This is a genomic window from Streptococcus sp. 2021WUSS126, from assembly GCF_044427255.1.
GTDB classification, from domain to species: Bacteria; Bacillota; Bacilli; order Lactobacillales; family Streptococcaceae; genus Streptococcus; species Streptococcus hashimotonensis.
In genome coordinates, this window is sequence record NZ_JAOTGI010000009.1 from 1 (window position 1) to 57,473 (window position 57,473).

The following is a 57,473-nucleotide window of genomic DNA, read 5'->3' on the forward strand; positions in this document are numbered from 1 at the left end:
GAGAGTTAAGTGTTTGTTTTTCATTGTCGGTTACCAACTTGTCCCATAGTAAGTTCTACCTTATTTCTTTGTCTCATTCTAGTTTCCAGTTTTTAAGACAGACTAGAACTTACTTTGGGAATTTACTCATAAAAGGGCAAGAGAGAGTATTTGTAACAAGAACTATGTAAAAATTTGGATTTTATGGTATAATAGGAATGTTATAAATTTTATTATAGGAGAACATCATGGAAGACCCTGGTAGTCAGACCATCTATTTACAACTATTTATTTTATTCTTATTGACCTTGTTCAATGCCTTTTTCTCAGCATCTGAGATGGCGCTTGTTTCTCTAAATCGTTCAAGAGTAGAACAAAAGGCCGCAGACGGTGAGAAGAAATATATTCGCTTGCTTCAAGTCTTAGAGAATCCTAACAATTTTCTATCAACCATTCAGGTCGGTATTACCTTCATCTCCATCCTTTCAGGTGCCAGCTTGGCTAATGATTTGGGAGCTGTATTTGCCAAATGGATGGGGAATTCAACAACAGCGCAAACCGCAGGATACTGGCTTGCACTGGCTATGTTGACTTTCGTTTCAATCGTTCTTGGTGAATTGTACCCTAAGCGGATTGCCATGAATATGAAGGAAAATCTGGCAGTAGTTACTGCACCTGTGATTATTTTCCTTGGGAAAATTGTTAGTCCGTTTGTGTGGTTATTATCTGCTGCAACGAATCTTATCAGCCGTATTACTCCTATGAATTTTGATGATGCGGATGAGCAGATGACACGGGATGAAATTGAATATATTTTGACAAAGAGTGAGAAAACCTTAGATGCCGAAGAAATCGAAATGCTTCAAGGTGTGTTCTCTTTAGATGAGCTGATGGCACGTGAAGTAATGGTTCCCCGTACGGATGCTTTCATGGTGGATATTGAGGATGATACAGCAACCATCATGGCAGCTATCCTCAAGCAGAATTTTTCACGTATCCCTGTTTATGATGGCGATAAGGACAATATCATTGGTCTGATTCATACCAAGAAAATCTTGTCAGAAGCTTTTAGTAATGGCTTTGACAATCTCAACATCCGCCGCATTATGCAGGAGCCTCTCTTCGTTCCAGAAACGATTTTCGTGGATGATTTGTTGACATCATTGAGAAATACCCAAAATCAAATGGCCATCTTGTTAGATGAGTATGGTGGAGTTGCAGGTCTCGTTACCTTGGAAGATTTGCTGGAAGAAATTGTCGGGGAAATCGATGATGAGACCGATAAGACTGAAATTTTTGTCCGAGAAATTGCTGACAACACCTATATCGTCCAAGGAAATATGACCTTAAATGACTTCAATGAGCATTTTGAGATGGAGTTGGAAAGTGATAACGTTGATACGATTGCTGGTTATTATCTGACAGGGGTCGGTACCATTCCGAGCCAAGACGAAAAGGTTTCCTTTGAGGTAGATAGTAAAGATCACCACCTGGTTCTTATTAACGATAAGGTAAAAAATGGTCGCGTAACAAAATTAAAACTCTTGATTACACCACTGGAGAAAGAAGAAACCGATAAGGACTAGGGCAACCTAGTCTTTTAGCTTTCTTCTTACGGAAGATGATAGTTATGAAAGAAAGAAAGTAAATGATAGAAGCGTTTTCATTTTTGTGATATACTAGTCTTATAAAATGATGAGGATGAGATGATGACAGAAATTGATTATCGTAAAGTGACAGGTTTGGTTCATTCAACAGAGAGTTTTGGTTCGGTTGATGGCCCAGGGGTACGTTTTGTAGTCTTTATGCAGGGCTGTCACATGCGTTGCCAGTATTGCCATAACCCAGATACTTGGGATCTGGTCAATCCAGCAGCGACTGAGAGAACGGCAGAAGATGTCTTGAATGAAGCCCTGCGTTTTCGTATGTTTTGGGGAAAAGAAGGGGGTATTACCGTTTCAGGTGGTGAAGCAACCATCCAGATTGATTTTTTAATTGCTCTGTTTACCCTTGCAAAAGAAAAAGGGATTCACACTACTTTGGATACCTGTGCGTTGACTTTCCGTAAGACAGAGCGCTACTTGGAAAAATATAGTCGGCTTATGGAAGTAACAGACTTGGTGCTCCTTGATATTAAGGAAATGAATCCTGAGCAACACCGCATTGTGACAGGTCATAGTAACAAGACTATTTTAGAATGTGCTCAATATCTATCAGACATTGGTAAGCCTGTTTGGATTCGTCATGTCCTGGTACCAAATTTGACTGATCGAGATGAGGACTTGATTGAACTTGGTAAGTTTGTTAAAACATTAAAAAATGTCGAACGTTTTGAGGTGTTACCTTATCACAATCTTGGTGAATTTAAGTGGCGTGAGTTGGGCAGACCCTATCCACTAGAGGGGACCAAGCCCCCAACGAAGGCTCGAGTGGAAAATGCAAAGGCTTTGATGGAGACAGAAACCTATCAGGAGTACTTGAATAGAATTAAGGGATAATAGTGAAGAGGTCGGAGATTGATGCGAAAAAGATTTAATGTGTTAGGGACAAGTATCATATAATCAAAAAAATCTGAATGAGTCATTTGATTCATTCAGATTTTTGCGTTTTAGAGTTCGTCATCCTTAACTGCATTTAACCAATCGGCCGCAGCTTTGGCGGTACTTTCGAGGGCACCTTCTTTGAACGGTGATTGGAGGTTTGCGGCTTCAACCACTTGCAAGAAGGACTTGGTGCCACCCAAATCACAGATGCGGATGTAGTCTTCCCAAGCATTTTCATCGTGATCTACTTGCGTACGTTTCCAGAATTGGAGGGCACAAACTTGGGCCAAGGTATAGTCGATGTAGTAGAATGGGCTAGCAAAGATATGACCTTGACGGTACCAGAAGATACCGCGGTTGAGGGCTTCTGACTCGGAATAGTCACGGTCTGGCAAGTAGAGATCTTGGAGTTTTTTCCAAGTTGCCTTGCGTTCTGCTGGTGTCATTTCTGGATGTTCATAGACTTCGTGCTGGAAGTGGTCCACCAAGACACCGTAAGGCAGGAAGAGAAGGGCGCTTGCCAAGTGAGTAAATTTGTACTTATCCACTTGTTCCTTGAAGAAACGTTCCATCCACGGCCAAGTCATAAATTCCATAGACATGGAGTGGATTTCACAGGTTTCATAGGTTGGCCAGACAACTTCTGGACTTTGGATCCAACGGGAACGGTAGACTTGGAAGGCGTGACCTGCTTCGTGGGTCAAGACATCAATATCACCGCTGGTTCCGTTGAAGTTAGAGAAGATAAATGGGCTCTTGAAGTCAGGGATATAGGTACAGTAGCCACCGCTGTTTTTTCCTGGTTTTGCGACCAAGTCCAAGAGTTCATGCTCAATCATGAAATCAAAGAACTCGCCCGTTTCAGCGGATAATTCGCGGTACATGTCTTGGGCTTGGCTGACGATAAAGTCAGGGTCACCTTGAGGAACAGCATTTCCATCCAAGTACTCAAGGTTGAGGTCGTAGTGCTTGAGGCTTGGAACTTGCAAGCGTTTGGCTTGGCGTTGACGCAAATCTTGCACAATCGGTACGATGTGCTTGAGGATTTCTTCACGGTACACCTTGACCATATCACGATTGTAATCAAAACGGTTCATCTTGAGGTAGCCGTATTCCACATAGTCCTTGAAGCCAAGTTTGTGGGCGATTTCTGTGCGGACTTTTACTAATTCATCGTAAACACGGTCAAAATCAGCTTCCTTGCTTTCAAAGAAGGCAGTTGTAGCAGCAGAAGCAGCCTTGCGGACCTCACGGTCGGTTGATTGACCGAATGGCCCCATTTGTGCCAGGTTGTAAGTCTGACCTTGGAAATCAATCTCTGCACCAGCAATCAGTTTGCTGTACTCATCGGTCAATTCATTTTCCTTTTGGAACAAGGGAATCACATCAGATGAGAAGGTCTTGAGCTTGTTTTCTGCCTGCATGAAGAAGGTTTGAGGCAAGATGTCTGACAGCTCTTCCTTGTAAGGTGTCTGGACAATGACACGGTAGTAGTTGGTGGTCAATTCTTCAAAAAGTGGCGAATATTCATTCCAAAACTTGGTTTCTTCATTGTAGAACTCATCGTTCATGTCGATAGTATGACGGATCATCCAGAGGTTGTACTGGGTATCGACCAGGTTGAGTAATTTGGTAACGGCTGCCACAAGTGTACGAGTTGTTTCCAAGTCACTTGCCTGAGCCAACTGGTCTGTCAGGTCAGAAAATTGAGCCTTGATAGCTTCATAATCTGGACGGACATAGGTATAGTCTGAAAATTTCATATGTTTCTCCTTTTGTATTGCTACCTTCTATCTTACTCTTTTTGAAAACGTTTGGCAAATCCCGACCCGTCCATGTTCACAAGTCTTTCTATTTATGGTAAAATGTAGGAGATTATTAGAAAAATGAGGTTGTAGACATGTCTAAATTTTTAGTTTTTGGTCACCAAAATCCTGATACAGATGCCATTGCATCATCATACGGTTGGGCTCACTTGGAGCGTGAAGTGTTTGGTCGTGATGCGGAAGCAGTTGCACTTGGAACGCCAAATGAAGAAACAGCGTTTGCACTTGACTATTTTGGTGTTACTGCACCGCGCGTGGTTGAGTCTGCTAAGGCAGAAGGTGTTAGCCAAGTCATCTTGACAGACCATAATGAATTCCAACAATCAATCGCAGACATCAAGGATGTGGAAGTAGCAGCTGTTATTGACCACCACCGTGTCGCAAACTTTGAAACGGCAAATCCATTGTACATGCGTTTGGAGCCAGTAGGTTCAGCATCTTCAATCGTTTATCGTGCCTTCAAAGAAAATGGTGTGACCCCGCCAAAAGAAGTGGCTGGACTTCTGCTATCAGGTTTGATTTCAGATACCCTCTTGCTCAAATCGCCAACTACTCATGCAACAGATCCACAAGTAGCAGCTGAATTGGCTGAAATTGCTGGTGTGAACTTGGAAGAATACGGCTTGGCACTCTTGAAAGCAGGAACCAACCTTGCCAGCAAGTCAGCAGAAGAATTGATTGACATCGATGCAAAAACCTTTGGTTTGAATGGAAATGACGTGCGTGTAGCCCAAGTCAACACTGTGGATATTGCAGAGGTCTTGGAACGCCAAGCAGAAATCGAAGCAGCTATGACAGCAGCATCAGCAGCAAATGGCTACTCTGACTTTGTCCTCATGATTACAGACATCGTTAACTCAAACTCTGAAATCCTTGCGCTCGGTAGCAACATGGATAAGGTAGAAGCAGCCTTCAACTTCAAGTTGGAAAACAACCACGCCTTCCTTGCAGGTGCCGTTTCACGTAAGAAACAAGTGGTACCACAGTTGACTGATGCTTTTAATGCCTAATGAATTTTTCTGCCGACCTCAAACGTGTAGTCGGTAGGGATGCCTTACCTAGCACCTTCGGGTGCTTTTTTTATTGTGAGGATAATCATGTTTTATGAAGTGATAGTTAACAAAATAAACAAGTGGCATCATGACAAATAAACCCACTCTTATTTAATACTCTTCGAAAATCAAAATCAGACGTTGTTGACTTGATTTGATGAACTTTAGTTCTATCTGCATCTGCGTCGCCTAGTCTGATTTTGATTTTCATTGAGTATAAGTTGACGAATTAAAGCGAGCACTCCGAGATAAAAACAATGATCTGCATCATAGAAAAATTCAGGCGATTGTTCTTTACTTTGAATGTGCCATAACTTAGAAATTGTATTTATTATTACAGGCAACTGTGAAACAGATAAAAAACTAATGAAAAACAATATTCTATGAGATGTTTTTTTTATAATTAAACTAGGACAATATGTGTCGTTAATTGTTAATACAGATATAAGGAGAAAAGATGAATAGCAAGATTTTTTCGTTGAGAAAAAGTAAGGTGGGTTTAGTTTCGGTGGCAATTGCTTTTCTATGGATTGGCACAGGGATGAATATGGAAACCGCAATGGCTGAGGAGACTGACGCTACAGCTCTTGAAACTCAATTAGAAAGCACGGAAACATCGCTTACCAATACAGTTTCGGAAAATGCTGAAGCTGAGGAAGTGACTGATGAGGTATCGAGTGAAGAAAAAAAATCGGAAGAGATGGAGGATATGGAGGAAGAACTTCCATTTATTGAAAACCATCTAGAGGTTGCTCCGATTCAAGCTGGAGATCAAACCATCTCAGGGAATACCACTCCTGGTGGATATGTAGCGATTACGATAGATGGGGAAGCAGTTACTTCTATTGAGAATATTTTGGAAGCAGATGATAAGGGAGATTTTTCTTATCGGTTGAGTAAACCGCTTGCTCACAGCCAAACTGTAGAAATTAGTGCTTTGCCAAAACAGTTTTGGACTCTAGAGGCAGATTCTGAAGAACGTAAGGTAGTAGTGAGGACTAATCGACATCCAGAGGCTTATGAAATTCCAGCAAAAAGATTAGAAAAAACATCTACTGGAATGCATCAAGTGTTCATCGAACCAGTTTTTGAACATACGAGCAAAGTTATTGGTCATACCTCTGTCAAAGGTTCAGTCTATCTATCAATAAATGGTAGTTTTGTCTCTGATAAGACACTAATTGATCCTAAAGATGGACGGTTTGAGGTTACTTTTTCCGAGAGTTTAGCAGGTTCAAAATTTAAAGCAGATGATAGATTGGTTTTGTCTTTTGTATCAGAAGATGGTCAGCCGGTGATTACTAATACTATTGTAAAACCATTGGTAAAAGAAAAAGTATCTTCACAAATGACAGTAAAACCTTTATCAAGTGCGACTTCAGTTTTGGAAGGCACTACATTTCCTTTAGGTCGTGTACATCTATACAATGCTGATACTTCAGAGTTTATCATGGAAGCCATTGCTGATGAGACAGGTCACTATAAAATTGCTTTGCCTGCCCTACAATCAGAGGATAAGTACTACAGATTGACTCACAATCAACAAGAGGATTTGGTATCTGTCCATCTTGATACAGTTGATGGTTCAAGTATATTATTGGATAAATCTGTTATGGCATCTTTAGCAACTTATTTACAAGATGCAGATATGGATGAAGCGACAGATGAAGCTCCTATCATTGTACCTAAACTGCATAATAAAAAAGATTATATTGTCGGTCGAACGATATATCTTAATGCCTATGTTCGCATGGTTTCGTCAATCAAAGGAAAACAGTATCCTCCAGTTCAAGTGGACGAATTAGGATTTTTTGGCTTCCAAATTCAAGATTTACAATTGCCTTTTGAGAAAGGTGAGAGAATTCGCTTTGAAATCATTGACCCGGTTACAAATAATATCATCGCTAGTAAGGAAGAAGTTGTAGGGCAATATTTAGAAGATGAAGACGTGACGGATTTGCCATTTCAAGTAGAAAAAGTCACTACAGATCATGGTTACATCAGTGGCAAAACAGCTCCAGATGTAATGATTGAACTAGTATCAACTCAGAATGGCGAGGAGATAATTGGTAAAACTTCAACTGATTCAACCGGTCGATTTGAATTTGATTTGGGCAGTCGTGTTTTAAAAAATGGAGAAACCTTATCGTTTAGAGCGTTTGATAAAGAAGGTGAACAGGTAGCTTGGGAAGTCGTAACGGTTCAAAAAGGAAATGGTCACCGCATTAATAAACCAGATAAAAAGGACGAGAAGGAAGAGCAACCTAGCAAAGAAATTACCAAAAATATCGAACAATCAAACACACTTGAACAAACTACTTTGCCACCTGTGCGCCAAACGCTGACTGACAAAAAAGTAGAGCAAAAAGCAGAGACATCAAAAGAAGAAACGGTTTCTATTTTTGATGATTCGAAAAAAGATATGCCTACTAAGCAAGAGAAAATGGCTCGTACTGTAAGAGACGAAGGGACAAAAGGAAACGTATCTGTGAGAACCAACTCACATGATAGTGGTGAGAATACCCAAGTTCAAATCCTGCCTAAGACCGGTGAAAAAACGAGCTTGGTTGCTAATATAATGTTGTCAATCGTATTATTCTTATTTGCTCTATTTATTGGCAAGAAAAAGATAACAGAAAGTGAGTAAAAGGTGATGACAAAGCTCTCTCAAAATTTCATTTGCGACAGATGAGAGGCATTGTGTAGCTTTAAATTAAAAGAGTTAAAATTTTTCTTTCAATGAATTATTTGCTTATAGAGGTGAAAGTAGAGTTTGAAGACTCATTGCAATATTTATTACTTGTATAAATATGTGTAATAACAGACTCAAAGACCAATTATCATTTTTTGAATAGAACAAACATAAACAAACGATAGAGAAAAAACAAATTCTGTTTTTAAATTATATGATAGAATGGACTATGTAGTAATAGACTCGCACATTTTGTGATATGGTCATTGTTAATGAGAAATAGGAACTTTGAGTTGTAATCATGCTTGCTTGACTTGATAGGTGAAGTAAGCAGTTAACAGAAGGACTTAGGCACCTTATGAATACACAAGGTGCCTATTCTTTTCCCAAAAGCTCTACGCTTGTTGAACAAAATGATACTAAAGTTATTTACCATTGACATCCATACTTCCTTTTTTGAAAATACCTAAAGAAGGTCGAAAATACATTCTAAATTTATAGAGAACAGGGAGAAGATATCATAATGAATCATCCAAAATTCACTTTGCGGAAGCTATCAATTGGACTTGTTTCGCTGGGAGCGGGGGTAGCTTTATCGGGAACGCTCTATCCTCAAAATACTGTGACAGTATATGCAGAAACACCTACTTTGGAAAAAACTGCGGAGACAGATAGCACTTCTCTGATTATGCCTACTGCCGTCGTTGAAGACCCTAAATTTGCCCAAGCTAATGAAAACAAGGAAGTAGAGGTGGCTGACTCCTCTTCTACTTCGGACTTACCAAAATCGAATGAAGAAACTACTTCTCCTGAGACATTAACGAATAAAAACGCTTCAGAATCAGAAGTGAAAGTTGCTGAAAACACTAGTTCTTCTGAAGAAAAAGCAACAGAAAAAGAAGAACCAGCCGTTCGGTATGAGGAGAAGGAAGTAGATGACTATTCTACTAATGTTGAAAAACCAACTGAAACAGTATCTAGTACAGTGGACAAAACTCCCAAAGAGCTTTTTACAGTTTCTCGAACAGCAGAAGTGAATCAAGATGGAGTTGTCACAGTAACAACTCAAATTGTGCCGAAAGAAATTGATAAGGGTGCAGAAATAGTTGTCTTGGTGGATACATCTAAAAAAATGGATGAAGAGGCTAAAAAAACAGCTAAAGATAACATTGTGAAGCTTGTCAAAGAAATGACTGCCCCAACCAATGATTATAATTCTCGTAACTCTGTGCGTGTAATCGGTTTCAATCGCAAGTTATCTGAAGCTCAAGAGGTTAACAGTACTAATGTAGAAACTACGGTTGAGAAACTTTTCACTGATGCTGAACAAAATTACAATTGGGGCGTAGATATGCAGGGAGCAATCCATGAAGCACGTCGTATTTTAGAAAGCGAGAAATCAGGGAAACGCAAACATATTGTACTTCTGTCACAAGGGGAGTCTACATTTAGTTACGATCTATCGGACGATGTGAAGTCAAAGCCTACATATAAAAATATAAAGGAAGATAAAGTGGTGCACACCAATCCACTCTTGCCTTGGCCATTTACATTTGATGTGACAGTCCGCAGAGCAAATTTGTTGGATGATGCACAGAGTTTAATAAAATTCTTGGATAAGATTGGTATTACCCGGTTTAATAAGGCCTTAGAGGGAGTATCCACTGTAGCAGGATTAACTAAAATTCTTGGAGCATTTGTAAAAAATCCGTTAGACTATATTGACTTAGCTGATATTGATAGTTCCAAATTAGAAGAACAAAAATTCAATTATGAGAAACAAATTGGTGAGGGATACCATTTCCGTAGCTTTTATGAACGTAAACTTGATCCATTGCCATTTAAAGACGCTATTGTAAAGAAAATAAAGGATAATTTAAAAACAGAATTAGATAAGGCTGCATTGCCTACAAATACTCTCAGTTATATCGGTAAAAAGCTTGGTTTGACAAATACCTCTGAAAAAGCAATTGACTTGTTTGCAAATTCCCTCGTTGATTACATTTTCTACGGTCGAAAAAATGTCTTTTACAATCATAACCTCTCTGCTCAGGCAGAAGCAAAGATTGCTACTGAGAAAGGGATTCATTTCTACGCTGTTGATGTAACAAAGAATGATGAACAAAAGAATAAATTTGATGACTACTTGAAAAAAATGTCTGGGGATAAGGGCGAGTTTTTAAGTGTTGATGAGAATGTTGCAGAAAAATTTAAAGATGTATTGACTAAAGTGACATTGGTAGATACTATAGAAAATGAAGCTGAGGTTATAGGAAAATTAAGTCATCCGAAAGCAAAGCTTACAACTCCTTCTCCTTCCTCTTGGTTTTCATCACTGTTCTCTAGCTCGAAAACAACTATTACCTTTGGTCTTAATAAAGCTGATTTAATCAAGGCTTATCAAACTAACAAACCAATTTCTTTAACTTATCAGTTAAAATATAAAGGTAAGAAAAACAGCAATTCTCAAAAACTTGTAAGTACAGAGATTAGTCATGAGATTAATGATAAAGTTGGAAAGAAAGTGTATTCATCCCTAAAAGTGTCTCTTAACCATAAAACTAAGAAAGTTTCGGTTCCTGTTCCTATTGAGCCGAAAGCCACAGATAAGGTAGTAGACAAGTCAACAGGCATATCAAAAGTAGAAAATGTGACGCCTATGGTGACACCTGAAATATCTAGACAGACAGAACCAAATGTTCCAGAAGCAACTCAACCGATGAAACCAATTGAAAATGATGGTATAGACAAACCAGAGTTGGTTATTCCAAAAGCAACGGACAATATTATTACTCCAGACTCAGCTCTTCCAATGCAACCAGAATCACCTAAAGAGACCGGAAAACCAGGCAATAATGTTGAGCTAGAATCACCTAAGCCTATCGAAGACTCAACCGATGATTCAGCAAATAAACCAGACTCAACAACTCCGAAAACAACGGACAATATTATTATTCCAAATCCCACTCTTCCAATGAAGCCAGAAACAGCTGAAGAGACCGAAAAAACGGAAATTAATGTTGAGCCAGAATCACCTAAGCCTATCGAAAAAACAACCGATGATTCAGCAAATAAACCAGAATTGGCAACTCCGAAAGCAACGGACAATATTATTATTCCAAATCCCACTCTTCCAATGAAGCCAGATTCACCTGAAGAGACCGAAAAAACAGGAAATAATGTTGAGCTAGAATCACCTAAGTCTATCGAAGACTCAACCGATGATTCAGCAAATAAACCAGAATTGGCAACTCCGAAAGCAACGGACAATATTATTATTCCAAATTCCACTTTTCCAATGAAGCCAGAGTCAACTGAAGAAATTGGTGAAACAGAAAACAATGTTAAACCAGAATTGTCTAAGCCTATCGAAGATACAGACAGTTCAGCAGGTACACAAAAAATGGATATTCCAAAAGTAATGGATACCCCAGATTTGTCTCGCCCAATGAAACCAGAGTCAACTGAAGAGATTGGTAAAGCAGAAAATAGTGATACTCCAGATTCTTCTAAGACTATTAAAGATTCAGATAACTCTGCTCCAATTTCTACTATCAAGGATAAAGTGAATGCCGAAACGGTGGCAAATCAGGTAGAGCTTGCTATGAATCAGAAATCACGTCCTTCTGAAAATATGGAGAAAGTATCTAGTGTGAATCGTTCAAACGAGAAGTCAAACTCGCTTCCATCTACTGGACAAGCTGATTCTCCACACTATACGTTAACTGCCCTCTCTCTTCTTGTAGGAGCTCAGGTACTTTATCGTACAAAACGTAAGCAAGAATCGAAGTAAATGTTGGTCGTGTAATTTCTACTTGTATATACATATGGTTAATAGAGTAGAGATTATGCCTATAATAGTGATTGAATTGTTTTACCCTCCGTACAGATCCAAGTTTTAGGCAATCTTTGGAGATTGAATATAAGACGAGCCATTCGCAATAGCTGTAGAGGCTGGACTGGGAATGTAGATATACTAGGCTAGATGAAATATTGGTATGGATTCTGAGAAGTATAGTTGGGTATAAACATAAATTTCAATAAAAATATTGAGATAAGTCATATAGTAAAACGCATAAAATCAACGTTCTTAGCAACATGATTTTATGCGTTTTTTGGCACTCTTTTCTCTAAATTACACAAAATAAACCACCCGTTTTCACGGGTGGTCATGACTAGTAGGGATCCACTCAGTCTTTGGTGATATGAGGATAGCTTGTGTTCAAATTATCTGTTAGATAACTAGTATAGAATATATGATAGAATAGTTAAACCGATAACATCAGCCACAGCATGTGCTAGGAAAAATGGTAATAAATTTTTAGGTTTTATTTTTTGATAAAGTAGATAGAAAATAGTTCCTAGAATTAAGCCTAAACCGAGTGCACTAATTAAACCTTGATAGGTATGGAAACTGCATCGAATAATTAACGAATATAAAAATGCCCATTTTGCATATTTAGGGTTAACCAGTAAGCACAGGTTAAGGAAGAAAATTTCTTCATAAAATCCGTTCAACAATGAGTACAAAATCAGTGATAAATCGATGTTAGGAAATAGTTGAAACATGGATGGAGTATTGGAAGCTAGAAACTGATAGGATACTAGATGATAGATATCCAAGCATAATGCAGAGAAAATGAATAAAGCAACAGCTTGTAATGGAACCCAAGGAGTAATAAAAATATGTTTTTTCCAAATTGAGAAATCAAAATTTCGGAGTAATAGATAGAAGATGGCTATTGTGAGCCAAACTAACTGTAGAGCCAAAGCCTTATAATTATCCATTGGAGAAAATGTCAAATTTTCTTGAAGAGTTGTAGTTTGATTTTGTAAGGCTATGTATTGGAGAGTAGAGTTGATGATCCCATCTCCAAATAAAATAATTGTTAGAATGAGAATATCAAACCATTTTAATACGGTTAATTTTTTTGAACTCCACATAATGGGATAGCTCCTTTCATTTTTGTTTAGTTCAGTTTATCAAACTAACCTATATATGTCCTTGGTTTTATCTGTTTTTTATCTGTTTTAAACAAAAGAAGTCCAAAGAAAGCTGAAATAGCAGAACATGGTGCTCTATTTATCTATGATAGAGTTGCACCATTGTACGAATCGGTATATAATTGAAGTATAATAATATTTTATAATAGAACTTTACGAGGAGGTATAAAAATGTCAAGGATCTTGGTTGTCGAGGATGACATAGTTATTAGTCAAGTTGTTTGCGAGTTTTTAAAAGAACATGGTTATCAGGTAGAATCTGTTTTTGATGGAAAGGTTGCTTTAGAAAGGTTTCAAGAAGAACAATTCGATTTAATTGTTTTAGATATCATGATTCCGTCTATAACAGGTTTGGAAGTACTGAAGGAAATTCGCAAAACTTCTCAGGTTCCAATTTTGATGCTGACAGCCATGGGTGACGAATATACACAGCTTATCAGTTTCAATCAGATTATAAGTGATTATGTTGTTAAGCCTTTTTCACCAACTATATTGGTAAAACGGATTGAGAATATTTTAAGAGGAAAAGGAGATACAGATACCATCGAAATAGGAACAATTCTTATTCAACCAACTAGCGGAGCAGTTTATATGGAAGAAGAAGAAGTTCAATTGACGAAAAAAGAATATGAAGTTTTACTATATTTAGCTAAGCGACGTGGGAAAATTGTTAGTCGTGATAACTTGATGATGGGGATATGGGGATATACGGAATTGGATAGCCGTGTCTTAGATAATCATATCAAAAATATACGTAAGAAATTGCCGTCACTTCCTTTGAAGACAGTAGTTGGTCGTGGTTATCAAATAGAGGATACTTGATATGGGGATTGCTAGAAAAAATTTCCTAGTTGTTGCTGTGATGATTTCTTTCATCTCTGTAACATTGTTAGGGTTATTGTATTATGCCATGCCTATATATTATAATCAGGTTAAGAAACAGGAATTGAGACGCGATTATATGACTGTGGCTAAACAATTGGATGGGATGCCAGAAGCTAAGATTATATCTGAGATTGATGATTTCGACAGAAAAACTCCGAATATTATTATTAGTCTTTTTTCGAGTGATAGAGAAATTATTTATCCAGACCCCAATGATGAAATGGCTAAAAAGCATGAGAACGAGTATTTAGAAAATGGAGATTTTGATGAAATTGGTTCTTGGGGAGCTGAGATAACATCTGCAGAAGGAGTTACATATTATCTGTTATTTAATTATGGATTCCACTCATTATCTGATGTCAGTCAAACATTGGTAACTTTTTATCCATTCATATTGCTGTTGATTATTGTTCTGGCAGTTTCGGTAGCTTTTGTTTACAGTAGACTGTCCACTCGTAGAATAGCAAGAATTTCAGAAACAACAAGACGAATGCAATCGTTAGAGTCTGGAATCAGTTGTGCTGTTGTAGGAACTGATGAAATAACAACATTGGCTCAGGATATTAACAGCCTGTATAGCAAGTTATTGTCAAGTATCGATGAATTAAGAACGGAAAATGAACGCGCTATGGCACGTGAGAAGGAGAAGTCTGATTTCCTTCGTATCACATCACACGAATTAAAAACTCCAATAGCTAGTATGTTGGGGTTAGTCGAAGGCATGATTTATAATGTGGGGCCATTTAAGGACCATGATACATATTTAAAAAAATGCAAGGAAATCTTGCAGGAACAATCTGAGTTAGTTCATTCTATTTTAGAAGCGACAAATCTTGATATGGCTTTAAAGGAAAGCAGAGAACAAATCCGATTAGATCAGTTGATTGATTCCTCTTTAACAAGTTATCAGAGTTTGGCAGAGGTTAAGGGCTATCAATTTGAAGTAGAGCTATCACCGGTTCTTATTGAAGGAAATCCTGTTTATTTCTTAAAGGCTATTAAGAATATTTTAGATAATGCCTTTCGGTACTCATGTAAAGAGGCTATTATTCGTGTAGTACTACGCCAAAATCAATTAATAATCGAAAATCAGGTTGAACGTGTTTTAAGTGACGAGGAATTGGATCAAGTCTTTCGTCCATTCTATCGTCCAGACTACAGCCGTGATAAGAAAGATGGTGGCACAGGGATTGGTTTGTTTATTGTACAGAAAATATTAGAAAAACACGGCTTTCCGTACACTTTTTATGCTTCTGATACACAAACTATGCGTTTTATGATTCATTTGCAATCACAAATTACAGCGAATAGCAATGAATTGATATAGGTAAAATTACAATAAAAGAGACATGATTTCATCCATTTTTGAAAACAGGTCTCTTTTGTTGTAGTCTCAAATGGAAAATAGGAAAAAAACAGGAGAGGAATAGAATGGCGACAGTCTAACTTTGTATAATAAATGTGTTTGATAAAATCTGTTAAAATACAGGAGGGATTTATGATTGTTTTTTTGGTTATTTGTATTTTTTTAGTAAGAATCTATTTTTTGAAGATTTCAATTAAAAACGAAAAACGGATTTTGAAAAACGGCGGTTCAGAATTTGGTGTTCAAAATACTAAATTATTAACAGTTGTACATATTCTATTTTATTTATCATGTTTGGTTGAAGCAGTAGTGCGACACACCAAGTTTGATACGCTTAGTAGCTTAGGTTTGATATTCTTGCTGTTTTCAATGGGAATGTTATTTTGGGTAACACGATTGTTAGGTGATATTTGGACAGTTAAGCTCATGTTGGTAAAGGATCACCGTTTTGTTGATCATTGGTTGTTTCGTGTTGTAAAGCATCCTAACTATTTCCTAAATATTATACCAGAATTAATCGGTTTAGCTTTATTGTGTCATGCAACATATAGTTTTCTCATCTTATTCCCAGTCTACATGGTTATCTTATACAGACGTATTCACGAGGAAAATAACTTGTTGAAAACAGTGATTATTCCAAACGGAACTGTGCAGTCTGCATCAGAGATAACTGGAAGTAATTAAAGTTTGCTAAATAATAATTGTGATATTGTTTGAAACTAGGATACCGCTCTAATTAGAGTTGATGAGTAAGTTTACATGATTCAGTTTTCATATTTAAAAGTGGTACCGTATGTATAAATTGGCTTCTGTCAGTTGTATATTATAAAGAAACTCTTGCAAAAGTGTATGTTGCAAGAGTTTCTTTATTGCTACGAGAGGCTATGGATGTTTATGGTTTCTCTACGGAGAATGTATCGGCGTGAGCAAGGTCACCATAGGTATAACCGAGATTAAACCATTTTTTCCTTTGCTCAGAAGTACCGTGGGTAAAACTGTCTGGAACAGTACGACCGTAGGCTTCCTGTTGAAGAGTATCGTCACCAACTGCATGGGCAGCATTCATAGCTTCGTCAATATCACCAGCATCCAGGATACCTTGTCCATCAACATATTTGGCCCAGGCTCCTGCATAATAGTCAGCTTGCAATTCTAGGCGAACATTTAGCGCATTGCCTTCCTTATCGGATAGTTGAGCCCGTTTTTGATGGTAAGCCCCAAGAACTTCTAATTCATTTTGAACATGGTGACCAACTTCATGAGCGATGACATAAGCCATGGCAAAGTCACCAGCAGCCTTATATTTGCTAGATAATTCTTGATAGAAAGAAGTATCAATATAAATCTTGCGGTCAGCAGAGCAATAGAATGGACCGGCTTGGGCGGAACCAACTCCACACCCGGTTTGGGTCTGGTTAGTATAGAAAACCATAGTCGGTGCATTGTAGGTTAAACCTTTGGCTTTAAATTCTTGGGCCCAAAAATCTTCTGTCGATCCTAAAACCTTACTCATGAATTCAGCATCTGCATCAGACACGTCTGTACCAGTCGTTGTGACTTGACTCGATTGGTAAGGATTAGTCCCTGTTGATGGGGAAAGCAGCCCGCCAAGGTTTGACATGCCTCCGAAGGCTAATAAAAGGACAAGAACAAGTAGTTTTCCTTTCCAACCAAGTCGTGAAAAGAGTAGTTCCAATAGGACATTTCCGCCAGATGAACCAGATGAGAAAGATGAGTTAGAACTGGATTGTCCCCTGCGGTCCTCAATATTAGAACTTTTTCGTAAATCATCAATTTTCATATAAATCTCCTGAGAATCTGCATAATGATTCTTAGAACCCGTATTCACAAGTAAAGTGTTTTTACGCATTAGACTGTGAATCCAGGTTCTTATATTCTTACAAACTATTATATAGCAAATTGTTGAAAAAAACACAGGAAAGCTATCGGAAATAATAGGCCTAGTTCTGTATAAAAGTGCAAAATTTGGTATAATAGTAGGGATACAATATAGAAGGAGTGGACATGGTTGAATATTTATCGGTTAGTCATCTAACTAAGTATTTAAAATTAAAGTTTGACCGCGATCCGTATTTGGAAAAGGTGTATTTGACAGGTCAAGTGTCCAACTTCCGTAAACGCCCTAGCCATCAATATTTTTCGCTCAAGGATGACAAGGCTGTCATCCAAGCGACCATGTGGGCAGGCGTCTATAAGAATCTGGGCTTTGAGCTTGAAGAGGGAATGAAAATCAATGTCATCGGGCGCATTCAGCTCTATGAACCAAATGGTTCTTATTCCATTGTCATTGAAAAAGCTGAGCCAGATGGTATTGGAGCCTTGGCTATCAAGTTTGAACAGCTCAAACAAGCCCTGACACAGGAAGGTTTATTTAAAGAAGAATTCAAACAGACCCTCCCTCGGTTTACCAAGAAAATCGGTGTCATTACCAGTCCGAGTGGAGCTGTTATTCAGGATATTATTACAACCGTTAGCCGACGTTTTCCAGGCGTAGAGATTGTTCTCTATCCGACCAAGGTGCAAGGAGATGGTGCTGCTCAGGAGGTTGTTGCCAATATTCAAAGAGCCAATGAACGGGATGACTTAGATGTTCTCATCGTTGGTCGTGGTGGTGGTTCTATCGAAGACCTTTGGGCATTCAATGAGGAAATTGTGGTTCGGGCAATTTTTGAATCCCGTATTCCTATCATTTCCAGCGTAGGTCATGAAACCGATACGACCTTGGCTGATTTTGTAGCAGATAAACGAGCTGCTACCCCAACAGCTGCCGCAGAATTAGCCACACCTGTGACCAAGGCAGACTTACTGGGCTACCTCAATCAGCAGGAAAATAGAGCCTATCAGGCCATGACAAATCGTTTGAAATTCCTGAGAGGTCAGCTTGAAAAAATTAGCCAGTCAGTCATGTTCCGCCAGCCTGAACGCCTGTATGATGGTTATTTACAAAAATTAGACCGCTTGACCAATCAATTGCAGACACGGATGAAAGAACTCTACAGCCAGCAGAAACAGGCTAGTCTTCTACTACAGCAACGATTACAAGGTGTGCATCCAGGTCGTAAAGTAGAGAGTTTCCAAGAGAGAATTATCCAGCAGGAACGACTCTTGAAGAGCAACATGGCTAATATCTATGATAATAAGATGGCCAAGGCGGACAAGCTGATTGAGGCCTTGACTATGCTGGATACCAGTCGCATCGTGGCCCGTGGCTACGCCATGATTCGTCAAGATGGTCGGGTGATTGATAGTGTAGAAAATGTACAGATGGGTGAAAACCTAACCATCCAGATGAAGGATGGTCAACTTGATGTGGAGGTAAAACATGTCCAAACAGACGAAAACATTTGAAGAAAACTTAGCTGAATTAGAAGGAATCGTAACCAAATTGGAGCGAGGCGATGTGGCTCTGGAAGAAGCACTTGCTGAGTTTCAAAAAGGAATGGTCCTATCGAAAGACCTACAAAAGACACTAGCAGAAGCTGAAAAGACCTTGGTCAAGGTCATGCAGGCGGATGGCAGTGAAGCGGAGATGGACTAATGGTTGCCAGTAAATTGCAGCGACTTGAGGAAGCCATGGCAGACTTTTACCAACCTCAGGTAGCAGAACGCCTCAACCAATCGGTTCTTTATTCGCTACAGGCTGGCGGGAAACGAATCCGTCCCTTGCTTTTATTGACCATCTTAGAGTCCTTTGGGATGGAATTAAAACAAGCTCATTACCAAGTGGCAGCATGTGTCGAGTTGATCCATACGGGAAGTTTGATTCACGATGACCTGCCTGCTATGGATAATGATGATTACCGTCGTGGTCGCTTGACCAACCACAAGGTTTACGATGAAGCAACAGCTATTTTAGCAGGGGACAGTCTCTTTCTAGATCCATTTGGTTTCCTAGCCCAAGTTGATTTACCAGCTGAGACCATCCTTGCTCTCGTGAGAGAGCTTTCCCAGGCATCTGGGACCTTTGGAATGGTTGCTGGTCAAGTATTGGATATGGCTGGTGAAGGGCAGAAACAGACCTTAGAGCAATTACAAGCCATTCATGCCAATAAGACAGGGAAATTATTGACCTTTCCCTTTGTAGCAGCAGGTTTGATTGCAGGACAATCGAATGCGGTAATCAACCATTTGCGACAAGCAGGTCAATTAGTTGGTCTAGCCTTTCAAGTTCGGGATGATATTTTGGATGTGACAGCCACTTTTGAGGAAATCGGAAAAACTCCCCAAAAAGATGTAGTGGCTGAGAAGTCTACCTACCCTGCCCTAATGGGCTTGGAAGCCTCAAAAGTATTTCTAGAAGATAGCTTGAATCAAGCAATCAGCGAGCTAGATCAAGTGGCTAAACAAGTCCCATTTTCAACAGAAAAAATCAAAGAAATCATAGAAAGTTTACGAATCAATGGCTAAGGAAAGAGTAGATGTACTAGCTTTTAAACAGGGGCTTTTCGAGACGCGGGAGCAGGCCAAACGCGGCGTCATGGCTGGACTGGTTGTGTCGGTCATCAATGGCGAACGTTATGACAAACCCGGCGAGAAAATTGATGAGGGAATTGAACTCAAGCTCAAAGGGGAAAAACTCAAGTATGTCAGCCGTGGCGGTCTCAAATTGGAGAAAGCCTTGCAGGTTTTCCAATTATCAGTTGAGGGTCAAACAACGATTGATATTGGGGCTTCGACAGGCGGTTTCACGGATGTCATGTTGCAGGCCGGTGCCAAGCAGGTCTATGCAGTGGATGTCGGCACCAACCAACTCGCTTGGAAATTACGTCAGGATGAGCGTGTTATCAGCATGGAACAGTACAATTTCCGCTATGCTGAGCTGGGAGATTTCGAACTTGGTCAACCAAGTTTTGCGTCCATTGACGTCAGCTTTATCTCGTTGAGTCTGATTTTGCCAGCACTCCATCGTATTTTAGCGGAGGGCAGCCAGGTTGTTGCCCTTGTTAAACCCCAATTCGAGGCTGGACGTGAACAGATTGGGAAAAATGGCATTGTCAAAGATAAATCTGTTCACTTGAAAGTATTGGAAGAAGTGACAAAAATGGCCGTGGAAACAGGCTTCTCAGTCAAAGCCCTTAGCTTTTCCCCTGTTCAAGGCGGTCATGGCAATATCGAATTTTTAGCGCACTTAGAAAAATCAACACAACCAAACCAGATTGATAAAGAGGTCATAACAACTACAGTCTATCAAGCACATGAGGAATTTAAAAAGGATGAATAAACGAGAACGATTAGAAGTCATTAAAGATTTGGTAGTCCGATTTCCTATTGATACACAGGAAGAAATTGTTGAACGTCTAGAAGCAATGGGTGTCAATGCGACACAAGCAACGGTTTCACGTGATATCAAGGAACTTGGCATTATTAAGGTTCCATCAGCAGATAAGGGATATATTTACGGTTTACCAAAGGCAGGTCTTGTTAAGGTAAAATCGCAGAATGTTTTTGAAGTCTCAGTGATGGATAAAATGATTAATCTCCGTCTGGTACCCGGAAGTTCTGCTGTGGTAAAACGCCAGATTTTGGAACAATTTCAAGAACATGTTTTTTCAGTGATTGCTGATGATGACAGTATTCTGCTCATTGTTACAAACGAAGGTATTATTTCGCAAATCGAACAGACGGTTAGAGGGTGGTAGCCATGTTACTAGAAGTGTCCATTAAAAACTTCGCCATTATTGAGCAGGTATCACTGAATTTTGAAAACGGGATGACCATCCTATCTGGTGAAACAGGTGCAGGTAAATCCATTATCATTGATGCCATGAACCTGATGTTAGGGGCGCGTGCGACGACAGATGTTATCAGACACGGGGCCGCCAAGGCTGAGATTGAAGGGCTTTTTTCCTTTGAAAATAGCAGAGCTCTCGAGCAGATTTTGCTTGAACAGGGGATTGAAGTAGCTGACGAACTCATTATCCGTCGTGAAATCTTACAAAATGGCCGTTCGGTTAGCCGTGTCAATGGACAAATGGTCAATTTATCTGTCTTGAAACAGATTGGGCAATATTTAGTAGATATTCATGGTCAACATGACCAGGAAGAATTGATGAAGTCTCAACACCATATCCGTCTTTTGGACAGTTTCGGAGAAGCTGAGTTTTGGAGTCTTAAAGACCGTTATCAGACAACCTTTGATGCCTATCGTAGTCTTCGTAAACGAGTTCTTGAAAAGCAAAAAAATGAGCAGGAACACAAGGCGCGGATTGAGATGTTGGAATACCAAATTGCTGAAATCGAAGCGGCAGATTTGAAGTCTGGCGAAGATATTCAACTCAATCAGGAACGCGATAAACTGCTCAACCACAAACAAATTGCAGATACACTGACCAATGCCTATGCACTGTTAGACAATGAAGATTTTTCAAGCTTGAACAACTTGCGGTCAGCTATGAGTGACTTACAAAGCCTGGAAGAATTTGATCCAGACTACAAACAGCTCTCTTCTAGCTTGACAGAAGCTTATTATGTCGTTGAAGATGTGACCAAGCGTCTCAGTGATGTGGTGGACAATCTAGACTTTGATGGCAATCGTCTCTTGCAATTGGAAAGTCGCCTGGATTTGCTCAATACCATTACGAAGAAATATGGTGGAACTGTCGATGATGTTTTGGACTATTTTAGTAAAATCAGCGAAGAATACAATCTATTGACAGGCAATGATTTATCTGGTGATGATTTGGAAGTTCAGCTTAAGAACTTAGAGAAAGAATTGGTTGAACGAGCAGGTCAGCTCAGCCAATCACGCCATGAATTAGCTGTTGTTTTAGAAGATATTATCCGCCAAGAATTGCAAGACTTGTATATGGAGAAAGCTCGTTTCCAAGTTCGATTTACCAAAGGAAAATTTAATCGAGAAGGAAATGAAACGGTAGAATTTTACATCTCCACCAACCCAGGTGAAGACTTCAAGCCTCTGGTTAAGGTGGCTTCTGGAGGAGAATTGTCTCGGTTGATGTTGGCCATTAAGTCAGCCTTTGCCCGTAAAGAAGGTAAAACTTCTATTGTCTTTGATGAGGTGGATACAGGGGTATCTGGACGTGTGGCCCAGGCAATTGCCCAGAAAATTTATAAAATCGGACAATATGGGCAAGTATTGGCGATTTCCCATCTACCACAAGTCATTGCTATTGCAGATTATCAGTTCTTTATTGAGAAAATATCCGACGAACATTCGACCGTTTCTCGTGTCCGTCTCTTGACTAAAGAAGAGCGTATTGAGGAAATTGCCAAGATGTTAGCCGGTGACAAAATCACAGATGCAGCCCGTAATCAAGCAAAAGAATTAGTAGAAAAAGGTTAGGCGACTAGCCTTTTTGCTTATGTCCAAAGTTTATTTTTTGGTCAAAATTTGTTATAATAGATGGCAAAATTGAAGAGAATTGTAGGATGAAATATGTCAAAGATTAAGATTGTTACGGATTCAAGTACGACTATCGAACCCAGTTTGGTCGAAGAATTAAATATAACAGTTGTTCCATTATCTGTAATGGTTGACGGAGTCGTATACTCTGACAACGATTTAAAAGAAGGAGAATTCTTGGAGCTCATGCGTGGGTCAAAAAACTTGCCAAAAACAAGTCAGCCCCCAGTAGGACTCTTTGCGGAAACTTTTGCTGAATTGGCTAAAGACGGCAGTCAGATTATTGCCATTCTCTTGTCGCATGCCTTATCAGGGACAGTAGAAGCTGCTAGACAAGGTGCAACCCTTTCTGGTGCTGATGTGACAATACTCGATTCAAGCTTTACAGATCAGGCTGAAAAATTCCAAGTTGTAGAAGCAGCACGCATGGCACAAGCTGGTGCCAGCAAAGAAGAGATCCTTGCAGCTATTGAAACAGTCAAAGAAAAAACGGAATTATACATCGGTGTATCAACCCTAGAAAATCTAGTCAAGGGTGGTCGTATTGGACGTGTTCAAGGGATGTTGAGTAGCCTACTCAATATCCGTGTTATCATGGAAATGAAAGACCATCAGCTAACTCCGATTGTCAAGGGACGAGGCAATAAGACCTTTAAAAAATGGCTGGAAGAGTTCACGGCAACTCTAGCAGATAAAAAAGTAGCCGAGATTGGTATTTCCTATTCAGGAACGGCAGATTTTGCAAATGAAATGAAGAGTCAATTACAAGAGTACGTCTCAAAAGAAATTTCTGTCTTAGAGACAGGCTCCATTATTCAAACTCATACCGGTGAGGATGCCTGGGCTATTTTGATTCGTTATGAATAACAGGAAGTTGATTCAAGGCTTTGTTTTCTTTTTTCTGGCAATTCTAGGGTCGATTTTTCTATTTCATCAACTCATTCCTGTTGCCTCATCTCGTATCTCCAGACAAGAGCTTACCGTATCAGAAAAAATCAGTTTTCGATATGTGGCACTTGGTGATTCTTTGACAGAAGGTGTTGGAGATACAACTGGACAGGGGGGATTTGTTCCCTTGTTGGCTCAATCTCTAACTAACGATTATGGTTATGAAGTAGATTATAAAAATTTCGGAGTTTCTGGGAATACTAGTAATCAGATTCTTAAGCGAATGAAGGAAGATGGAGAGCTGATAAGCTACTTAAAAACAGCAGATCTGTTAACTCTGACAGTTGGTGGCAACGATTTGCGCAAGGCTATTATTAAAAACATTGCCAATCTCAAAGTTTCAACTTTTGATAAGCCCGCAAAAGATTACGGAAAACGATTGGATACAATTATTAAGACAGCGCGTAAGAATAATCCAAATCTTCCCATCTATGTTGTCGGGATTTACAATCCACTCTACCTCAATTTTCCTGAATTGACAGAAATGCAGACAATTGTTGATAATTGGAATACGATGACAGAACAGATAACTGAAAAATATCAACATGTCTATTTTGTTCCGATCAATGATTTGCTCTATAAAGGATTGGAAGGGGAGGCTGGTATTAGTCAAAATGGTAGCCAAGTTACCAATAATTTACTGTATGAGGAAGACAGTTTCCATCCCAATAATACTGGATATGAGATTATGAAAAAAGCGATATTGGAGAGAATGAATGAGACCACGGAAAGCTGGGAACCTTAATATTTGGAAATGGCTATTTTTAGCCCAGTTGGCTTTGTTGATTGGTTGCGGAATAGTCCTCTATACACGGATTCAAACAGATAGAGAGGATTTAACAAAGCTCGTTCAGACTAGTACAGAAGATACCAAGGTTGGGACCTTCTCCACTAATAGGGAACAGCTCAACCAAACCCTCACTAACTATCTAAAAGATTATCAGACGGGAGAGTTTTCCTATCAATTATTCGTAACGAGTCAGCAAGTTGTTTTTGAAGGCAGCTATCAGATTTTTGGTGTGACTATCCCACTCTATATTTATTTTCAACCTAGCAAAATGGAAGATGGCAGTATTTTGTTACAGATAATAGAAATATCAGCTGGAAGTTTATCCTTGCCGAAAGCAGAGGTATTAGCCTATTTACAAAAAAATTATAAACTACCTGCCTTTGTAAAAATAGACTCAGAACAAGCGCAAGTACAGGTTCAACTGACAGAACTGAATAACAAATTTGGTCTGTATGGAAAGGCGAATACGATTGATTTGTACAACGACCAATTCATTGTTGATATCTACAGAAAAAGACAGTAAAATAGCATTAAAAACTTGACCAAACGCCTAAAATTCGGTACTATATAGAAGTGAGTAATAACTCAGAAAATTATTGGAGGACTTAGCAAATGGCTAATAAACAAGATTTGATTGCAAAAGTTGCAGAAGCAACTTCATTGACTAAAAAAGACTCAGCAGCAGCTGTTGATGCAGTATTCGGAGCAGTAGCAGACTACCTTGCAGCTGGTGAAAAAGTACAATTGATCGGTTTCGGTAACTTTGAAGTTCGTGAGCGTTCAGCACGTAAAGGTCGCAACCCACAAACTGGTAAAGAAATCGAAATCGCAGCTTCAAAAGTTCCAGCATTCAAAGCTGGTAAAGCTCTTAAAGACGCTGTAAAATAATTTAACGTGAAAAAGCCTATTGTAGCAACGTTTCTGCGTTGTGCAGTAGGCTTTTTTCTGTGTTTTGGGGCTCCCAGAGTCAGGGGAGTGACTCTGGGAGGTTAGAAATGAAGCAAAAGCATTTTGCGTCAAAGATGGAGAAGCTTTATACTCAATGAAAATCAAAAGTAGCCTAGGAAACGAAGCCGAAGATAGAACTCTGTTACTTTCTTATTTCAAGGTAACAGGCTGAAAACCTCCACTGGAGCTTTTCACCCATCAAGGCTCTTGACAACGGTTAATTTTGATTTTCGAAGAGTATTAGTAGTTTTCTACAGTACACATTCTCGTTTTAAGACAACAAAAAAACCAGCCTTGGCCAGCTGATTTTTTAGGAGATTTATGAAAAATTTTAGGATACACTTATAGTATACTCGAATTTTCAGATTCTTCATCGGTCTGTAGACCTATTTTGTTAAAAAATAAACATGTGTTATAATAGAAAAAATAAAAAAGGGAAGATTTTTTATGACAATCCGTAAAGCTAGACAATCTGATATTCCAGTTTTAAATGAATTGCTTCAAGATATTTTACAGGTGCATCACCAGGCACGACCAGATATTTTTAAAAGTGCAGGTCAAAAATTTTCTGAGGCTGAATTAGTAGCACTTTTGGAAAATCCAAATAAGCCTATTTTTGTCTTTGAGCTAGAGGGACAAGTGGTTGGGCATCTTTTTTGTGAATTATCTATCGCAACAGGCGATGTTTTAGAACCAGTTAAAACCTTGTTTATTGATGATTTGTGTGTAGCCAATTCGGCGCGTGGTCAAAAAATTGGCGAGCAACTTTATGAATTTGCTCTTTCCTATGCTAAGGAGCAGGGTTGCCACAATCTTACCTTGGATGTATGGGCTGACAATGCAGGAGCTGTCCGTTTTTATGAACGCCAAGGAATGAAACCGCAAAAGTTCCGTATGGAGCAAATAATAAATTAAAAAAGAGGGAGTCCCTCTTTTTAATGTTCTCTCATTTTTGCTAATAAGTTTTGAGCAGTTTCTAGGTTGCTGTGCTTTTCTTTTCGCAGGAGTTGGGCTAGTTGGTCTACTTCATGCTCCTCGGCACCAGCAAGTAGCGCTAGGGATTTTGCGTGGAGCTTCATGTGACCAGCCTGAATCCCTGAAGTAACAAGAGCACGCAGGGCAGCAAAGTTCTGACAGAGACCGATAGAAGCGGTGATAGAAGCTAATTGGCGCGCCTTTGGTTGTTGGAGAAGGTCAAAAGCGACGGCTACCTTTGGATTGAGCCCGATAGAGCCACCGACGGAGGCGATCGGAAGAGGTAGGGTGATGGAGCCGACCAAGTGCTCGCCATCAATGGACCAAGTAGAAAGCCCCTTGTATTGCCCATCACGGCTGGCATAAGCATGAGCCCCGGCTTCGACTGCCCGCCAGTCATTTCCTGTAGCGATAACGACAGCATCTATACCATTAAAAATCCCTTTGTTATGTGTCGCAGCACGATAAGGGTCCACTTGCGCCAGTTTGCCTGCCAGGGTTATTTTTTGAGCAGTTTCTTGAGCAATGGCAGAGCTGGTAGCCAGACTAGAGATGGCAATATGACATTGGGCGGTGACCAGTGACTCCTTTGCATAGTTGGAGAGGATTCCCATCAAAGCCTGTCCCTTGCTGAGCTTTTCTAAATCATCCTTAACAGCTTCTAACATGTTATTGAGGATATTGGCTCCCATGGCTTCTTGTACATCAACCTTAAGATAGACAATCAAAAACTCATCTTTACTCTCAACAGTCAATTCTCTTGCACCGCCCCCTCGTTTAACAATAGAAGGGTGTGCTTGATTGGCAGTCGCTAAAATACTCTCCTTCTGGTCAAGAATCGCCTGTGTCGCTCTGCTAAGGTCCGAAATATCGTAGAGAGCAACTTGTCCAATCATGATACGGTTGTGAATAGTCGTTGTAAAACCGCCAGATTTAGCGATGATTTTGGCTCCGAAAGACGCAGCTGCAACCACAGAAGGTTCTTCAGTAACCATCGGTACAGAATAAGTTTGTCCATCCACTAGAAGTTCTGGAAGTACAGAAAAAGGTAAGGAAAACGTTCCTAGATGATTTTCTGCCATCTTTCCCGCAATTGCTTCTGGCAGGTTTTTGTCTTTGTATAGAATGTCTAAGCTATCTTCTGATAGGGAACGATTCTGACGGAGAATATCAATGCGCTCTTGGCGTGATTTTTTATAAAATCCGGAAAAAGTTGACATAGGTTCCTCTTTCTATAGGAAAGCGCCCCTTGGTGAGAGCCAAAGGGCGCCGTTTTGGGGAGTGGGAAAGAACTTGACTGATAGAAAAGAGTTCGTCTTCCCGCCCCCGCACAGTTGATTAGGTCAGATTTAGAGTGTAATAACACGAATAAATCTGACAATCAACCACTGCGCTGAGATGTTGACGCTAACTGTGAAAAGTGTGCTGGAAATTCGATCAGCCTATCATTCATTGGAATAATGAATGATAGGTAAAATGTTTATTTACGATAGATACGTTTGTGATTGTCCACTTTGATAAGGGCAAAGGGAGTTTGGTCTTCTGGTAGGTCAAGGGATGAACCAGTTTCATCAAGGATAATTTCTTCAAAGAAGACTTGTTCGTATTCCTTAACGCTGAGTTTTGTACGCTGATTGAGTTGTTCTAAACGATTTTCTTGTAAGTGGTCGCGATAACCTTCAACGAGTTGACCGCTGAAAATTTCACAGACAGCGCCGCTACCATAGCTATAAAAGAGGATTTGATTCCCTGTCTCTAAAGCTCTGCTATTTTCCAAAAGGGAAAGGAGGGAGAGGAAGATAGAGCCAGTGTAGATGTTGCCGACAACCTTATTATAGACGATTGCTTCTTGGAAACGCTCTGTCAAACGTTCCAATGTTTCTTCGTCCTGAGTGATAGCCTGCAATCCTTTAAGACCTTGCTTGGAGAAAGGAATGTGTAAGCACATGGCAGCAAAATCGTTGAGGGTTTTGCCTGTTTTTTGTTGATAGTAGTCGAAAGTTGTCGTCAAGCAATCGGTGTACTGTTCAGTTGAAAATTTACCATCAACACGTGGATATTTGTCGTAGTTAGGACGCCAGAAGTCGTAGATGTCACGTGTCTGGCAGACATTATCATTGTTTAGGACCAAAATTCGTGGGTTTGCGGTTACCAACATGGCAACTGCACCAGCACCTTGAGTAGGTTCACCGCCAGAAGCGACTCCATACTTTGCAATATCACTAGCAATGACTAGGACTTTTGATTCTGGGAATTGAGCGATATGGCTTTTGGCAAGACTTAGTCCAGCGGTTGCACCGTAACAGGCCTCCTTCATCTCGATGGAGCGAGCGAAGGGCTGAATACCGAGTAATCCATGAATGGTGACGGCAGCAGCCTTACTTTGATCTACGCTAGATTCTGTACCGACAATAACCATGTCAATAGTTTGTTTATCTTCTTCTGTCAGAATGGCTTCGGCAGCCTTTGCACCAAGACTGATAATATCTTGAGTTACAGGAGCTACAGCCATTTCAGACTGAAGAAGACCAATCTTAAATTTATTTGGGTCCACATTGCGGGCTTGGGCTAAATCAGCCAAATCTAAAACATAATCGGGTGCCGCAAATCCGATTTTATCAATACCGATGTTCATAATATATCCTTTGTGTACAAATGATAGGTTAACTTGTTTGCGCATTGGAAACGATTAGGGAGATGCCTTGACCGCCTCCGATACAAAGTGAGCAAAGACCAAGCTCTTTTTCTTGCTTGATTAATTCGTGAATCAGAGTGACTAGGATTCGACTACCACTAGCTCCGATTGGATGTCCAAGGGCGATAGCACCACCATTGACATTGACTTTTGCAGGATTAATGCCGAGTTGTTTGACAACTGGAATTGATTGGGCTGCGAAAGCTTCGTTGAGTTCAAATAAGTCAATATCTTCGACGGATTTGCCGATTTTTTCAAGGGTTTTTTGACTAGCTGTTATAGGACCTAACCCCATATAGGCAGGATCTAAACCGCTTGTTGCATAGGCCTCAATATAGGCGAGTGGCTGGATATTTAGCTCACTGGCTTTTTCATCAGACATGAGTACCAAGACAGCACAGCCGTCGTTGATGCCAGAAGCATTGGCTGCGGTGACGGTTCCATCTTTTTTGAAAGCTGGACGGAGTGTTGCCAATTTTTCAATTGGTGTCAGACGAGGATACTCATCTGTGGCAAAAATAGTTTCGCCTTTCCGGTTTTTTAGTCTAATAGGAACAATTTCGTCAACAAATCTTCCCTCAGCAATAGCTTTTGCAGCCTTCTCTTGGCTACTGTATGCAAAAGCATCTTGCTCTGCGCGACTGACTTGATAGCGTTCAGCAACATTTTCTGCAGTAATGCCCATGTGATAGTCGTTGAAGGCATCTGTCAAACCGTCTGTTAACATGGAATCTTCCAGACTAATATGCCCTAATTTACTACCAAACCGGCTAGTTTTGGATAGATAAGGTGCCTGGCTCATGATTTCAATGCCTCCAGCCACAACTACATCATTGTCACCGAGAAGGATTGATTGTGTGGCAAGAAGGACTGATTTGAGACCAGAACCACAGACTTTATTGACTGCATAGGCAGAGGCTGTCTGAGGAATGCCTGCACGAATAGCAATTTGACGTGCAATATTTTGTCCTTGTCCTGCTGATAGAACATTTCCGAAGATAACTTCATCAACGCTGTCTGCAGGGATGTTTTTATTAGCTAAGGCTGTTTCGAGGACTTGCGCCCCTAAATCAGCGATTTCAATATCTTTCAGACTACCTCCGAAACTGCCGATGGCAGAACGATAGGCAGACACGATAGCTACTTTTTTCATGATAACTCCTATAGTGGTATCGTTTTGAACTGTCGTGTTCAGCCTTACTATTATACCATTATTTTGTCTTTTTTCTAAGAAGAAAGATAGGTCTAGAGACTGAATTTACATGAAAGAGTAATGAAAGCGTACACAGATTGTGGAAAGGCTGGCATTTTTTTACCTTTTCGTGTAAAATAGAGAAGTATAAGAGGGGAACCTCAAAATTTAAAGGAGAATCCATAAATGGTAAAATTGGTTTTTGCTCGCCATGGTGAGTCTGAATGGAACAAAGCTAACCTTTTCACTGGTTGGGCTGATGTTGATTTGTCTGAAAAAGGTACACAACAAGCAATCGATGCAGGTAAATTGATCAAAGAAGCAGGTATCGAATTTGACCTTGCTTTCACATCTGTATTGAAACGTGCTATCAAGACTACAAACTTGGCTCTTGAAGCTGCAGATCAATTGTGGGTACCAGTTGAAAAATCATGGCGTTTGAACGAACGTCACTACGGTGGTTTGACTGGCTTGAACAAAGCTGAAGCAGCTGCTGAATTTGGTGATGAGCAAGTTCACATCTGGCGTCGTTCTTATGATACTTTGCCACCAGAAATGGCTAAAAATCATGAGCATTCAGCACACACTGACCGTCGCTATGCACACCTTGATGATTCAGTTATTCCAGATGCAGAAAACTTGAAAGTAACGCTTGAGCGTGCCCTTCCATTCTGGGAAGATAAAATTGCTCCAGCATTGAAAGACGGTAAAAATGTATTCGTAGGTGCACACGGTAACTCAATCCGTGCTCTTGTAAAACACATCAAACAATTGTCTGATGACGAAATCATGGATGTGGAAATTCCAAACTTCCCACCACTTGTATTCGAATTGGATGAAAACTTGAACATTGTGAAAGAGTACTACTTGGAAGCATAATTCATTTAAGGCCTGAGCTCGCTCAGGCTTTTTTAGTTTTGAATATCGGATTTTTCATAGAGAGTATGGTATACTGGTGGTATTAAATGGTAGGAGGAGTTTATTATGGCAAGTAAAAAAATGCTACATGCATGTTTGCGTGTTGAGAACTTAGAAGCATCTCAAAAATTTTATGAAGAAGCATTTGGATTTAAGGAAACCCGTCGCAAGGACTATCCAGAGCACAAGTTTACCTTGGTTTACTTAGCACTTGAAGGGGATGACTTTGAGATTGAATTGACCTACAATTATGATCATGGTCCCTATATCGTAGGGGATGGCTTCTCGCATCTAGCTCTTTCTTCAGATGATTTAGAAGGTGATAATGCTAAGCATAAAGAATTGGGCTATCCAACGACAGACATCAAGGGCTTGCCAGGAAGTCCAGGTCGTTATTATTTTGTGACAGATCCAGATGGCTACCGTGTGGAAGTCATTCGTGCAGATTAATTTAGAAAAGATTGCCTAGGCAGTCTTTTTCTTTTTAGAAAAAAATCAGAAAATGGCAGAAGGGAGGGCATTAGGAAGTAAATCAATTATTTATACTCAATGAAAATCAAAAGTAGCCTAGGAAACGAAGCCGAAGATAGAACTGGAGTTCATCAAGGCAAGTTGACAACGGATAATTTTGATTTTCGAAGAGTATTACCTAATCTTTTTATGAGTTTTTATAGAACTGTCTTGACAAGAGCCTTTAAATGATTTAGCATAGTTTATATATGTTTTGAATGGGAGGTTGGATATGAAAAAAGTTAGTTTTTGGTTGGGAATCAACATCGCCTTGCTCGGCATGATGGTAAGTTTGGCTTTATGGTTATTTGCAGGACTTCAAGAAAGACAAGTTAGTCAGTTTATCGAGGAAAAACAACAAACCATCCTCGCTAAAGGCAAGGGCAAAATTCAAGAGGGAAATATTGATACGACCCATGTTGTGGCTGCCTTACCTACAGATGATGCAGGTCAAGTCTTAGGACCTGTAGAAAGTCGAATGATTTCTTATGTTCAAAGACGCTTTGGTCATAAAAAGCCAGCAGGAAAAATTCAAAAATTGGTCTTTGTTTCGTCAATAGAGGGAAAAACTAATTTTAAAAATGTAACAGCTCGTGAAATTCAAGCGGAGCATTATAAAGTAGACAACTTGCAAATTAAAAAGCAGGATAAACTCCCGTCTGAGCGTGTGTTGTTGACGCAGGACAATGAATTGTTTACCCTGGAAGATTTATTACCTAATTTATCCTCTGCAGCAAGTATTATTGTTGATCATCTAAGAGAAGCCTTACTTGCTCAAGGAATGGAAAAGACTGATGTAGAAGCGATTGTCAAAAAGTTTGAAACGCTAGACTTAAATGCTATTTCCTTTAGTTATGGAGACAGCCAATTAACCTTACAATTACCAGATGGTTACGGCATTAACCAGTTGGTTCTACCAATTTCAGATTTGTACCCAGTAGTGAAGAGTGATTATCTAGTAGATGCTGATAAGGTGGGCTATGATGAGTATATGGCTGCACAAGTTGTGGATAAGAAACATTTGAGACAGGTAGCTCTAACCTTTGATGATGGACCAAATCCGAATACGACACCGGTAGTTTTAGATTTATTGAAAAAATATAATGCCAAAGCAACTTTCTTTGTTGTTGGTAAGGCTGTAGCTGGGAATGAAGCTATTCTCCGTAGAATGGTAGCGGAAGGGCACGTCATCGCCAACCATACGTGGAATCATCCTAATCTAGTCACTATTTCTGGGGAGCAAGTACAGAGAGAAATTCAAGATACACAGGCAGCTATTACTGAAGCTACAGGTATTGTACCAACAATGGTTCGTCCTCCGTATGGTTCGGTTAACCAGGCTGTTGTCAATCAGATGGGACTTCCATCGATTTATTGGTCGGTCGATTCTAAAGATTGGAAGAGTCGCAATCCCCAAGCCATTTTGAAAGAAATAAAAGAACAGACTTGTCCAGGAAGTATTATCCTAATGCATGATATTCATCAGTCAACAGTTGATAGCCTCGAGTCTGTATTGCAATACTTAACAGGCGAGGGCTACAATATGGTTACTGTAACAGACTTACTCGGTAGTCCTCTCAATCCTCAATTAATCTATTATTCACAGGAATTATCTGGTCCAGCCCAGTAAGAATGATAAAAGGCTTAGAATCATGTTAGTAGAAACACTGGTTCTAAGCCTTTTGTATATTGTTCATTATATTTTGTAGAGCTCTTGATTCTTGAGAATGACTTCTTGGACGGAGGCATACTTTTTTAATTGTTTTAGTTCGCTAGGACTAGATACTAGGGTGATGACAAGTCCCTCCTTGCCCATGCGCCCAGTACGTCCGGAACGATGAGTGTAGGCTTCTTGGTCAAAAGGAACTTCAAAGTTGAGGACACATTCTAAGTTGTCAATATCGATACCACGTGCGACCATATCTGTAGCAAGTAGAAGATTGAGTTCGTGATTTTTGAAACGTTCGATGATGACCTTGCGGAATTTTACGTTGACATCAGAAGCCAATGAAACTGCATTCACTCCATTATAGAGTAGTTTATCTTCGCTTGCACCAAGGTCTGATAGGCTGTTAAAAAATGCAAGAGCACGAAAATCAGGGATATTGGCAAACTTACGTAGAGTTTCCAAACGTTCACGCTTATCTACCATCATATAGCAATGCTGGATATTATCCAATTTCTGCTCAGATAAATCAATGCTTTCAATGTCTTGAGCAATTTTTTGACGGTCAAATTTAGCTGTTGCACTCATGTAGATCAACTGGTGGTCACGAGGTACATAGTTAATAATCTTTTCGACAAACTGATATTGAGAATCGGAGAATAGCTGATCAAATTCATCTAGGATGATGGTGTTAATATTCATCATCTTGATTTTTTTCAATTTAATCAACTCGAAAATACGACCAGGTGTTCCAATCAGGATTTCTGGTCCTTTTTTTAGTCGCTCAATCTGGCGTTTTTGACTGGAACCAGATAAGAATAGTTGAGCAGTCAACCCAATTGTCTCCGACCAAGTCTTACAAACATCAAATATTTGGCCAGCCAGCTCTGTATTTGGTGCGAGGATGAGTAATTGTTGGGCTTTTTTAGGAGTTAGGGCTAATAGGCTAGGCCAGAGGTAGGCAAGGGTTTTTCCTGTGCCTGTTGGGCTGATAGCTAGAAGGGACTTGCCGTTTGCAATAGGCTCAAAGGCCTGGACTTGGATAGGAGTAAAGTCCTCAAAGCCAAGTAGGGTAAGCTGGTCCGTCCAGCTGGAGGGAAATTTAGATTTCATTGTTATCCGCCTTAAAGATTATTCCTGCGTCTTGACGCATGGTGTAAAGTGTTTGATGGACGCTTTCTGCTACAGCCAACCACTGGTCCACAAGCTCGCGGTTTTGTTGCTTGATTGCCTGTGCAATTTCTAGCGCTTCTTCGAGCATAGGGTGCTGGGCCGCTTGGATTGGTAAAACAATTTGCTCTCCGTCATGTTTTGTGAAAATAGCAGAGCTGATATGCTGGCATGCGTTGAGTGTTAGTGTTCCATCATTTGTATAGATTTCGCTTGCTAGATTGCTCGTAATATTTTTTCCTGCCTGAATGTGGACGATATAGTTGTCATAAATGAGTTGTCCCGAACCATTTAAGTCAATACTAGAAGGTAGCTGTTGTGCTACATAGCGGGCCGTTCTGGGAGTTCCCAAAATGCCGATAGCGGCGTAGAGCGTATAGATACCTAGATCCATGAGAGCACCACCGGAAAAAACAGTTGAAAAGATATTTGGCATTTGCCCAGCCAACAATTCAGGCATCTTAGAAGAATACTTGGCATACCCAAATGAACCACCTAAAATCGTTTTATCCGTCAAAAATTCACGGATAATGGTTTGAGCCTGTTCGTGATAGTTTCGAGCAGCCTCAAAGAGGCAAACATTATTTTCTTGGGCAACGCGACGCAATTGTCCTAATTCCTGAGGTGTAGAAACAATGGGTTTCTCAACAATAGCATGTTTACCAGCAGCTAGAACCGCTTTTGCCTGTTCAAAGTGCAGGGCATTTGGACTGGCAATATAGACAACATCAATGGGAGCAGAAAGAAATTTTACCCATTCTGTGTATAAATCGACTCCTTCATACTGCTCTGAAAAGACAGCAGCAGTTTCTAGTTTACGGGAGAAAACAGCCTGTAGCTGATAATGTCCACTTAAATGGGCCGCCTCTATAAAACGATGAGAGATATCTGAGGTGCCAACAATACCAAAATTAAGCATAAATTCTCATTTCTTTTGTGTTATCCTTTTCATTATACCATGTTTCATGGTAAAATAGTATTGAAAATAGAAGGAGATGATGATGACTCAGAAACCCATTATTATTGGCGTAACCGGCGGATCTGGGGGTGGCAAGACAAGTGTGTCGCGTGCCATTCTGGATAATTTCCCAAATGCTCGTATATCTATGATTGAACACGATTCTTATTATAAGAATCAGTCCCACCTGACCTTTGAAGAACGGATACTGACCAATTATGACCATCCACTGGCTTTTGATACGGATTTGATGATTTACCATATCAGTGAGCTATTAGCAGGACGTTCAGTGGATATTCCGATTTATGATTACACTCAGCACACACGTTCAGAGAAAACCTATCGTCAGGAACCACAAGATGTATTTATTGTGGAAGGTATTTTAGTATTGGAAGACAAACGGTTGCGGGATTTAATGGATATTAAGATATTCGTCGATACTGATGACGATATTCGTATCATTCGCCGCATTAAGAGAGACATGGAAGAGCGTGGCCGTAGCTTAGATAGTATCATTGAGCAGTACACCTCGGTGGTGAAACCAATGTATCACCAGTTTATCGAGCCAACCAAGCGCTATGCAGATATCGTCATTCCTGAAGGCGTCAGCAACGTTGTAGCCATCGACTTGATTAACACCAAGGTGGAGAGTATATTAAGAGAGCGTGGTTAAGATGCCCAAGCAAAGAATATTACCTCATATCATATTAGGGATTATGGGTGCTAGCGGTCAGATGGTAACTGGCAAACAGATTACCGACTATGTTCAACGTGATTTAGGCGAATTTTGGCAGGTTGCCCATAGCCAAGTCTATCCAGAATTAAAGCGTATGACCAAGGAAGAATTAATTACTTGTCATGCAGTACCTGGAAATGAAAAGGAAAAGCAGTATGCGATGACGGCTACTGGTCGTCAGATTTTAGACGAATGGCTATCCATTCCAAATGAAGAAACGCCTCAGCAAAAAGACTTGTTTTCAATCAAGATGTTTTTTATCCGTGAAAAGGATGACCCACGGATTCCTGGTTTGTTGCAGAGTCAAATTGAACTAGTCACCAAGCACTTAAAACACCTAGACAGTCGTAAAGTTGAGCTGTTCTCAACCAAGGAAAGTATCCAAGACAATTATGGACACTATTTGATTTTGACACGGGCTATTGAACGCAACCGTGCCCAGCTCAAATGGTTAGAGGATACACTGGCAGAAAGGAAAGTATCCAAGACAATTATGGACACTATTTGATTTTGACACGGGCTATTGAACGCAACCGTGCCCAGCTCAAATGGTTAGAGGATACACTGGCAGAAATGTAACGATTCGGATTTCCGAATCGTTTTTCCTTGTGTCCTGTTTTGGATTATGTTAGAGTAAGAAGAAATGTGACTTAATTGGAGGAATGTATGTCAATCAAACAGATGGTTAGTATGGCGCTAGTAGTTTGGAATTTAGTTGTCTTCATTACCTATGGTATGGATAAAGGAAAGGCAAGAAAGAACGCCTATCGGATTTCAGAAAAGACCTTATTACTCATGTCCTATTTTGGTGGCGGACTGGGTGCCTGGGCAGGTGGAACCCATTTTCGGCATAAGACACAGAAAAAGTATTTTCAACTAGCCTGGGCTATAGGGGTATTGATTGATGCAGTGATTATGTACTGGATGTGGAAATAGGCGCAAGCCTTTTTCTTTATCGCTCGGACTATAAAAGTCGGCTTAACTATGCTATAATGTTCCTATGACAAAACAAGAAAAAATTTCAAATTATCAACTATTATTGGCTCAATTGGAAGCTCTTCTTGATGGTGAAACCAATGCTTTAGCCAATCTATCAAATGCTTCTGCTTTGCTCAATCAAGCTCTACCAAACTCTGTCTTTACAGGATTTTACTTATATGATGGTCAAGAATTGATTTTGGGGCCTTTTCAGGGTGGCGTTTCCTGTGTTCATATTGCACTTGGAAAGGGTGTCTGCGGTGAGGCTGCAGCCAAGCGCCAGACTATTCTCGTAGACGATGTTCGTCTACATGATAACTATATTTCCTGCGATGCGACAGCCCTATCAGAAATCGTTGTGCCAATGGTGAAAAACGACCAGTTGCTGGGCGTTTTGGACTTGGATTCGAGATTGGTAGCTGATTATGATACGATTGACCAAGACTATCTAGAAAAGTTCGTTGCTCTCTTGGTTGAGAAGACGGACTGGAATTTTGCTATGTTTGGAGAAAAACGCTAATGTACCAAGCTTTATATAGGAAGTACCGAAGCCAGACCTTTGGGGAGATGGTGGGGCAGGAGGTGGTTGCGACCACACTCAAACAGGCCATTGAACAGGGGAAAATCAGTCATGCCTATCTCTTTTCAGGTCCTCGTGGTACGGGTAAGACATCAGCAGCTAAGATTTTTGCCAAGGCCATGAATTGTCCTAATCAGGTTGGAGGCGAGCCTTGTAACGATTGTTATATCTGTCAGGCTATTACGGAAGGTAGCCTGGAAGATGTGATTGAGATTGATGCTGCTTCCAACAATGGTGTGGATGAAATTCGTGATATTCGTGATAAATCGACCTATGCACCTAGTCTTGCGACCTATAAGGTCTATATCATCGACGAGGTCCACATGCTGTCTACTGGTGCCTTCAACGCCCTCTTGAAGACCTTGGAAGAGCCGACTGAAAATGTGGTCTTTATTCTAGCAACGACGGAATTGCACAAAATTCCTGCCACCATTCTGTCAAGGGTGCAACGATTTGAATTTAAGTCCATCAAGGTGACGGACATTCAGGAGCACTTGGCTGCAATTTTGACCAAGGAAGGGCTAATCTTTGACGAGCAGGCTCTGACGATCATTGCGCGTCGGGCAGAAGGGGGGATGCGGGATGCCCTATCCATTTTGGATCAGGCTCTCAGCCTTAGTCAGGACCAGCAAGTGACCTTGGAAATTGCTGAGGAAATTACGGGTTCTATCAGCTTGCGTGCCTTGGATGACTATGTGGCAAGTCTGCGTCAAGGGGATAGTGTCACAGCTCTCCAGCATCTACAAACCTTGTTTGACCAAGGAAAGAGTATGAGCCGTTTTGCGACAGATCTTTTGCACTATTTGAGAGATGTCCTTATCGTGCAGACGGGTGGTGAGGATACGCATTTAACAACAGGTTTTTCAGAAAATCTAGCTCTTGAGCAGGCACGGATTTTTACCATGATTGAGATGGTGACCAGGGGTTTGGCGGACATCAAGTCCAGTCCTCAACCGAAGATTTACGCTGAAATGATGACCATTCGTTTGGCTGAAGATAGTTCTCCTTCGGGGGCAATGGCAGAGCTGCCAGCTGATTTACTGGGGCAACTAGCCAGTCTGCAACAACAAGTTGCGGATTTACAGAAACAACTAGGTCAATTATCTAGTCAACCAAGTGCTGTTAAGCCAGTTTCACGCAAGCCGCAGGCTCCGAAGAAGTACCGATTGGATACCAGCAAGGTTCATGCTATTTTGCAGGAAGCTATGGAAAATCCAACCTTGGCGCGTGAAAATTTGACTCGCTTGCAGAATGCTTGGGGAGAAATTATTGAGAGTTTATCAGGAGCAGATCGTGCCTTGCTTGTTGGTTCTCAACCAGTCGCTGCAAATGAAAATCATGCGATTCTAGCCTTTGATTCTCCACTTAATGCTGAACAGACTATGAAGCGTGACAATCTCAATACCATGTTTGGAAATATTCTCAGCAAGGCCGCAGGTTTTTCGCCACAGATTTTAGCCATTGCTCAGGAAGATTGGGTAAGTATTCGTGCTGAATTTTCAGCCAAGGCCAAGGGGCAAAAAACGCAAGAAAGAGAAAAAGAAGAAAGCCCAGTTCCAGAAGAATTTGGCTTTCTAGCGGACTCAGTAGAGATTTTGAATGATTAAAAAATATCAGTCCTAAGACTGATGAATAGTTTTGATAGATATTTTATACTATATTCAATCCTAAATATTTTTCATATCTCCTTAAGAAACACTGACTGATTTAGTTGGTGTTTTCTTGTTTAGAAAAGAATCGAAACCTATCAAGAAAGCATATAAAAATTCAGCCAGTTGACTGAATTTTTGGTATAATCTATTTTATGAAACTTCCACAATTTCTTTTTTTAGCCATTACAACTATTTTAGCTGTTTATTTTATGAATGCATCGATTTTGACAGGAGATTTCTTGATTGCAGGTATCTACGCCTTTATCGCCTATCGGAATCTTCATTTTGCTTACAAGGTGACTAAATTTATTCGTTTGGTGGAGAAGCAGACCAAGAAGTAAGGCTGATTTCTCCGCTGGAGATAATTTTTGCTTTGCCGTTATCTAACTGGATAACCAGGTTTCCTGTGTCAGTAACAGCGATGGCAGTACCCTTAAATTCAACTTGATTTTCTACAAAGCTCACTTGTTGGCCAACGACAAGTGATTTTTCTTTGTAAAGGGCAATTAGTTCCTTCTCATCGGTTTCTAAGAAGGCTTTCCAGATGGCAGTAATGAGTTGGTTGCGGGTAAATGGTGGTTGTTCCTCGAAAAGATTTCCGGCAGATTGTTGTAATTCCTTAGGGAAATCGTCTATGCGGACATTGATGCCGACACCGATAATGACATCGGTTACCCGTTGGTTTTCCATGGAAGAGATAGCCTCAGTGAGGATGCCAGCAACCTTTTTGTGTCCGAGATAGATGTCATTGACCCACTTGATTTGGACGTCCAAGTCGCAAAGAGATTGAATGGCCTTCACAACAGCTGCTGCAGCTAAAATGGTGTAGGGCTTAAATTCTAGAAATGGAACATTGGGAGAGAGACGAAGCGACATATAAATGCCACCTGACTTGGAGGCATAAAAGGGTCTCCCAAATCGTCCCTTGGCTTTATTCTGATAGGGAGCTAGATACAGGGCAGGACTAGTATGACCTGATTCAATACCTTGTTTGGCATCTAGCTGGGTGGAGTCGCTATCCATATTCAGATGGACAGGTAGTTGAAGCTCCTGGGAGATTAATTCGGGTAGGAGTAAATCGCCTTCGGCTAATCTATAGCCACGATTACGGGCAGCCTCAATAGTTAAACCATGCGTTTCTAACTGGCGAATGGCCTTCCAAATGGATGTCCGTGAAATGCCCAATTCCTGTGCCAAATCTTCTCCGCTGACATAATCCTCTCTCTCTTTTAAAAGGAGATATATTTTCTGATAGGTTTTCATACCTTCATTATAGCAAAAAAATTACCTAAAACGTGATATAATAGTTTCAAATAAGGAGGTTTTCATGAAGACACTTGATTACATTATTAAATTGACCAACACTCCGTCGCCAACTGGTTTTACGACGGATATTATGAATTACATCAAGGCAGAGGTTGAAAGTTTCGGCTATACTGCTAGTAAGACCGCTAAAGGTGGTGTTTTGGTGACAGTTTCGGGGGAAAATGACCAGGAACATCGCATGGTGACTGCTCACCTAGACACATTGGGGGCCATGGTGCGTGCAGTGAAGCCAGATGGCCGACTCAAAATGGATTTGGTGGGAGGATTTGGATACCCTTCTATCGAGGGAGAAAACTGCTTAATTCATTGTGCCAAGAATGGTAAGACCTTTACAGGTACGATTTTGATGCACCAAACTTCTGTCCATGTCTACCGAGATGCCAGCACCGCTGAGCGCAATCAGACCAATATGGAAATTCGTTTGGACGAAAAAGTGACCAATGCGGACGAGACGCGGGCCTTGGGTATTGAAGTCGGAGATTTTATATCATTTGATCCTCGGACTGTTGTGACTGAAACTGGCTTTATCAAGAGTCGTCACTTGGATGATAAGGTATCCGCAGCTATCTTGCTTCATCTTTTGAAAGTCTATAAGGAAGAGGGAGCGACCTTGCCTTATACGACACATTTCTATTTTTCAAACAATGAAGAAATCGGCTACGGTGCTAACTCCAGCATTCCTGCTCAGGTGGTTGAATATTTGGCAGTCGATATGGGGGCAATGGGAGATGACCAGCAGACGGATGAGTACACGGTTTCTATCTGTGTCAAGGACGGCTCAGGTCCCTACCATTATGAACTCCGTCAGCACTTGATAGCCTTGGCTGAAAGAGATGGAATTCCTTACAAGCTGGATATTTATCCTTACTATGGTTCCGATGCTTCGGCAGCTATGCGAGCAGGTGCAGATGTTAAGCATGCCCTACTGGGTGCGGGAATTGAGTCCAGCCATTCCTATGAACGGACGCATTTGGATTCTGTAGTTGCGACTGAGCGGATGGTAGATGCCTATTTGAAATCAGCAATGGTAGATTAAGATGAATGAAACCCGTTTTTTAGAGTTATTCAATGACTTGGATAAGGTCTTGCGTAGGGTGTGCGGTGTTGCGGATGGGGAATATGCAGATGTAGGCTCTATGTTGACCAAGGCAAAGGAATTGACGCGACATAATCCCGTTGAGGCGAACTGGGATAAACTCTATGTAGCTCGTCAGTTGCGTAATCTCATGGTTCATGAGAAACGAACAGGTTTGAAGGAAGTAGCCCAACCTTCGCAGGAATTGATCACTGTTTTGGAAAAAGTGATAGCCCAGTACCAAGAACCGGTTACCATTGCCGACTATTTACAAAAGACCCAGAAAATTAAGCCGGTTATTTTTGAGGCCAAGGACAAATTGATAAAGGCTTTAGAAATTGTGGAGCAAGAGCATTTTTCTAAGTTTCCTATTTTTTCTGACAAGGTTTATCAAGGCCTGGTTTCTGACAAGGGATTGACAAATTGGTTGGCCAAGGCAAGTAAGGAAACGGGCTCTATACGTGAAAAATTGGTGGGGGCTAGCCTCGAAGACGTACTAGCTTGTGAGGAAGATAGTATTCAGGTAATTGTTCTGCCAATAACAGCCCATCTTTATCAGGTAATTAATTATTTTGAGGGGCGTAAGCGCACAACCGTCCTAGTCAGTCGTCAGGCGAGCGGGAAGCTTCATTCGCCAGAGGATCTTGTTGGTATTGTCACAGCCCAGGACTTGGCAGAGCTTTATGGGATGGTGGATTGAGTGGAGAAAGGAGAAGTCATGTCAACAAATCGTTTAGCTTGGGATGAGTATTTTGCGGCTCAGGCGCTTTTGATTGCCAATCGGGCAACCTGTAAAAGAGCCAAGGTCGGTGCGGTTTTGGTTAAGGACAATAAAGTTATCGCAACAGGCTACAATGGTTCTGTTTCAGGAACCGAACATTGTTTGGATCAGGAATGCCTTATGATTGATGGTCATTGCGCTAGAACCCTGCATGCGGAAGTCAATGCCATTTTACAAGGAGCGGAGCGGGGAATTCCAAAAGGTTTTACTGCCTATGTGACCCATTTTCCATGTCTCAACTGCTCCAAGCAATTGTTACAGGTTGGTTGTAAGCGGGTTGTCTATATCAATGAATACCGCATGGATGACTATGCTCAGTACTTGTATAAAGAAAAGGGCTGTGAGTTGGTTCATTTGCCGCTAGAGGTGGTTAAACAGGCTATCGCAGAAGCGGAATTTATTTAGAAGCGATAGACATTTCAGGAGGCGCTGGTGGATAACAAACAACTGACGCTAGAGCAAGAGAAACAGATTTAAAAATCAGTCGTAGGGACGCTTCTTTGCTCTGATTTTCATTAGGGATACTTCATAAGCTAGGAATTTTGGAGAGAAATATGATTTTTAAAGTAGCGATTTTACAGGCTCGTGCAGAAATTTCAAATATCAAAAGAAATATTGATACTATAATCTGCTCTATGAAGGAAGCAGCAAAAAATGGAGCAGATATTTTGCTACTTCCAGAATGTTTTGTAACAGGTTATGAACTTCCGATGACGTATGAAAAAAGTATATCCTGCGATGACGAAGTGATTATGAAAATATGCGAAGTTGCAAAAGAGTACGATATAGGTGTTGTACTAACATCATTTACAAAAGGAAAAAGACAACCTCAAAATACAGCTTTTGTCATCAATAGGTCCGGCGAAATATTGATGAAATATTCAAAGGTACATACTTGTGATTTTGCTGATGAAAAAGATGTTGAGGCAGGAACTGAATTTAAAGTTTGTGATGTTGATGGCATAAAAATCGGTATAATGACTTGCTATGATAGGGAATATCCTGAGAGTGCAAGAATGCTGATGTTAAAGGGTGCAGAAATTATTCTTGTACCAAATGATTGTGGTTCGATGAGGCCACGTATTCAAGCCTTATCCACTCGAGCGTACGAGAATATGGTTGGAATAGCTATGGCAAATGCTAATGGGGAAAACGCAGGTTGTTCTTGTGCATACAGTCCTATTTGCTGGGACAAGAACGGAATTTGTCTGGATAATACAATTATGTTAGCAGATGATGTGACAGAAGGATTGTATTATGCAGATTTTAATATGGATGCCATAAGAGAATATAGAAGTAGTGAAATGATGGGGAATACATTCAGAAAGGTAGTCGCATATAAAGAATTATTGGACACTACAGTTTCAGAACCATTTATAAGAGGTGGGCAAGAATAGTTGTCTCCTACAAATCCTAATTTTTACCGGTAAGACAATGAAATAAAAGTAAGCACAAACAGTACGAGTTTATTTACTCTTATCATTGAAACAGCAGATTATTTTCTGCTGTTTTTTAGTAAAAGCGTATGATTTACAAGACGAAAAGCCTCAAATCATGTTATAATGGTTATGTTATTAAGTCCCGAAAAGGTAGTTTATAGACTAGTTAATATTTGCAGAAACACTTGAAACACAATTAAAGAAGCTGGTAACATCGAATAGTAAGCGTAAAAACTTTACTACACTTCAGTCACCGTTTTCTTTAAATAAGGCTGATTTCATACAGTCTGGTATTGTCTTTCTCGTTATGTATCTGGAAATTTTCCCTTGCTCAAGACAGAAGTCTTTCGCAAATAGGATTTCCCTTTGCTCAAGGCAGGAGTCTTTCGCAAATAGGATTTCCTTTGCTCAAGGCAGGAGTCTTTCGCAAATAGGGTTTCCCTTTGCTCAAGGCAGGAGTCTTTCGCAAATAGGATTTCCCTTGCTCAAGACAGAAGTCTTTCGCAAATAGGATTTTCCTTTGCTCAAGACAGGAGTCTTTCGCAAAGAACTAGTCTTCGACTAGTTCTTTGTAACCTTAGTAACCCGCTAGGTTTCTAGCATATATTCTATTTTAAGGGGGACATGTTTATGTCAGAACGTAAGTTGTTTACGTCTGAATCTGTTTCGGAGGGTCATCCGGATAAGATTGCAGACCAGATTTCAGATGCCATTTTGGACGCTATTTTAGCAGAGGATCCAGATGCGCACGTAGCGGCAGAGACGGCTGTTTATACAGGTAGTGTTCATGTGTTTGGAGAGATTTCAACCACTGCCTATGTGGATATTAACCGTGTGGTACGTGATACGATTGCGGAGATTGGCTATACAAAAGGTGAGTATGGTTTTTCAGCTGAGTCGGTTGGGGTTCATCCGTCACTTGTAGAGCAATCGCCAGATATTGCCCAAGGCGTCAATGAAGCTTTGGAAACTCGTCAAGATGCTAGTCAAGATCCATTGGATTTGATTGGTGCAGGTGACCAGGGGCTCATGTTTGGTTTTGCAGTAGATGAAACGCCTGAACTTATGCCGTTGCCAATTTCACTTAGTCACAAATTGGTGCGTCGTTTGGCCGAGTTGAGAAAATCTGGTGAAATTGCTTATCTCCGTCCAGATGCTAAGTCACAGGTAACAGTTGAATACGATGAAGACAATCAACCTGTTCGTGTGGATACTGTCGTTATTTCGACCCAGCATGATCCAGAAGTTAGCCAGGAGCAAATTCGTCAGGATGTCATTGAACGTGTGATCAAGGAAATCATTCCAGCTCATTATCTGGATGATCAAACAAACTACTTTATCAACCCAACTGGCCGTTTTGTTATTGGTGGACCTCAAGGGGACTCTGGTTTGACAGGTCGTAAGATTATCGTTGATACTTATGGTGGTTATTCTCGTCATGGTGGCGGTGCCTTCTCTGGTAAGGATGCGACCAAAGTGGACCGTTCTGCCTCTTATGCGGCGCGTTATATCGCAAAAAATATCGTAGCAGCTGGTTTGGCTAAAAAGGCTGAAGTTCAATTGGCTTACGCTATCGGTGTTGCTCAACCAGTTTCAGTTCGCATCGATACATTTGGTACAAGTACAGTGGCTGAGAGTAAATTAGAAGCAGCTGTTCGTCAGATTTTCGATTTGCGCCCAGCGGGAATTATTCAAATGTTAGATCTCAAACGTCCGATTTACAAGCAAACTGCAGCCTATGGACACATGGGACGTACCGATATTGATCTCCCATGGGAGAAATTGGACAAGGTGGAAGCCTTGAAAACTGCGGTTTTGTAATGAAATAGTTGTCCATTTAGTGAGAAGTTTATGAAAGCGTTAATTGTCTTTGCACATCCTAGAAAAGAAAGCTTTACACATTGATCAAGCGATGAAAAGCTTGACTTCAGAATGGCTTTTCAACAGCAACGGTGTTCAAGTCATTGACCATATCTTCTATGGGCGAGTACCTTATTTAACGAGGGAAGAGCTGGAGCTGTATCTCGTGGATGCAAGGGAGCAAATTCAGAGAATTTTTCATAAATGATGAAGAGAGATTCACTAATAGTATATAAATATGAAGGACTGAGTTCATTGGCTCGGTCCTTTTGCTTGCTATATAACTAGCTTTTTCCAAGACTTTATGATAGAATGAAACGTATGCCTTTTTGGGCAAATTAAGAAAGTGAATGTTAGTATGAGAAAAATTGTAATTAATGGTGGAAAAACACTGAAAGGGTCGGTTACCGTTAGTGGTGCAAAAAACTCAGTTGTTGCTCTTATTCCGGCCATTATTCTTGCAGACGGGATTGTTACTCTGGACGGAGTACCTGCAATCTCGGATGTAGATAGCTTAGTTGATATTATGAAAACAATGGGCGCGACGGTCAAGCGTGATGGTGAGACGCTTGAGATTGACCCTCGTGGTGTAAAAGACATGCCTATGCCGTTTGGCAAAATTAATAGCTTGCGTGCATCCTACTATTTTTACGGATCCCTCCTTGGTCGCTTTGGTCAAGCTGTCGTTGGTTTGCCAGGTGGTTGTGATTTGGGACCGCGTCCGATTGATTTGCACTTGAAAGCATTCGCGGCAATGGGAGCTGAGACAACCTATGAAGGTGACTATATGCGCTTGGCAACTAATGGTCAGCGTATTCAAGGGGCACATATCTTCATGGATGTTGTCAGCGTTGGTGCGACGGTTAATACTATTTTAGCAGCCGTCAAAGCAGAAGGCCGTACAGTAATTGAAAATGCGGCGCGTGAACCTGAAATTATTGATGTAGCAACGTTGCTTAACAATATGGGGGCACGTATCCGTGGTGCGGGTACAGATATTATCACCATTGAAGGCGTAGACAGTCTAAAAGGAACACGTCATCAAGTGATTCCAGACCGTATCGAAGCCGGGACTTATATTGCCCTTGCTGCTGCTGTTGGTGAAGGTATTCGCATTGATAATGTCCTTTATGAACACTTAGAGAGTTATATCGCTAAGTTGGAAGAAATGGGTGTTCGCATGACCATTTCTGAAGATAGTATTTATGTTGAAAAGCAAGAGAAATTAAAGACGGTAAGTGTGAAAACTTCACCTTATCCAGGTTTTGCGACAGACTTGCAGCAACCCATTACACCTTTACTGCTTAAAGCAGAAGGTACTGGTACGATTGTTGATACGATTTATGAAAAACGTGTTGGTCATGTGCAGGAGCTTGCAAATCTTGGAGCAAAAATCTCTACTCGTAACAACCATATTGCCTTTGAAGGTCCAAATCAACTGACTGGTACATCTGTTAAAGCTACTGATTTGCGTGCGGGAGCCGCAATGGTTATCGCTGGTTTAATGGCTCAAGGGCGTACAGAAATTACAAACATTGAGTTTATTCTACGTGGTTACTCAAATATTATTGATAAGCTGACAGAATTAGGTGCAGATATTCAATTGATTGAGGATTAGAGAGTCTAATTGAGAACTAGTTTCTCAAAACGTAATCGATTTAAAAAACGAAACAATCTGGGGCTGGGAGTAATTCTCAGCCCCTTGGGTACACTATGACACTTTGGACAAGACTAGCGAAGTTTGCTTGCTTTGAAACGGACCGTTTGTATTTACGACCATTTTCTTTTGAAGATGGAGAAAGTTTCTATGAAATTGTATCAAATCCCGAAAATCTTCCTTTTATCTTTCCAGCTTTGGAGGACAGAAATATTGCTTTTTCGACAATGGTTGAAAAATTTATGCGTTCACCATTGGGAAACTGGGCCTTAGTTGATAAGCATTCGGAGAGGATGATTGGTGCGCTTTGCTTTGAAAAGATAGATGAACGTCAACTTTCTGCGGAGCTCAGCTATTTCCTAAAAAAAGACTACTGGAGAAGAGGTTTGATGACGGAAGCAGTGCGGACTTTAGTCTATCTAGCTTTTTATGAGTTTGGTCTGAGGGAGCTGATTATTGTCACACATGAGGAAAATGTGGCCAGTCAGATGGTGGCGAAAAAAGCTGGTTTGGTACAGGTTGCGCAGTATCGTGGAAGTGACCGCTATAGCCATAAAACAAGAAATTATCTAAAATTTAGCTTGAAGAAGACAGATTTTAAATTAGAAATGTATGAGGAGAATGAATGATTACCATTAAATCACAACGAGAAATTGATGCAATGAACCGTGCTGGAGATGTTCTGGCTGGTATTCATATTGGTTTGCGAGAGATTATCAAGCCAGGCGTGGACATGTGGGAAGTAGAGGAATATGTCCGTAAAACGTGTAAGGAAAAGAATGTTTTGCCACTCCAAATTGGTGTTGATGGAGAATTGATGGATTATCCTTATGCAACTTGTTGTGGATTGAATGACGAGGTCGCTCATGCCTTTCCGCGTCATTACAAACTTAAAGAAGGTGATTTACTGAAGGTCGATATGGTTTTGAGTGAGCCCTTAGACAAAGCGGTAGTTGATGTTTCTAAGCTCAACTTTAATGATGTCAAGGCTATGAAGAAAATCACCCAGACCTATCGTGGTGGTTGTGCGGATTCCTGCTGGGCTTATGCGGTTGGTCAGGTCTCTGAGGAAGTTCAAAACTTGATGGACGTGACCAAGGAATGTTTGTATCGTGGTATCGAGCAAGCCGTTGTTGGTAATCGTATCGGTGATATTGGTGCAGCTATTCAAGAATATGCAGAATGTTTGGGCTACGGTGTTGTTCGTGACTTGGTGGGTCACGGCGTTGGACCAACCTTCCACGAAGAGCCGATGGTTCCTCACTATGGAACTAAAGGGCGTGGACTCCGTTTGCGTGAGGGCATGGTTTTGACTATCGAGCCTATGATTAATACAGGGACTTGGGAAATCGATACTGATATGAAGACTGGTTGGGCTCACAAAACACTTGATGGTGGCTTATCTTGCCAATATGAGCATCAGTTTGTCATTACTAAGGATGGTCCAGTCATTTTGACGAGTCAAGGTGAAGAAGGGACCTATTAATTCTAGGAGAGGTCGTGAATAATAGGAGAATGAGGAAGGAGGAGAGAATGAAGAAAACCAAAATAGTTGAAGGTTTGAAAACATTCTGCTCAACCTTCTTTTCTTTTTATCGTTCTGCTGATAGCGATGTAACAAGTGTTGCAGTAGCTTACTATTTGTTAATTTCTATTTTCCCTATTCTTCTAACTCTTGCGAATTTACTGCCCTATTATCCATTTGATGTGGATATGATTTTATCGGTTATAGCTGAATTTGTGCCAGACAAGCTCTATCCTTCGGTTTCATCTTTTATCACTTCTGTATTAACAAAGCCGTCGTCATCGTGGTTAGGGATTTCAATTCTGACCACTCTTTGGACCCTGTCACGTAGTATGACCATTTTGCAGAAGGCTTTTAATAAGGCTTATGGCATCAATGAACACCGTGATTTTATTATTGGGCACTTGATTGGCATATTTTTAGGAATTGGTCTGCAGGTAATTATCCTCTTAAGTATTACGCTTTTGACTTTCGGGCAGGCAGTTTTTTCTTATATTAATAAGCTGGTTCCTATTGAAGATGCCTGGCTGAAGGGACTTCTTAGTCAAACACAGTTAGTAGGTTTAATGGCTCTGTTTGCCGCCTTGGTTATGCTTTATTTCTTTTTGCCAAATGTTCGGATAAAGAAAGTTCGATATGTTTTTCCAGGAACCTTGTTTGTTCTGTTGACGATGACTTCTATTGGAAAGTTATTTTCGATTTATGTTGATAATTATGCCAATCGATTGCTAGATTTTAGAATAGTAACAGCTGTCGTCTTTCTTGTTTTTATGCTTTGGTTCATTTTTATGGCTCAGGTACTCATCATTGGTGCAATGATTAATGCTACGGTTCAAAGTATGCAGGTAGAAGAGTTTCATGCCAGAGATGGGGATATTGTTTCAATCTTGAATAGGCTAAAGGCAAGATTTACAGCAATAGATAAAGAATGAGGTGGGAGAATTCCCACCTCATTTCTTATCTTTAAATACAAATAATTTACTTAAAACGTAGTTTAGGACAATAACTAAGACTTGCGAGAAAAGTGTCGCAATGGCATTGACCAGGTTGATGTTGTTATGTACAAATTGTCCAATCAATTGTGGATAGGCAGCTACGAGTATATAGGCTAAAGCCATATCCAAAACAAGAGTGACAATTCGAGCGGTAGTGAATTTGATGAGGCGTTGGAACCAGCCTTCCCTTACTTGCTTAAATACAAAGCGATCATTTGTCCAAAAGGCAAAGAGGATAGCTACTGCATTGGCTAAAAGAGTTACTAGCAGAATGGATGGGATGAACAGAAAGAGTCCCATACGGGTAATCATATAAACAAGGGTTGCTGCCACACCTGCAATCAAATAGAGAATCACTTCGTTATTGATGAGTTGATAAAATAGTTTTTTCATAGGACTAGTCTATCATTTTTAGGAAAAATATGCTATACTAATCAACGTTGTTGACAAATTCAATGACCCTTGGGGCTTGCTCACTTTACCCAAGCATATTTTAAGCTTTTTCGCTAAAGGAGAATTTTATGAATACATCTAAATGGACTGCCAGAGATATGGCAGAAATTGCTCTTGTTGCGGCGATTTATGTCGCTCTTACCTTGACGCCGCCATTGAATGCTATTTCCTTCGGGGCTGTTCAGTTTCGTTTGTCTGAAATGCTCAATTTCTTGGCTTTTTATAATCGTAAGTATATTATCGCTGTGACCATTGGTTGCATGATTTCCAACTTGATTGGTTTTGGTGTGATTGACCTCTTTGTGGGTGGATTCTCGACATTAATCTTCGTTACCTTGGGAGTTATTCTGTTTGAAAAATACAAGAAGGACTATCTATTCGGTGGATTATTTAACAAGGCTTTCTTTTATTTCTCATTCTTTTTTGCGGCAACTATGTTTACCATTGCTTTAGAATTAAAAGTCTTATATGATTTACCATTCTTTCTAACTTGGTTGACAACAGCAGCAGGAGAATTGCTTTCTCTATTAGTTGGAGCTGTTATTATCGATAAACTATCCAAGAAAATAAATTTTGAAAAGTAAGTATACAATAAATGTGAGCAGACACTTTCGGGTGTCTTTTATTTTTAGGTCGCATTATTTTGTATTGATTGACAATTTAGTTTATACTGGGGATAGAAGAAATAGGAGGTCTTTTATGACAAGATATACGTTTTCAAATGGTGTAACTGTTCCTAAAATTGGTTTTGGAACTTGGCAGATACCAGATGGTGAAGTGGCGTACGGTGCGGTTTCTTATGCATTGGAAGCTGGTTATCTCCATATTGATACTGCTCAAATTTATGGCAATGAAGCTAGTGTTGGTCGGGCTATAGCTGATAGTGGCCTAGCTCGTGAGGACATTTTTTTAACAACTAAGGTTTGGAATGATAAGATTGGCTATGAAGATACCCTTGCTTCAGTAGAAGAATCCATGCAAAAACTTCAGGTGGATTATCTGGATTTATTACTGATTCATTGGCCAAATCCAAAGGCTAGTCGTGAGACGATTGGATGGAAAAAACGGAATGCCCAGGTTTGGAAGGCATTAGAAGAGCTCTATCGTGCTGGAAAAGTGAAAGTAATTGGAGTTTCTAACTTTATGGAACACCATCTAGAAGCTTTACTGGAAACGGCTGAGATTATCCCGATGGCTAATCAGATTATGTTAGCTCCAGGAACTCTTCAGTCAGAATTAGTTGCTTACTGCAAATCCAAAGGCATTCTCTTGGAGGCCTATAGCCCATTTGGTACAGGGACCCTTTTCCAAAGTCAAGAAGCAGCAGAACTAGCTAATGAAGCAGGTTGCAGTGTGGCCCAGTTAGCACTGGCTTGGTCTTTAGATAAAGGCTTTCTCCCTCTCCCGAAATCAACTAGTCCAGAAAATATTAAGGCGAATTTGGAAATTGATGGCTTGGCTATTAGTCCGACAGCAGTTGCAAAGTTGGATAAACTAGAAGGAGTGAAAGGTCGACTTGACCCGGATCAGGCTGAATTTTAATTAGCTATTGAGAGCATGTAGTTTATCTACGTGCTTTTTCTATTGAGTCACTTGTACCGCTTTCATGCTATAATAGTAGCTATGGAAGAAAAATATTTGAAAATTGCTCAGGAATTGGGCGTTAGTTTAAAACAGATTGATACGGTTTTGGCTTTGACAGCTGAAGGCAACACTATTCCCTTTATCGCTCGTTATCGGAAGGATGTGACAGGGAACTTGGACGAGGTGGTCATCAAATCCATCATCGATCGGGATAAGGCCTTGACTGCTCTTGCTGACCGTAAGGCAACAGTTCTTGCCAAGATTGAAGAGCAGGGCAAATTAACAGACCAGCTCCGTCAGGCTATCGAGGAAGCGGAAAAGCTGGCAGATGTGGAAGAGCTCTACCTGCCTTATAAGGAAAAACGTCGGACCAAGGCAACGGTGGCGCGTGAGGCTGGACTGTTCCCGCTGGCTCGTCTAATTTTGCAGAATGTGGCTGACTTGGAAGAACAGGCTGCTGCTTTTATCTGCGAGGGTTTTGACACTGCCCAGGCTTGTTTGGCAGGTGCTGTGGATATTTTGGTCGAAGCTATCTCAGAAGACAATAAGCTTCGAGCCTGGGTCTACCATGAAGTACAGACTAATTCAAGCCTTACTTCAGAGTTAAAGGATCAAGAAGCAGACGAGAAAGAAGTCTTTCAGATTTACTATGCTTTTTCTGAGAAAGTGGCAAAAATGCAGGGTTATAAGACCTTGGCTATCAATCGTGGGGAGAAATTAGGCGTTCTCAAAGTTTCTTTTGAACACAATGTGGATAAAATGATCCGTTTCTTCGAACTGCGTTTTCCACAGTCTAATAGCTATATTAAGGATGTCATTCAGCAGGCGATCAAGAAGAAAATTTTGCCTGCTATGGAGCGTCGTATTCGAACAGAATTGACGGAAGAAGCAGAAGAAGGAGCAATCCAGCTCTTCTCTAAAAACCTACGAAATCTGCTTCTTGTATCTCCCCTCAAAGGCAAGGTTGTCCTTGGTTTTGACCCTGCCTTTCGGACAGGGGCTAAGCTGGCAGTTGTTGACCAGACTGGAAAACTCTTGACAACCCAGGTCATCTATCCAGTTGAGCCGGCTGGTCAGCGACAAATTGCTCAGGCCAAGAAAGACTTGGCAGACTTGATTGGGCAATACCAAGTGGAAATTATTGCTATCGGAAATGGAACGGCCAGCCGTGAGTCGGAGGCTTTCGTCGCTGATTTGCTCAAGGATTTCCCAGAAGTTTCTTATGTCATCGTCAATGAAAGCGGAGCCTCTGTCTACTCAGCTTCTGAACTGGCTCGATATGAGTTCCCAGACCTCCCTGTGGAAAAACGCTCTGCCATTTCCATCGCCCGCCGTCTGCAAGACCCTCTGGCAGAGCTGGTGAAAATCGATCCCAAGTCTATCGGTGTCGGCCAGTACCAGCACGATGTTAACCAGAAATCTCTGTCTGAAAGTCTGGACTTTGTAGTCGATACGGTGGTCAACCAGGTCGGGGTCAATGTCAATACGGCAAGTCCTGCCCTTTTGGCTCACGTGGCTGGTCTCAATAAGACCATTTCGGAGAATATCGTCAAGTACCGCGAGGAAAATGGAGCCCTGACCTCTCGCCAGCAGCTCAAAAAGGTGCCTCGTCTGGGTGACAAGGCCTTTGAGCAGGCAGCTGGTTTCTTGCGGATTCCAGATGCGACAAACTTTTTGGACAATACTGGCGTGCACCCCGAGTCTTACAAGGCTGTGGAAAACCTGTTAGAACTTCTAGCGATTGACCACTTAGATGAGGCTGCGCAGGAAAAATTGAAGCAGGTAGCTATCGCAGATACGGCTGAAAAAATCGGTGTCGGTCAGGAAACCTTGAAGGACATCATCGCAGACTTGCTCAAGCCAGGTCGTGATTTACGGGATGACTTTGAGGCACCAGTCCTTCGTCAAGATGTCTTGGATGTTAAGGACTTGGTGGTAGGTCAGGAATTGCAGGGGACAGTCCGCAATATTGTGGACTTTGGAGCCTTTGTGGACATCGGTGTCCATGAAGATGGCTTGATTCACATTTCACGCATGGTCAAACGTAAACGGGATAAGAATGGACGCCAACAAGCCTTACCGCATCCTAGCGAAGTCCTCGCTGTTGGGGAAATTGTAACCGTATGGGTGGTTGAAGTGGACATCAAACGCAACCGAATCGGTCTTAGCCTTTTGAAACCAAATGGATCTGAATAAGTATGTGCAAGAAGTTTCCTTGCAAGACTTCGGTAAGGAATTTCGGCATCAGGCTGTCTGGAACAGGCGATTGCGGTCAACAGGTGGTCGCTTTTTTCCAAGAGATGGGCATTTGGATTTCAATCCCAAGCACTTGGAGGAGCAAGGCTTAGAAGTCTTTCGGAAGATTGTCCGCCACGAGCTCTGCCATTACCATCTTTACTTTGAGAAGAAAGGCTATCGGCATGGAGATAGGGACTTCAAGGAACTGCTGGCTGCGGTGGACGGCCTGCGCTATGCTCCCAAACTGGAACAAACTGCCAAGCCAAGCCTGCTTTATAGCTGTCAGTCCTGTGGACAAGTCTACCAGCGCAAGCGCCGCATTGACCTAAAAAAATACCGATGTGGGAAGTGTAGGGGCAAACTTACTTTGAAAGAATAGAGAATCAGTCTTCGGGCTGATTTTTTTGTGGAGAAATGTGATATACTAGAGTAGAATTGAGGTGAGTCTATGACGCAAAAGAGAGAAGAACGCTTAATTGAGTTATATGAAAAAGGTGTCTTGACCAAGGAAGAGGCGCGTGCCTGTTTTAAGGAAATGAATCAAGAACCAGACTTTCTTTTTGTGGAAGAAAAAGTAAAATTGAATTTTACCTTGCCAAGTTTTAAGGTCTTTGCTTCCTCCAAATTGAAACAATCCTATAGTTTTGAAGGGATTGAATCACTCTTTTTAAAATTATCTGAGGGGCGTCTAACTTTGGCTAAGTCTAAAAATAATCAGATTAGTGTGGAGATTTGCTATAATCAAGATGCACCAGAAGATAAGCTTCCTCGTCTTTATGTTGAAAAAAAGGGGCTTTATTTTCACAGTAGTTTGGCCTGTCGTTTGACAATCAACTTACCTCAGGAATGGATGTCAGTACTAGATGTAGAACTTGGTCAAGCAGATGCTCGCTTGGATTACTTACCATTTGAAGATATTTCTATCCGCAGTTCAAGGGATAAAAAACAACAGGATATTCGCTTGACGACTTGCGGTGGTTATCCCCAACACTTGTATGTGCAACTAGCTCAGGCTCCCTTGACTTTACAAACTGGCAAAGGCCAGGGAATTCGGGGGCAGATTGAGTCGCAATCAGGTCATGTCTTGGTTAACCGGAAAAAGAAAAATAGTCCCTATCAGTTTGAAAAATCTGGCAATGATTTACTTTTCTTGAAGGTACAAACAGGTCAAGGGGGATTTTACGTGAAAGGAATAAAAGATGTCAATTGAATTATATAAAGTAAGGCAGGGGAAGATAGTATCTGGGGTTCTTGCCGGCATAGCGCATAAATTGGGCTGGGAATCCTGGGTAACACGCGCGATATTTATTGCAGGTCTCCTCTTAGGCAAATCCTTCCTCCTTCTGATTGCTCTCTATATTGCAGCAGCTTATTTTTTACCTTATAAGGAAGATAGGGACGCGGAACGCTATGGAACAGGTCCACGTAAGATAAAAGAAGCGGAAAAGATAAATAAGTCTTGGTTTGAATAATGCAAAAAAACTTGAGTTTAAAGGCTCAAGTTTTTTGTATGCTTAGTTTGTGTGGCTGGCGATGATGCCCATTTGGCCTGTAAAGGTCCAGTCTGTCACATTGGCTGGTAAGATAAAGTGGCTTCCTTTTTGAAGTGGGTAGTTGGTCTCACCGACTTGGATGGCACCTTCCCCTTCGATGACACTGACAAGCAGGTAGGGAACTGTCTGTTCCATTTTGATTTCTTGTTGGATATTCCATTTATATACGGTAAAGAAGGGATTGGCAACCAGAAGTGTTGAGTCAAGATTGCCCGCTTTGAGGTGGGCAGGTGTTGAATTAGCAACAGGTCCGATGGTCAGTACATCAATCGATTTCTCAATGTGTAGTTCACGGAGGTTGCCTGCATCGTCACGGCGGTCAAAGTCATAGACACGGTAGGTTGTATCGCTAGATTGTTGGGTTTCTAAAATAAGGATTCCCTTACCAATGGCGTGCATGGTGCCGCTTGGTACAAAGAAGAAATCACCCTTTTTGACAGGTACATGGGTCAACAGCTTGTCCCAATCTCCAGCTTCGATTTGCTGACGGAGTTCTTCTTTGGATTGGGCATTGTGGCCATAAATGATTTCAGCTCCGTCTTCGGCTTCTAAAATGTACCAACATTCTGTCTTGCCCAGTTCCCCTTCGTGAGCTAAGCCATAGCTATCATCGGGATGGACTTGGACGCTAAGCCAATCGTCTGCATCAAGGATTTTTGTTAATAATGGAAAGACATCATCTGTTGGATTGCCAAATAAATGTTTTTCATTCTTATAGAGGTCATCCAGTCCTCTTCCTTTATATTGACCGTTTGAGACAGTTGTTACGCCATTTGGATGGGCAGAAATAGCCCAGCATTCACCAGTCTTTTCACTAGGAATGTCGTAGTGGTAGTTGGTCCTTAGGCGATTGCCCCCCCAAATTTTTTCGTGCATAACAGGTGTGAGAAACAATGGTTCCATGATTTTCTCCTTAGTAGTAAGTATTAATCTATATAAAGTATAACAGATTTGTTAGAAATATGTAGCACTGGGAGGGAAGTGCATTTAATCTGTGGAAGTTTTGCTAATTTTGTGAGAAAAAGAAAGAAACTCATTCTTTTTACCAAATCAGCCACTTGTTTTTCCCCCAACCCCTAGCTTATGGTATAATATAATAAAACTGAAAGTGAGGGAAGAAATGACCGTTTATGTGAAAGATTTGGTCGATAATCTGCGGATTGAATGTGCTTACAGTACGGAAGAGCTCCTGCAAAAGCAAATTACGACGGCAGATATTACCCGACCAGGATTGGAAATGACTGGCTATTTTGATTACTATGCTCCAGAGCGCATCCAGTTGATAGGGATGAAGGAGTGGTCTTATTTGATGGCCATGACTGCCCATAACCGCTATCAGGTTCTTTCTCAGATGTTCCAGCCAGAAACTCCTGTTGTCATAGTGGCACGTGGTTTGGAAATCCCTGAGGAGATGTACAAGGCTGCAAAAGAAAAACAAATTGCTATCTGTCGAAGCAAGACAGCAACCAGTCGTCTATCGGGAGAATTGTCTTCTTACTTGGATAGTCGCCTGGCTCAGCGGACGAGTGTACACGGTGTC

56 protein-coding genes, 1 pseudogene and 1 riboswitch (1 of these 58 running past the window's edge) are annotated in these 57,473 nt (G+C 40.8%); of the genes and pseudogenes, 46 read left to right on the forward strand and 11 right to left on the reverse strand.

The genetic code is table 11. The features are described 5' to 3' along the window. Positions 1–227: 227 nt before the first annotated feature. Entirely contained in the window at positions 228–1,565 is a 1,338-nt protein-coding gene (locus tag ODU39_RS05110) for a hemolysin family protein (protein WP_174853438.1), read from the forward strand. A 120-nt stretch (positions 1,566–1,685) separates the two neighbouring features. Further along, positions 1,686–2,477, forward strand: a complete 792-nt coding sequence (pflA, locus tag ODU39_RS05115; protein ID WP_012027587.1) for a pyruvate formate-lyase-activating protein — start codon at positions 1,686–1,688, stop codon at positions 2,475–2,477. 110 nt (positions 2,478–2,587) lie between these two features. Here the strand turns inward: pflA and ODU39_RS05120 are convergent, their stop codons facing one another. After that, entirely contained in the window at positions 2,588–4,285 is a 1,698-nt protein-coding gene (locus ODU39_RS05120) for a M3 family oligoendopeptidase (RefSeq protein WP_398580066.1), read from the reverse strand. 137 nt (positions 4,286–4,422) lie between these two features. Between ODU39_RS05120 and ODU39_RS05125 the strand changes: the two genes are divergently transcribed. From ODU39_RS05125 to ODU39_RS05135, 3 genes are all read left to right on the forward strand, one after another. Continuing rightward, positions 4,423–5,358: a manganese-dependent inorganic pyrophosphatase gene (locus ODU39_RS05125; protein WP_024384619.1), complete on the forward strand. Its 936-nt coding sequence runs from the start codon at positions 4,423–4,425 to the stop codon at positions 5,356–5,358. Positions 5,359–5,857: 499 nt separating this feature from the next. Further along, entirely contained in the window at positions 5,858–8,047 is a 2,190-nt protein-coding gene (locus tag ODU39_RS05130) for a YSIRK-type signal peptide-containing protein (RefSeq protein ID WP_398580065.1), read from the forward strand. Between the two features lie 568 nt (positions 8,048–8,615). Then, a complete protein-coding gene (locus tag ODU39_RS05135; protein ID WP_398580064.1) occupies positions 8,616–11,885 on the forward strand; it encodes a serum opacification factor in 3,270 nt (1,089 codons plus the stop codon). A gap of 449 nt (positions 11,886–12,334) precedes the next feature. Here ODU39_RS05135 and ODU39_RS05140 read toward each other — a convergent pair whose 3' ends face one another. Next, positions 12,335–13,036 carry a CPBP family intramembrane glutamic endopeptidase gene (locus tag ODU39_RS05140; RefSeq protein ID WP_105139539.1) on the reverse strand — a complete coding sequence of 234 codons (702 nt, stop codon included), beginning with the start codon at positions 13,034–13,036 and terminating at the stop codon, positions 12,335–12,337. Positions 13,037–13,267: 231 nt separating this feature from the next. Between ODU39_RS05140 and ODU39_RS05145 the strand changes: the two genes are divergently transcribed. From ODU39_RS05145 to ODU39_RS05155, 3 genes are all read left to right on the forward strand, one after another. Beyond that, on the forward strand, positions 13,268–13,918 hold the full coding sequence (locus tag ODU39_RS05145; protein WP_136671514.1) for a response regulator transcription factor: 651 nt from the start codon (positions 13,268–13,270) through the stop codon (positions 13,916–13,918). 1 nt (position 13,919) lies between these two features. Next, positions 13,920–15,308, forward strand: a complete 1,389-nt coding sequence (locus tag ODU39_RS05150; protein ID WP_044679157.1) for a HAMP domain-containing sensor histidine kinase — start codon at positions 13,920–13,922, stop codon at positions 15,306–15,308. 171 nt (positions 15,309–15,479) lie between these two features. Then, on the forward strand, positions 15,480–16,031 hold the full coding sequence (locus ODU39_RS05155) for an isoprenylcysteine carboxyl methyltransferase family protein (RefSeq protein WP_171997459.1): 552 nt from the start codon (positions 15,480–15,482) through the stop codon (positions 16,029–16,031). Positions 16,032–16,239: 208 nt separating this feature from the next. Here the strand turns inward: ODU39_RS05155 and ODU39_RS05160 are convergent, their stop codons facing one another. Continuing rightward, positions 16,240–17,148, reverse strand: a complete 909-nt coding sequence (locus tag ODU39_RS05160) for a neutral zinc metallopeptidase (RefSeq protein ID WP_398580063.1) — start codon at positions 17,146–17,148, stop codon at positions 16,240–16,242. Positions 17,149–17,372: 224 nt separating this feature from the next. Here ODU39_RS05160 and xseA point away from each other — a divergent pair, with 224 nt between their 5' ends. The 11 genes from xseA (at position 17,373) to ODU39_RS05215 (ending at position 26,332) form a co-directional block, all read left to right on the forward strand. Further along, the gene (xseA, locus tag ODU39_RS05165; protein ID WP_105248744.1) at positions 17,373–18,716 is read left to right on the forward strand and encodes an exodeoxyribonuclease VII large subunit; all 1,344 of its coding nucleotides are present in this window, start codon (positions 17,373–17,375) and stop codon (positions 18,714–18,716) included. Further along, positions 18,691–18,906, forward strand: coding sequence for an exodeoxyribonuclease VII small subunit (locus ODU39_RS05170; protein WP_002936269.1), 216 nt, complete (start codon positions 18,691–18,693; stop codon positions 18,904–18,906). Before xseA ends, ODU39_RS05170 begins: the two co-directional genes overlap by 26 nt. After that, entirely contained in the window at positions 18,906–19,775 is an 870-nt protein-coding gene (locus ODU39_RS05175; RefSeq protein WP_398580062.1) for a polyprenyl synthetase family protein, read from the forward strand. Before ODU39_RS05170 ends, ODU39_RS05175 begins: the two co-directional genes overlap by 1 nt. Then, a complete protein-coding gene (locus ODU39_RS05180; protein WP_105151142.1) occupies positions 19,768–20,589 on the forward strand; it encodes a TlyA family RNA methyltransferase in 822 nt (273 codons plus the stop codon). Before ODU39_RS05175 ends, ODU39_RS05180 begins: the two co-directional genes overlap by 8 nt. After that, positions 20,582–21,007 carry an arginine repressor gene (locus ODU39_RS05185; protein WP_002936261.1) on the forward strand — a complete coding sequence of 142 codons (426 nt, stop codon included), beginning with the start codon at positions 20,582–20,584 and terminating at the stop codon, positions 21,005–21,007. The genes ODU39_RS05180 and ODU39_RS05185 overlap by 8 nt, the downstream gene beginning before the upstream one ends. Before the next feature lie 2 nt (positions 21,008–21,009). Next, entirely contained in the window at positions 21,010–22,671 is a 1,662-nt protein-coding gene (gene recN / locus ODU39_RS05190) for a DNA repair protein RecN (RefSeq protein ID WP_105119521.1), read from the forward strand. 93 nt (positions 22,672–22,764) lie between these two features. Then, positions 22,765–23,598 (forward strand): DegV family protein, encoded by an 834-nt coding sequence (locus ODU39_RS05195; protein ID WP_024386337.1) that lies wholly within the window; start codon positions 22,765–22,767, stop codon positions 23,596–23,598. Beyond that, complete coding sequence (locus tag ODU39_RS05200) at positions 23,591–24,424, forward strand: SGNH/GDSL hydrolase family protein (RefSeq protein ID WP_002936251.1); 834 nt, start codon at positions 23,591–23,593, stop codon at positions 24,422–24,424. Before ODU39_RS05195 ends, ODU39_RS05200 begins: the two co-directional genes overlap by 8 nt. Continuing rightward, a complete protein-coding gene (locus ODU39_RS05205) occupies positions 24,396–24,992 on the forward strand; it encodes a YpmS family protein (protein ID WP_398580061.1) in 597 nt (198 codons plus the stop codon). Before ODU39_RS05200 ends, ODU39_RS05205 begins: the two co-directional genes overlap by 29 nt. Before the next feature lie 89 nt (positions 24,993–25,081). Next, positions 25,082–25,357: an HU family DNA-binding protein gene (locus ODU39_RS05210; protein WP_024385016.1), complete on the forward strand. Its 276-nt coding sequence runs from the start codon at positions 25,082–25,084 to the stop codon at positions 25,355–25,357. Between the two features lie 507 nt (positions 25,358–25,864). After that, the gene (locus tag ODU39_RS05215; protein ID WP_398580060.1) at positions 25,865–26,332 is read left to right on the forward strand and encodes a GNAT family N-acetyltransferase; all 468 of its coding nucleotides are present in this window, start codon (positions 25,865–25,867) and stop codon (positions 26,330–26,332) included. A 20-nt stretch (positions 26,333–26,352) separates the two neighbouring features. Here ODU39_RS05215 and ODU39_RS05220 read toward each other — a convergent pair whose 3' ends face one another. The 3 genes from ODU39_RS05220 to ODU39_RS05230 form a co-directional block, all read right to left on the reverse strand. Next, positions 26,353–27,612 carry a hydroxymethylglutaryl-CoA reductase, degradative gene (locus tag ODU39_RS05220; protein WP_398580059.1) on the reverse strand — a complete coding sequence of 420 codons (1,260 nt, stop codon included), beginning with the start codon at positions 27,610–27,612 and terminating at the stop codon, positions 26,353–26,355. A 260-nt stretch (positions 27,613–27,872) separates the two neighbouring features. Continuing rightward, complete coding sequence (locus tag ODU39_RS05225) at positions 27,873–29,027, reverse strand: hydroxymethylglutaryl-CoA synthase (protein ID WP_398580058.1); 1,155 nt, start codon at positions 29,025–29,027, stop codon at positions 27,873–27,875. A gap of 28 nt (positions 29,028–29,055) precedes the next feature. Then, positions 29,056–30,240: an acetyl-CoA C-acetyltransferase gene (locus ODU39_RS05230; protein ID WP_398580057.1), complete on the reverse strand. Its 1,185-nt coding sequence runs from the start codon at positions 30,238–30,240 to the stop codon at positions 29,056–29,058. Between the two features lie 225 nt (positions 30,241–30,465). Between ODU39_RS05230 and ODU39_RS05235 the strand changes: the two genes are divergently transcribed. The 3 genes from ODU39_RS05235 (at position 30,466) to ODU39_RS05245 (ending at position 33,337) form a co-directional block, all read left to right on the forward strand. Further along, positions 30,466–31,158, forward strand: a complete 693-nt coding sequence (locus ODU39_RS05235) for a phosphoglycerate mutase (RefSeq protein ID WP_125070864.1) — start codon at positions 30,466–30,468, stop codon at positions 31,156–31,158. A 105-nt stretch (positions 31,159–31,263) separates the two neighbouring features. Then, positions 31,264–31,647: a VOC family protein gene (locus ODU39_RS05240; protein WP_012027559.1), complete on the forward strand. Its 384-nt coding sequence runs from the start codon at positions 31,264–31,266 to the stop codon at positions 31,645–31,647. Positions 31,648–31,939: 292 nt separating this feature from the next. Then, positions 31,940–33,337 (forward strand): polysaccharide deacetylase family protein, encoded by a 1,398-nt coding sequence (locus ODU39_RS05245; RefSeq protein ID WP_398580056.1) that lies wholly within the window; start codon positions 31,940–31,942, stop codon positions 33,335–33,337. 66 nt (positions 33,338–33,403) lie between these two features. Here ODU39_RS05245 and ODU39_RS05250 read toward each other — a convergent pair whose 3' ends face one another. Together ODU39_RS05250 and ODU39_RS05255 are read right to left on the reverse strand one after the other, a co-directional pair. After that, entirely contained in the window at positions 33,404–34,486 is a 1,083-nt protein-coding gene (locus ODU39_RS05250) for a DEAD/DEAH box helicase (protein ID WP_205014932.1), read from the reverse strand. After that, on the reverse strand, positions 34,476–35,462 hold the full coding sequence (locus ODU39_RS05255; protein ID WP_398580055.1) for a Gfo/Idh/MocA family protein: 987 nt from the start codon (positions 35,460–35,462) through the stop codon (positions 34,476–34,478). The genes ODU39_RS05250 and ODU39_RS05255 overlap by 11 nt, the downstream gene beginning before the upstream one ends. 82 nt (positions 35,463–35,544) lie before the next feature. Between ODU39_RS05255 and udk the strand changes: the two genes are divergently transcribed. The 7 genes from udk to ODU39_RS05290 all read left to right on the forward strand — a co-directional run bounded on the left by udk (position 35,545) and on the right by ODU39_RS05290 (position 39,788). Next, complete coding sequence (gene udk, locus ODU39_RS05260; protein WP_002936217.1) at positions 35,545–36,174, forward strand: uridine kinase; 630 nt, start codon at positions 35,545–35,547, stop codon at positions 36,172–36,174. 1 nt (position 36,175) lies between these two features. Next, complete coding sequence (locus ODU39_RS05265; protein ID WP_398580054.1) at positions 36,176–36,745, forward strand: PadR family transcriptional regulator; 570 nt, start codon at positions 36,176–36,178, stop codon at positions 36,743–36,745. Beyond that, positions 36,685–36,816, forward strand: a complete 132-nt coding sequence (locus ODU39_RS05270; protein WP_398580053.1) for a hypothetical protein — start codon at positions 36,685–36,687, stop codon at positions 36,814–36,816. The genes ODU39_RS05265 and ODU39_RS05270 overlap by 61 nt, the downstream gene beginning before the upstream one ends. Before the next feature lie 87 nt (positions 36,817–36,903). Further along, entirely contained in the window at positions 36,904–37,173 is a 270-nt protein-coding gene (locus tag ODU39_RS05275) for a DUF1294 domain-containing protein (RefSeq protein WP_002940218.1), read from the forward strand. Positions 37,174–37,237: 64 nt separating this feature from the next. Continuing rightward, positions 37,238–37,735, forward strand: a complete 498-nt coding sequence (locus ODU39_RS05280; protein ID WP_044758508.1) for a GAF domain-containing protein — start codon at positions 37,238–37,240, stop codon at positions 37,733–37,735. Continuing rightward, entirely contained in the window at positions 37,735–39,402 is a 1,668-nt protein-coding gene (gene dnaX, locus ODU39_RS05285) for a DNA polymerase III subunit gamma/tau (RefSeq protein ID WP_398580052.1), read from the forward strand. Before ODU39_RS05280 ends, dnaX begins: the two co-directional genes overlap by 1 nt. Positions 39,403–39,599: 197 nt before the next feature. Beyond that, positions 39,600–39,788, forward strand: a complete 189-nt coding sequence (locus ODU39_RS05290; RefSeq protein ID WP_002936839.1) for a DUF3272 domain-containing protein — start codon at positions 39,600–39,602, stop codon at positions 39,786–39,788. On the opposite strand, the gene birA is transcribed toward ODU39_RS05290, so the two are convergent. Then, positions 39,754–40,710 carry a bifunctional biotin--[acetyl-CoA-carboxylase] ligase/biotin operon repressor BirA gene (gene birA / locus ODU39_RS05295; protein WP_002936838.1) on the reverse strand — a complete coding sequence of 319 codons (957 nt, stop codon included), beginning with the start codon at positions 40,708–40,710 and terminating at the stop codon, positions 39,754–39,756. The genes ODU39_RS05290 and birA overlap by 35 nt on opposite strands. A gap of 64 nt (positions 40,711–40,774) precedes the next feature. On the opposite strand from birA, the gene ODU39_RS05300 reads away from it, so the two are divergent. The 10 genes and pseudogenes from ODU39_RS05300 to ODU39_RS05345 all read left to right on the forward strand — a co-directional run bounded on the left by ODU39_RS05300 (position 40,775) and on the right by ODU39_RS05345 (position 50,042). Continuing rightward, positions 40,775–41,809: a M42 family metallopeptidase gene (locus tag ODU39_RS05300; RefSeq protein ID WP_398580051.1), complete on the forward strand. Its 1,035-nt coding sequence runs from the start codon at positions 40,775–40,777 to the stop codon at positions 41,807–41,809. Position 41,810: 1 nt separating this feature from the next. Further along, on the forward strand, positions 41,811–42,548 hold the full coding sequence (locus ODU39_RS05305; RefSeq protein WP_398580050.1) for a hypothetical protein: 738 nt from the start codon (positions 41,811–41,813) through the stop codon (positions 42,546–42,548). Between the two features lie 18 nt (positions 42,549–42,566). Next, positions 42,567–43,034 carry a cytidine/deoxycytidylate deaminase family protein gene (locus ODU39_RS05310; protein WP_024389949.1) on the forward strand — a complete coding sequence of 156 codons (468 nt, stop codon included), beginning with the start codon at positions 42,567–42,569 and terminating at the stop codon, positions 43,032–43,034. A 149-nt stretch (positions 43,035–43,183) separates the two neighbouring features. Continuing rightward, the gene (locus ODU39_RS05315; protein ID WP_398580049.1) at positions 43,184–44,026 is read left to right on the forward strand and encodes a carbon-nitrogen hydrolase family protein; all 843 of its coding nucleotides are present in this window, start codon (positions 43,184–43,186) and stop codon (positions 44,024–44,026) included. Positions 44,027–44,698: 672 nt separating this feature from the next. After that, positions 44,699–45,889 (forward strand): methionine adenosyltransferase, encoded by a 1,191-nt coding sequence (gene metK / locus ODU39_RS05320; RefSeq protein WP_044672032.1) that lies wholly within the window; start codon positions 44,699–44,701, stop codon positions 45,887–45,889. Positions 45,890–45,968: 79 nt separating this feature from the next. Then, positions 45,969–46,136, forward strand: a pseudogene (locus tag ODU39_RS05325) (flavodoxin family protein); the annotation flags it as partial. 150 nt (positions 46,137–46,286) lie between these two features. Then, positions 46,287–47,546 carry a UDP-N-acetylglucosamine 1-carboxyvinyltransferase gene (locus tag ODU39_RS05330; protein WP_398580048.1) on the forward strand — a complete coding sequence of 420 codons (1,260 nt, stop codon included), beginning with the start codon at positions 46,287–46,289 and terminating at the stop codon, positions 47,544–47,546. Between the two features lie 95 nt (positions 47,547–47,641). Continuing rightward, positions 47,642–48,214: a GNAT family N-acetyltransferase gene (locus ODU39_RS05335; RefSeq protein WP_044753953.1), complete on the forward strand. Its 573-nt coding sequence runs from the start codon at positions 47,642–47,644 to the stop codon at positions 48,212–48,214. Beyond that, on the forward strand, positions 48,211–49,071 hold the full coding sequence (locus tag ODU39_RS05340) for a methionyl aminopeptidase (RefSeq protein ID WP_074411840.1): 861 nt from the start codon (positions 48,211–48,213) through the stop codon (positions 49,069–49,071). Before ODU39_RS05335 ends, ODU39_RS05340 begins: the two co-directional genes overlap by 4 nt. A gap of 47 nt (positions 49,072–49,118) precedes the next feature. Continuing rightward, on the forward strand, positions 49,119–50,042 hold the full coding sequence (locus ODU39_RS05345) for a YihY/virulence factor BrkB family protein (protein ID WP_398580047.1): 924 nt from the start codon (positions 49,119–49,121) through the stop codon (positions 50,040–50,042). 18 nt (positions 50,043–50,060) lie between these two features. Here ODU39_RS05345 and ODU39_RS05350 read toward each other — a convergent pair whose 3' ends face one another. Next, positions 50,061–50,498 carry a GtrA family protein gene (locus ODU39_RS05350; protein ID WP_024384996.1) on the reverse strand — a complete coding sequence of 146 codons (438 nt, stop codon included), beginning with the start codon at positions 50,496–50,498 and terminating at the stop codon, positions 50,061–50,063. 28 nt (positions 50,499–50,526) lie between these two features. Further along, a riboswitch (PreQ1 riboswitch) is annotated at positions 50,527–50,629 on the forward strand. On the opposite strand from ODU39_RS05350, the gene ODU39_RS05355 reads away from it, so the two are divergent. The 6 genes from ODU39_RS05355 (at position 50,627) to ODU39_RS05380 (ending at position 55,852) form a co-directional block, all read left to right on the forward strand. After that, a complete protein-coding gene (locus ODU39_RS05355; RefSeq protein WP_172013420.1) occupies positions 50,627–51,142 on the forward strand; it encodes a QueT transporter family protein in 516 nt (171 codons plus the stop codon). Its footprint overlaps the riboswitch before it by 3 nt. A gap of 115 nt (positions 51,143–51,257) precedes the next feature. Then, positions 51,258–52,100 carry an aldo/keto reductase gene (locus tag ODU39_RS05360; RefSeq protein WP_398580046.1) on the forward strand — a complete coding sequence of 281 codons (843 nt, stop codon included), beginning with the start codon at positions 51,258–51,260 and terminating at the stop codon, positions 52,098–52,100. Between the two features lie 81 nt (positions 52,101–52,181). After that, positions 52,182–54,338: a Tex family protein gene (locus ODU39_RS05365; RefSeq protein WP_398580045.1), complete on the forward strand. Its 2,157-nt coding sequence runs from the start codon at positions 52,182–52,184 to the stop codon at positions 54,336–54,338. Then, positions 54,325–54,759 carry a SprT family protein gene (locus ODU39_RS05370; protein ID WP_398580044.1) on the forward strand — a complete coding sequence of 145 codons (435 nt, stop codon included), beginning with the start codon at positions 54,325–54,327 and terminating at the stop codon, positions 54,757–54,759. The genes ODU39_RS05365 and ODU39_RS05370 overlap by 14 nt, the downstream gene beginning before the upstream one ends. 69 nt (positions 54,760–54,828) lie before the next feature. Further along, positions 54,829–55,590: a hypothetical protein gene (locus ODU39_RS05375; protein WP_024384992.1), complete on the forward strand. Its 762-nt coding sequence runs from the start codon at positions 54,829–54,831 to the stop codon at positions 55,588–55,590. Next, a complete protein-coding gene (locus ODU39_RS05380) occupies positions 55,580–55,852 on the forward strand; it encodes a PspC domain-containing protein (RefSeq protein ID WP_002936774.1) in 273 nt (90 codons plus the stop codon). Before ODU39_RS05375 ends, ODU39_RS05380 begins: the two co-directional genes overlap by 11 nt. A gap of 42 nt (positions 55,853–55,894) precedes the next feature. Here ODU39_RS05380 and manA read toward each other — a convergent pair whose 3' ends face one another. Further along, positions 55,895–56,839: a mannose-6-phosphate isomerase, class I gene (gene manA / locus ODU39_RS05385; RefSeq protein ID WP_398580067.1), complete on the reverse strand. Its 945-nt coding sequence runs from the start codon at positions 56,837–56,839 to the stop codon at positions 55,895–55,897. A gap of 214 nt (positions 56,840–57,053) precedes the next feature. Here manA and hprK point away from each other — a divergent pair, with 214 nt between their 5' ends. Next, a protein-coding gene (hprK, locus tag ODU39_RS05390; protein WP_398580043.1) for an HPr(Ser) kinase/phosphatase crosses the window boundary here: on the forward strand, positions 57,054–57,473 show its 5' end (the start). Its footprint extends 513 nt past the window's final position; the window shows 420 of its 933 coding nt (coding positions 1–420); its start codon is at positions 57,054–57,056; its stop codon lies beyond the right edge, outside the window.

Bases quoted from the DNA above. Each gene is read 5' to 3' on its own strand.
- ODU39_RS05110 (WP_174853438.1), top strand. From the start codon at position 228: ATGGAAGACCCTGGTAGTCAGACCATCTATTTACAACTATTTATTTTA.
- pflA (WP_012027587.1), top strand. From the start codon at position 1,686: ATGATGACAGAAATTGATTATCGTAAAGTGACAGGTTTGGTTCATTCA.
- ODU39_RS05120 (WP_398580066.1), bottom strand. From the start codon at position 4,285: ATGAAATTTTCAGACTATACCTATGTCCGTCCAGATTATGAAGCTATC.
- ODU39_RS05125 (WP_024384619.1), top strand. From the start codon at position 4,423: ATGTCTAAATTTTTAGTTTTTGGTCACCAAAATCCTGATACAGATGCC.
- ODU39_RS05130 (WP_398580065.1), top strand. From the start codon at position 5,858: ATGAATAGCAAGATTTTTTCGTTGAGAAAAAGTAAGGTGGGTTTAGTT.
- ODU39_RS05135 (WP_398580064.1), top strand. From the start codon at position 8,616: ATGAATCATCCAAAATTCACTTTGCGGAAGCTATCAATTGGACTTGTT.
- ODU39_RS05140 (WP_105139539.1), bottom strand. From the start codon at position 13,036: ATGTGGAGTTCAAAAAAATTAACCGTATTAAAATGGTTTGATATTCTC.
- ODU39_RS05145 (WP_136671514.1), top strand. From the start codon at position 13,268: ATGTCAAGGATCTTGGTTGTCGAGGATGACATAGTTATTAGTCAAGTT.
- ODU39_RS05150 (WP_044679157.1), top strand. From the start codon at position 13,920: ATGGGGATTGCTAGAAAAAATTTCCTAGTTGTTGCTGTGATGATTTCT.
- ODU39_RS05155 (WP_171997459.1), top strand. From the start codon at position 15,480: ATGATTGTTTTTTTGGTTATTTGTATTTTTTTAGTAAGAATCTATTTT.
- ODU39_RS05160 (WP_398580063.1), bottom strand. From the start codon at position 17,148: ATGAAAATTGATGATTTACGAAAAAGTTCTAATATTGAGGACCGCAGG.
- xseA (WP_105248744.1), top strand. From the start codon at position 17,373: ATGGTTGAATATTTATCGGTTAGTCATCTAACTAAGTATTTAAAATTA.
- ODU39_RS05170 (WP_002936269.1), top strand. From the start codon at position 18,691: ATGTCCAAACAGACGAAAACATTTGAAGAAAACTTAGCTGAATTAGAA.
- ODU39_RS05175 (WP_398580062.1), top strand. From the start codon at position 18,906: ATGGTTGCCAGTAAATTGCAGCGACTTGAGGAAGCCATGGCAGACTTT.
- ODU39_RS05180 (WP_105151142.1), top strand. From the start codon at position 19,768: ATGGCTAAGGAAAGAGTAGATGTACTAGCTTTTAAACAGGGGCTTTTC.
- ODU39_RS05185 (WP_002936261.1), top strand. From the start codon at position 20,582: ATGAATAAACGAGAACGATTAGAAGTCATTAAAGATTTGGTAGTCCGA.
- recN (WP_105119521.1), top strand. From the start codon at position 21,010: ATGTTACTAGAAGTGTCCATTAAAAACTTCGCCATTATTGAGCAGGTA.
- ODU39_RS05195 (WP_024386337.1), top strand. From the start codon at position 22,765: ATGTCAAAGATTAAGATTGTTACGGATTCAAGTACGACTATCGAACCC.
- ODU39_RS05200 (WP_002936251.1), top strand. From the start codon at position 23,591: ATGAATAACAGGAAGTTGATTCAAGGCTTTGTTTTCTTTTTTCTGGCA.
- ODU39_RS05205 (WP_398580061.1), top strand. From the start codon at position 24,396: ATGAGACCACGGAAAGCTGGGAACCTTAATATTTGGAAATGGCTATTT.
- ODU39_RS05210 (WP_024385016.1), top strand. From the start codon at position 25,082: ATGGCTAATAAACAAGATTTGATTGCAAAAGTTGCAGAAGCAACTTCA.
- ODU39_RS05215 (WP_398580060.1), top strand. From the start codon at position 25,865: ATGACAATCCGTAAAGCTAGACAATCTGATATTCCAGTTTTAAATGAA.
- ODU39_RS05220 (WP_398580059.1), bottom strand. From the start codon at position 27,612: ATGTCAACTTTTTCCGGATTTTATAAAAAATCACGCCAAGAGCGCATT.
- ODU39_RS05225 (WP_398580058.1), bottom strand. From the start codon at position 29,027: ATGAACATCGGTATTGATAAAATCGGATTTGCGGCACCCGATTATGTT.
- ODU39_RS05230 (WP_398580057.1), bottom strand. From the start codon at position 30,240: ATGAAAAAAGTAGCTATCGTGTCTGCCTATCGTTCTGCCATCGGCAGT.
- ODU39_RS05235 (WP_125070864.1), top strand. From the start codon at position 30,466: ATGGTAAAATTGGTTTTTGCTCGCCATGGTGAGTCTGAATGGAACAAA.
- ODU39_RS05240 (WP_012027559.1), top strand. From the start codon at position 31,264: ATGGCAAGTAAAAAAATGCTACATGCATGTTTGCGTGTTGAGAACTTA.
- ODU39_RS05245 (WP_398580056.1), top strand. From the start codon at position 31,940: ATGAAAAAAGTTAGTTTTTGGTTGGGAATCAACATCGCCTTGCTCGGC.
- ODU39_RS05250 (WP_205014932.1), bottom strand. From the start codon at position 34,486: ATGAAATCTAAATTTCCCTCCAGCTGGACGGACCAGCTTACCCTACTT.
- ODU39_RS05255 (WP_398580055.1), bottom strand. From the start codon at position 35,462: ATGCTTAATTTTGGTATTGTTGGCACCTCAGATATCTCTCATCGTTTT.
- udk (WP_002936217.1), top strand. From the start codon at position 35,545: ATGACTCAGAAACCCATTATTATTGGCGTAACCGGCGGATCTGGGGGT.
- ODU39_RS05265 (WP_398580054.1), top strand. From the start codon at position 36,176: ATGCCCAAGCAAAGAATATTACCTCATATCATATTAGGGATTATGGGT.
- ODU39_RS05270 (WP_398580053.1), top strand. From the start codon at position 36,685: ATGGTTAGAGGATACACTGGCAGAAAGGAAAGTATCCAAGACAATTAT.
- ODU39_RS05275 (WP_002940218.1), top strand. From the start codon at position 36,904: ATGTCAATCAAACAGATGGTTAGTATGGCGCTAGTAGTTTGGAATTTA.
- ODU39_RS05280 (WP_044758508.1), top strand. From the start codon at position 37,238: ATGACAAAACAAGAAAAAATTTCAAATTATCAACTATTATTGGCTCAA.
- dnaX (WP_398580052.1), top strand. From the start codon at position 37,735: ATGTACCAAGCTTTATATAGGAAGTACCGAAGCCAGACCTTTGGGGAG.
- ODU39_RS05290 (WP_002936839.1), top strand. From the start codon at position 39,600: ATGAAACTTCCACAATTTCTTTTTTTAGCCATTACAACTATTTTAGCT.
- birA (WP_002936838.1), bottom strand. From the start codon at position 40,710: ATGAAAACCTATCAGAAAATATATCTCCTTTTAAAAGAGAGAGAGGAT.
- ODU39_RS05300 (WP_398580051.1), top strand. From the start codon at position 40,775: ATGAAGACACTTGATTACATTATTAAATTGACCAACACTCCGTCGCCA.
- ODU39_RS05305 (WP_398580050.1), top strand. From the start codon at position 41,811: ATGAATGAAACCCGTTTTTTAGAGTTATTCAATGACTTGGATAAGGTC.
- ODU39_RS05310 (WP_024389949.1), top strand. From the start codon at position 42,567: ATGTCAACAAATCGTTTAGCTTGGGATGAGTATTTTGCGGCTCAGGCG.
- ODU39_RS05315 (WP_398580049.1), top strand. From the start codon at position 43,184: ATGATTTTTAAAGTAGCGATTTTACAGGCTCGTGCAGAAATTTCAAAT.
- metK (WP_044672032.1), top strand. From the start codon at position 44,699: ATGTCAGAACGTAAGTTGTTTACGTCTGAATCTGTTTCGGAGGGTCAT.
- ODU39_RS05330 (WP_398580048.1), top strand. From the start codon at position 46,287: ATGAGAAAAATTGTAATTAATGGTGGAAAAACACTGAAAGGGTCGGTT.
- ODU39_RS05335 (WP_044753953.1), top strand. From the start codon at position 47,642: ATGACACTTTGGACAAGACTAGCGAAGTTTGCTTGCTTTGAAACGGAC.
- ODU39_RS05340 (WP_074411840.1), top strand. From the start codon at position 48,211: ATGATTACCATTAAATCACAACGAGAAATTGATGCAATGAACCGTGCT.
- ODU39_RS05345 (WP_398580047.1), top strand. From the start codon at position 49,119: ATGAAGAAAACCAAAATAGTTGAAGGTTTGAAAACATTCTGCTCAACC.
- ODU39_RS05350 (WP_024384996.1), bottom strand. From the start codon at position 50,498: ATGAAAAAACTATTTTATCAACTCATCAATAACGAAGTGATTCTCTAT.
- ODU39_RS05355 (WP_172013420.1), top strand. From the start codon at position 50,627: ATGAATACATCTAAATGGACTGCCAGAGATATGGCAGAAATTGCTCTT.
- ODU39_RS05360 (WP_398580046.1), top strand. From the start codon at position 51,258: ATGACAAGATATACGTTTTCAAATGGTGTAACTGTTCCTAAAATTGGT.
- ODU39_RS05365 (WP_398580045.1), top strand. From the start codon at position 52,182: ATGGAAGAAAAATATTTGAAAATTGCTCAGGAATTGGGCGTTAGTTTA.
- ODU39_RS05370 (WP_398580044.1), top strand. From the start codon at position 54,325: ATGGATCTGAATAAGTATGTGCAAGAAGTTTCCTTGCAAGACTTCGGT.
- ODU39_RS05375 (WP_024384992.1), top strand. From the start codon at position 54,829: ATGACGCAAAAGAGAGAAGAACGCTTAATTGAGTTATATGAAAAAGGT.
- ODU39_RS05380 (WP_002936774.1), top strand. From the start codon at position 55,580: ATGTCAATTGAATTATATAAAGTAAGGCAGGGGAAGATAGTATCTGGG.